At 63.7% G+C, this 56,167-nt stretch carries 53 protein-coding genes and 1 pseudogene (1 of these 54 cut by a window edge); 36 read left to right on the top strand and 18 right to left on the bottom strand.

Annotated features, from left to right (window positions below):
• From C167_RS0113870 to C167_RS0113835, 8 genes are all read right to left on the bottom strand, one after another.
• A protein-coding gene (locus C167_RS0113870; RefSeq protein ID WP_017518876.1) for an NAD-dependent succinate-semialdehyde dehydrogenase crosses the window boundary here: on the bottom strand, window positions 1-1,376 show its 5' portion. 82 nt of this gene lie to the left of the window's left edge; 1,376 of the gene's 1,458 nt are visible here — the first part of the coding sequence; the start codon lies at window positions 1,374-1,376; its stop codon lies beyond the left edge, outside the window.
• A 133-nt stretch (window positions 1,377-1,509) separates the two neighbouring features.
• Window positions 1,510-2,160, bottom strand: a complete 651-nt coding sequence (locus tag C167_RS0113865; RefSeq protein ID WP_017518875.1) for a 7-cyano-7-deazaguanine/7-aminomethyl-7-deazaguanine transporter — start codon at window positions 2,158-2,160, stop codon at window positions 1,510-1,512.
• Window positions 2,161-2,438: 278 nt separating this feature from the next.
• Window positions 2,439-2,927 (bottom strand): Lrp/AsnC family transcriptional regulator, encoded by a 489-nt coding sequence (locus C167_RS0113860; RefSeq protein WP_017518874.1) that lies wholly within the window; start codon window positions 2,925-2,927, stop codon window positions 2,439-2,441.
• Window positions 2,928-2,940: 13 nt separating this feature from the next.
• Window positions 2,941-3,945 carry a N(2)-acetyl-L-2,4-diaminobutanoate deacetylase DoeB gene (doeB, locus tag C167_RS0113855; protein WP_017518873.1) on the bottom strand — a complete coding sequence of 335 codons (1,005 nt, stop codon included), beginning with the start codon at window positions 3,943-3,945 and terminating at the stop codon, window positions 2,941-2,943.
• Between the two features lie 4 nt (window positions 3,946-3,949).
• Window positions 3,950-5,140 (bottom strand): ectoine hydrolase DoeA, encoded by a 1,191-nt coding sequence (gene doeA, locus C167_RS0113850; protein ID WP_017518872.1) that lies wholly within the window; start codon window positions 5,138-5,140, stop codon window positions 3,950-3,952.
• A 208-nt stretch (window positions 5,141-5,348) separates the two neighbouring features.
• A complete protein-coding gene (locus tag C167_RS0113845) occupies window positions 5,349-6,341 on the bottom strand; it encodes an ectoine utilization protein EutC (RefSeq protein WP_017518871.1) in 993 nt (330 codons plus the stop codon).
• The gene (gene eutB, locus C167_RS0113840; RefSeq protein WP_017518870.1) at window positions 6,334-7,308 is read right to left on the bottom strand and encodes a hydroxyectoine utilization dehydratase EutB; all 975 of its coding nucleotides are present in this window, start codon (window positions 7,306-7,308) and stop codon (window positions 6,334-6,336) included. Before eutB ends, C167_RS0113845 begins: the two co-directional genes overlap by 8 nt.
• Before the next feature lie 385 nt (window positions 7,309-7,693).
• On the bottom strand, window positions 7,694-9,088 hold the full coding sequence (locus C167_RS0113835; protein WP_017518869.1) for a PLP-dependent aminotransferase family protein: 1,395 nt from the start codon (window positions 9,086-9,088) through the stop codon (window positions 7,694-7,696).
• Window positions 9,089-9,473: 385 nt separating this feature from the next.
• Here C167_RS0113835 and ehuB point away from each other — a divergent pair, with 385 nt between their 5' ends.
• The 4 genes from ehuB to ehuA all read left to right on the top strand — a co-directional run bounded on the left by ehuB (window position 9,474) and on the right by ehuA (window position 12,599).
• Window positions 9,474-10,328, top strand: coding sequence for an ectoine/hydroxyectoine ABC transporter substrate-binding protein EhuB (gene ehuB / locus C167_RS0113830; protein ID WP_017518868.1), 855 nt, complete (start codon window positions 9,474-9,476; stop codon window positions 10,326-10,328).
• 77 nt (window positions 10,329-10,405) lie between these two features.
• Complete coding sequence (gene ehuC, locus C167_RS0113825; RefSeq protein ID WP_017518867.1) at window positions 10,406-11,062, top strand: ectoine/hydroxyectoine ABC transporter permease subunit EhuC; 657 nt, start codon at window positions 10,406-10,408, stop codon at window positions 11,060-11,062.
• Window positions 11,062-11,718: an ectoine/hydroxyectoine ABC transporter permease subunit EhuD gene (gene ehuD, locus C167_RS0113820; RefSeq protein WP_017518866.1), complete on the top strand. Its 657-nt coding sequence runs from the start codon at window positions 11,062-11,064 to the stop codon at window positions 11,716-11,718. Before ehuC ends, ehuD begins: the two co-directional genes overlap by 1 nt.
• A gap of 23 nt (window positions 11,719-11,741) precedes the next feature.
• A complete protein-coding gene (ehuA, locus tag C167_RS0113815; protein ID WP_017518865.1) occupies window positions 11,742-12,599 on the top strand; it encodes an ectoine/hydroxyectoine ABC transporter ATP-binding protein EhuA in 858 nt (285 codons plus the stop codon).
• A 189-nt stretch (window positions 12,600-12,788) separates the two neighbouring features.
• Here the strand turns inward: ehuA and C167_RS0113810 are convergent, their stop codons facing one another.
• From C167_RS0113810 to C167_RS0113800, 3 genes are all read right to left on the bottom strand, one after another.
• Window positions 12,789-13,055 carry a PilZ domain-containing protein gene (locus C167_RS0113810; protein ID WP_026079032.1) on the bottom strand — a complete coding sequence of 89 codons (267 nt, stop codon included), beginning with the start codon at window positions 13,053-13,055 and terminating at the stop codon, window positions 12,789-12,791.
• A 57-nt stretch (window positions 13,056-13,112) separates the two neighbouring features.
• The gene (locus C167_RS0113805; protein ID WP_017518863.1) at window positions 13,113-14,426 is read right to left on the bottom strand and encodes an Nramp family divalent metal transporter; all 1,314 of its coding nucleotides are present in this window, start codon (window positions 14,424-14,426) and stop codon (window positions 13,113-13,115) included.
• A gap of 90 nt (window positions 14,427-14,516) precedes the next feature.
• The gene (locus C167_RS0113800; protein ID WP_026079031.1) at window positions 14,517-15,404 is read right to left on the bottom strand and encodes a lysophospholipid acyltransferase; all 888 of its coding nucleotides are present in this window, start codon (window positions 15,402-15,404) and stop codon (window positions 14,517-14,519) included.
• Window positions 15,405-15,561: 157 nt separating this feature from the next.
• Between C167_RS0113800 and C167_RS0113795 the strand changes: the two genes are divergently transcribed.
• Together C167_RS0113795 and xrtQ are read left to right on the top strand one after the other, a co-directional pair.
• Complete coding sequence (locus C167_RS0113795; RefSeq protein WP_017518861.1) at window positions 15,562-17,553, top strand: VIT domain-containing protein; 1,992 nt, start codon at window positions 15,562-15,564, stop codon at window positions 17,551-17,553.
• Window positions 17,550-18,890: an exosortase Q gene (gene xrtQ, locus C167_RS33710; RefSeq protein ID WP_017518860.1), complete on the top strand. Its 1,341-nt coding sequence runs from the start codon at window positions 17,550-17,552 to the stop codon at window positions 18,888-18,890. The genes C167_RS0113795 and xrtQ overlap by 4 nt, the downstream gene beginning before the upstream one ends.
• Here xrtQ and C167_RS0113780 read toward each other — a convergent pair.
• Window positions 18,887-19,441, bottom strand: a complete 555-nt coding sequence (locus tag C167_RS0113780; RefSeq protein WP_017518859.1) for a DNA-3-methyladenine glycosylase I — start codon at window positions 19,439-19,441, stop codon at window positions 18,887-18,889. The two genes, xrtQ and C167_RS0113780, sit on opposite strands and share 4 nt — an antisense overlap.
• A 192-nt stretch (window positions 19,442-19,633) precedes the next feature.
• Here C167_RS0113780 and glyQ point away from each other — a divergent pair, with 192 nt between their 5' ends.
• The 4 genes from glyQ to C167_RS0113760 all read left to right on the top strand — a co-directional run bounded on the left by glyQ (window position 19,634) and on the right by C167_RS0113760 (window position 24,046).
• A complete protein-coding gene (gene glyQ, locus C167_RS0113775; RefSeq protein WP_015474809.1) occupies window positions 19,634-20,581 on the top strand; it encodes a glycine--tRNA ligase subunit alpha in 948 nt (315 codons plus the stop codon).
• The gene (glyS, locus tag C167_RS0113770) at window positions 20,581-22,635 is read left to right on the top strand and encodes a glycine--tRNA ligase subunit beta (RefSeq protein ID WP_017518858.1); all 2,055 of its coding nucleotides are present in this window, start codon (window positions 20,581-20,583) and stop codon (window positions 22,633-22,635) included. Before glyQ ends, glyS begins: the two co-directional genes overlap by 1 nt.
• Before the next feature lie 93 nt (window positions 22,636-22,728).
• Complete coding sequence (gene gmhB, locus C167_RS0113765) at window positions 22,729-23,259, top strand: D-glycero-beta-D-manno-heptose 1,7-bisphosphate 7-phosphatase (protein WP_017518857.1); 531 nt, start codon at window positions 22,729-22,731, stop codon at window positions 23,257-23,259.
• A gap of 13 nt (window positions 23,260-23,272) precedes the next feature.
• Window positions 23,273-24,046, top strand: a complete 774-nt coding sequence (locus C167_RS0113760; protein WP_017518856.1) for a lysophospholipid acyltransferase family protein — start codon at window positions 23,273-23,275, stop codon at window positions 24,044-24,046.
• 71 nt (window positions 24,047-24,117) lie between these two features.
• Here C167_RS0113760 and gyrB read toward each other — a convergent pair whose 3' ends face one another.
• The 4 genes and pseudogenes from gyrB to dnaA form a co-directional block, all read right to left on the bottom strand.
• Window positions 24,118-26,535: a DNA topoisomerase (ATP-hydrolyzing) subunit B gene (gene gyrB / locus C167_RS0113755; RefSeq protein ID WP_017518855.1), complete on the bottom strand. Its 2,418-nt coding sequence runs from the start codon at window positions 26,533-26,535 to the stop codon at window positions 24,118-24,120.
• Between the two features lie 3 nt (window positions 26,536-26,538).
• Window positions 26,539-27,641 (bottom strand): annotated as a pseudogene (recF, locus tag C167_RS0113750) (DNA replication/repair protein RecF).
• 9 nt (window positions 27,642-27,650) lie between these two features.
• The gene (dnaN, locus tag C167_RS0113745; protein WP_017518853.1) at window positions 27,651-28,757 is read right to left on the bottom strand and encodes a DNA polymerase III subunit beta; all 1,107 of its coding nucleotides are present in this window, start codon (window positions 28,755-28,757) and stop codon (window positions 27,651-27,653) included.
• Window positions 28,758-28,786: 29 nt separating this feature from the next.
• Window positions 28,787-30,316 carry a chromosomal replication initiator protein DnaA gene (dnaA, locus tag C167_RS0113740; RefSeq protein ID WP_017518852.1) on the bottom strand — a complete coding sequence of 510 codons (1,530 nt, stop codon included), beginning with the start codon at window positions 30,314-30,316 and terminating at the stop codon, window positions 28,787-28,789.
• A 520-nt stretch (window positions 30,317-30,836) separates the two neighbouring features.
• Between dnaA and rpmH the strand changes: the two genes are divergently transcribed.
• The 21 genes from rpmH to C167_RS0113640 all read left to right on the top strand — a co-directional run bounded on the left by rpmH (window position 30,837) and on the right by C167_RS0113640 (window position 49,858).
• Window positions 30,837-30,971: a 50S ribosomal protein L34 gene (gene rpmH, locus C167_RS33705; RefSeq protein ID WP_003100258.1), complete on the top strand. Its 135-nt coding sequence runs from the start codon at window positions 30,837-30,839 to the stop codon at window positions 30,969-30,971.
• 14 nt (window positions 30,972-30,985) lie between these two features.
• Window positions 30,986-31,393: a ribonuclease P protein component gene (rnpA, locus tag C167_RS0113735; RefSeq protein ID WP_026079029.1), complete on the top strand. Its 408-nt coding sequence runs from the start codon at window positions 30,986-30,988 to the stop codon at window positions 31,391-31,393.
• Window positions 31,386-31,634, top strand: a complete 249-nt coding sequence (yidD, locus tag C167_RS0113730) for a membrane protein insertion efficiency factor YidD (protein ID WP_015479779.1) — start codon at window positions 31,386-31,388, stop codon at window positions 31,632-31,634. The genes rnpA and yidD overlap by 8 nt, the downstream gene beginning before the upstream one ends.
• Window positions 31,635-31,636: 2 nt before the next feature.
• Window positions 31,637-33,385 carry a membrane protein insertase YidC gene (gene yidC, locus C167_RS0113725; RefSeq protein WP_017518850.1) on the top strand — a complete coding sequence of 583 codons (1,749 nt, stop codon included), beginning with the start codon at window positions 31,637-31,639 and terminating at the stop codon, window positions 33,383-33,385.
• Between the two features lie 105 nt (window positions 33,386-33,490).
• Complete coding sequence (gene mnmE / locus C167_RS0113720) at window positions 33,491-34,858, top strand: tRNA uridine-5-carboxymethylaminomethyl(34) synthesis GTPase MnmE (protein WP_017518849.1); 1,368 nt, start codon at window positions 33,491-33,493, stop codon at window positions 34,856-34,858.
• Window positions 34,859-35,406: 548 nt separating this feature from the next.
• Entirely contained in the window at window positions 35,407-37,299 is a 1,893-nt protein-coding gene (mnmG, locus tag C167_RS0113715; RefSeq protein WP_017518848.1) for a tRNA uridine-5-carboxymethylaminomethyl(34) synthesis enzyme MnmG, read from the top strand.
• On the top strand, window positions 37,299-37,949 hold the full coding sequence (gene rsmG, locus C167_RS0113710; protein WP_017518847.1) for a 16S rRNA (guanine(527)-N(7))-methyltransferase RsmG: 651 nt from the start codon (window positions 37,299-37,301) through the stop codon (window positions 37,947-37,949). Before mnmG ends, rsmG begins: the two co-directional genes overlap by 1 nt.
• Before the next feature lie 18 nt (window positions 37,950-37,967).
• Window positions 37,968-38,756 (top strand): ParA family protein, encoded by a 789-nt coding sequence (locus C167_RS0113705; RefSeq protein WP_017518846.1) that lies wholly within the window; start codon window positions 37,968-37,970, stop codon window positions 38,754-38,756.
• A gap of 17 nt (window positions 38,757-38,773) precedes the next feature.
• The gene (locus C167_RS0113700) at window positions 38,774-39,646 is read left to right on the top strand and encodes a ParB/RepB/Spo0J family partition protein (RefSeq protein ID WP_017518845.1); all 873 of its coding nucleotides are present in this window, start codon (window positions 38,774-38,776) and stop codon (window positions 39,644-39,646) included.
• Window positions 39,647-39,798: 152 nt separating this feature from the next.
• The gene (locus C167_RS0113695) at window positions 39,799-40,206 is read left to right on the top strand and encodes a F0F1 ATP synthase subunit I (RefSeq protein ID WP_017518844.1); all 408 of its coding nucleotides are present in this window, start codon (window positions 39,799-39,801) and stop codon (window positions 40,204-40,206) included.
• A 16-nt stretch (window positions 40,207-40,222) separates the two neighbouring features.
• Complete coding sequence (gene atpB / locus C167_RS0113690; protein ID WP_017518843.1) at window positions 40,223-41,092, top strand: F0F1 ATP synthase subunit A; 870 nt, start codon at window positions 40,223-40,225, stop codon at window positions 41,090-41,092.
• Between the two features lie 109 nt (window positions 41,093-41,201).
• Window positions 41,202-41,459 carry a F0F1 ATP synthase subunit C gene (gene atpE, locus C167_RS0113685; RefSeq protein WP_003457994.1) on the top strand — a complete coding sequence of 86 codons (258 nt, stop codon included), beginning with the start codon at window positions 41,202-41,204 and terminating at the stop codon, window positions 41,457-41,459.
• 52 nt (window positions 41,460-41,511) lie between these two features.
• Entirely contained in the window at window positions 41,512-41,982 is a 471-nt protein-coding gene (locus C167_RS0113680) for a F0F1 ATP synthase subunit B (protein WP_017518842.1), read from the top strand.
• 12 nt (window positions 41,983-41,994) lie between these two features.
• Window positions 41,995-42,531: a F0F1 ATP synthase subunit delta gene (locus tag C167_RS0113675; protein WP_017518841.1), complete on the top strand. Its 537-nt coding sequence runs from the start codon at window positions 41,995-41,997 to the stop codon at window positions 42,529-42,531.
• 18 nt (window positions 42,532-42,549) lie between these two features.
• Window positions 42,550-44,094, top strand: a complete 1,545-nt coding sequence (gene atpA / locus C167_RS0113670) for a F0F1 ATP synthase subunit alpha (RefSeq protein WP_017518840.1) — start codon at window positions 42,550-42,552, stop codon at window positions 44,092-44,094.
• Window positions 44,095-44,146: 52 nt separating this feature from the next.
• Window positions 44,147-45,007 (top strand): F0F1 ATP synthase subunit gamma, encoded by an 861-nt coding sequence (gene atpG, locus C167_RS0113665; RefSeq protein ID WP_017518839.1) that lies wholly within the window; start codon window positions 44,147-44,149, stop codon window positions 45,005-45,007.
• Between the two features lie 30 nt (window positions 45,008-45,037).
• Window positions 45,038-46,414, top strand: coding sequence for a F0F1 ATP synthase subunit beta (atpD, locus tag C167_RS0113660; protein WP_017518838.1), 1,377 nt, complete (start codon window positions 45,038-45,040; stop codon window positions 46,412-46,414).
• Between the two features lie 40 nt (window positions 46,415-46,454).
• The gene (locus C167_RS0113655; protein ID WP_017518837.1) at window positions 46,455-46,880 is read left to right on the top strand and encodes a F0F1 ATP synthase subunit epsilon; all 426 of its coding nucleotides are present in this window, start codon (window positions 46,455-46,457) and stop codon (window positions 46,878-46,880) included.
• A 111-nt stretch (window positions 46,881-46,991) separates the two neighbouring features.
• Window positions 46,992-48,359 carry a bifunctional UDP-N-acetylglucosamine diphosphorylase/glucosamine-1-phosphate N-acetyltransferase GlmU gene (glmU, locus tag C167_RS0113650; RefSeq protein WP_017518836.1) on the top strand — a complete coding sequence of 456 codons (1,368 nt, stop codon included), beginning with the start codon at window positions 46,992-46,994 and terminating at the stop codon, window positions 48,357-48,359.
• An 86-nt stretch (window positions 48,360-48,445) separates the two neighbouring features.
• Complete coding sequence (locus C167_RS0113645; protein WP_200860155.1) at window positions 48,446-49,063, top strand: MarC family protein; 618 nt, start codon at window positions 48,446-48,448, stop codon at window positions 49,061-49,063.
• Window positions 49,064-49,075: 12 nt separating this feature from the next.
• Complete coding sequence (locus tag C167_RS0113640) at window positions 49,076-49,858, top strand: N-acetylmuramoyl-L-alanine amidase (RefSeq protein WP_017518834.1); 783 nt, start codon at window positions 49,076-49,078, stop codon at window positions 49,856-49,858.
• Here C167_RS0113640 and C167_RS0113635 read toward each other — a convergent pair.
• Together C167_RS0113635 and algB are read right to left on the bottom strand one after the other, a co-directional pair.
• Window positions 49,855-51,648 carry a HAMP domain-containing histidine kinase gene (locus C167_RS0113635; RefSeq protein ID WP_017518833.1) on the bottom strand — a complete coding sequence of 598 codons (1,794 nt, stop codon included), beginning with the start codon at window positions 51,646-51,648 and terminating at the stop codon, window positions 49,855-49,857. The genes C167_RS0113640 and C167_RS0113635 overlap by 4 nt on opposite strands.
• Window positions 51,645-52,991 (bottom strand): sigma-54-dependent response regulator transcription factor AlgB, encoded by a 1,347-nt coding sequence (algB, locus tag C167_RS0113630; protein WP_017518832.1) that lies wholly within the window; start codon window positions 52,989-52,991, stop codon window positions 51,645-51,647. Before algB ends, C167_RS0113635 begins: the two co-directional genes overlap by 4 nt.
• 229 nt (window positions 52,992-53,220) lie before the next feature.
• Between algB and C167_RS0113625 the strand changes: the two genes are divergently transcribed.
• From C167_RS0113625 to C167_RS0113605, 5 genes are all read left to right on the top strand, one after another.
• Window positions 53,221-54,084 (top strand): BON domain-containing protein, encoded by an 864-nt coding sequence (locus C167_RS0113625; protein WP_017518831.1) that lies wholly within the window; start codon window positions 53,221-53,223, stop codon window positions 54,082-54,084.
• 31 nt (window positions 54,085-54,115) lie between these two features.
• The gene (locus C167_RS0113620) at window positions 54,116-54,550 is read left to right on the top strand and encodes a PA2169 family four-helix-bundle protein (protein WP_017518830.1); all 435 of its coding nucleotides are present in this window, start codon (window positions 54,116-54,118) and stop codon (window positions 54,548-54,550) included.
• A 277-nt stretch (window positions 54,551-54,827) separates the two neighbouring features.
• Entirely contained in the window at window positions 54,828-55,151 is a 324-nt protein-coding gene (locus C167_RS0113615; RefSeq protein ID WP_017518829.1) for a hypothetical protein, read from the top strand.
• A 162-nt stretch (window positions 55,152-55,313) separates the two neighbouring features.
• On the top strand, window positions 55,314-55,475 hold the full coding sequence (locus C167_RS33695; protein ID WP_017518828.1) for a DUF1328 domain-containing protein: 162 nt from the start codon (window positions 55,314-55,316) through the stop codon (window positions 55,473-55,475).
• Between the two features lie 41 nt (window positions 55,476-55,516).
• Window positions 55,517-55,987: an inhibitor of vertebrate lysozyme family protein gene (locus tag C167_RS0113605; protein ID WP_017518827.1), complete on the top strand. Its 471-nt coding sequence runs from the start codon at window positions 55,517-55,519 to the stop codon at window positions 55,985-55,987.
• Window positions 55,988-56,167 lie beyond the last annotated feature (180 nt).

Raw genomic sequence — 56,167 nt, 5'->3', positions numbered from 1 at the left:
CCCGAGGCCTTCATGCCGCCAAAGGGAATGGGGTGGCCGGTGAACTTGGCGCCGTTGACCGCCACCATGGCGAATTCCAGGCGCCGCATCAGCGGCCAGAGGTGATCCAGGCGTTGCCCACACAGGTAGGCGGCCAGGCCGTACTCGGTGTCGTTGGCCTGCCGGACGGCTTCGTCGAGGTCGTCGTACGCGCTGACGCCGGCAATCGGTGCGAAGTTTTCCTCGCGCCAGATGCGCATCTGCGGGGTGACGTCGGCCAGCACCGTCGGTTGGTGGAACCAGCCGCCGAGCGCATGGGGTTCGCCGCCGGCGAGCAGGCGCGCGCCCTGGGCGATGGCGTCCTGCACACGCTCGCAGGTGACGTCGAAGGCGCCCTGGTGCATCAGCGGGCCGATCTGGCTGCGCGAGTCGCTGGCCGGGCCGACGCGCAGTTCACGCACGGCGCGGGCAAAGCGCTGAAGGAAGGGTTCGTAGAGTTCGCGGGCGACCAGGATGCGGTTGGCCGCGCAGCAGTCCTGCCCGGAGGTCTGGAACTTGGCATCGATGGCGAACTTCACCGCCTGTTCCAGATCGGCATCGGGCAGCACGATGAAGGGCGCGTTGCCGCCCAGTTCCAGGGCGACTTTCTTCACGTCCTGGGCGGCCGCTTGCAGTACAAGTTTCCCCACGCGGGTCGAGCCGGTGAAGCTCACGGCACGCACGCGGCTATCGCCGACCAGGGTTTCCATGGCCATCTGCGGCTCGCCAAGCACGACGTTGAAGACACCGGCAGGGAAGCCGGCTTCTTCGGCCAGTTGCGCCAGGGCGAAGGCGGAGTAGGGCGTTTCGTGGGCCGGCTTGACCACCACGGTGCAGCCGGCGGCCAACGCGGCGGCGGCCTTGCGGGTGATCATCGCCGAAGGGAAGTTCCACGGTGTCAGCAGGGCGGCGACGCCGACCGGCTCGACCACCGTACCCAGGTGCGCGCCGGGGATGTGGCTGGGGATGTTGCGGCCGTTCAGCCGCCGCGCCTCCTCGGCGAACCAGGGAATGAAGCTGGCGGCATAGTCGATCTCGCCGAGGGCCTCGGCCAGCGGCTTGCCCTGCTCCAGGCTGAGAATCTGCGCCAGGTCCTCGCGGTGCTGGCGAATCAGCTCGGCCCAGCGGCGCAACAGCGCGCCCCGGTCATCCAGGCTGCGCGCGCGCCAGGCAGGGAAGGCAGCAGCGGCGGCGTCGATGGCACTCACGATCTGCTCGCGGTCGAGCAGCGGCACGTGGCCGATGGCTTCACGGGTGGCGGGGTTGTCGACGGCGATGCTGGTGCCGCTCGCACTGTGCAGCCAGTGGCCATTCACATAGCAGAGCGACTTGAACAGCAGGGGATGGGCAAAGGGCATGGCGGCAGCTCCCGGTCGGTTGGCATGGAGACCATGCTAGGGGCCAGGAGCGCGCGGTTTTTTCCTAAGCGGGGGATGGCGGCGGCAAATCTTTTCGCAGTTGTGCCGCCGCTGTTGGTTTTTTCCGGTGGCGTCAGACGACGGCGGGTTGGCGCCGCATATTGCGGGTGATGGCGCTGAGGAGCATGCCGTAGAGCGGTACGAAGAGCATCAACATGACTGCCAGCTTCACCCCGTAGTCGACCCAGGCGATCTCCACCCAGTGCTCGGCCATGAAGGCGTTGTCGCTGTGCCAGAAGGCGATGGAGAAGAAGGTGAAGGTGTCCAGCAGGTTGCCGAACAGGGTCGAAACCACCGGGGCGATCCACCACTGGCGCATGCGCCGCAGGCGGTCGAAGACCTGGATGTCGAGGATCTGGCCGAACACATAGGCGAGGAAGCTGGCCAGGGAGATCCGCGCGACGAAGGTGTTGAATTCGCCGAGGGAGGCGAAGCCTCTGAAGGCACCTTCCTGGAAGATCACCGAGATCACGTAGGAGGCCAGCAGCGCGGGGATCATCACCCGCGCGATGACCAGCCGCGCCGGGCGCTTGCCGAGCAGGCGGACGGTGAGGTCGGTGGCCAGGAAGATGAACGGGAAGCTGAACGCGCCCCAGGTGGTGTGCCAGCCAAAGAGGGTCATTGGCAGCTGCACCAGGTAGTTGCTGGCGATGATGATCAGGATGTGGAACGCGACCAGACCGGCGAGTGCGCCGCGCCGTGCCGCCGGAAGGGATGCCGACATGCTCAGGGCCTTTTTCGTCGATGGGGTGAGGGAACCCATGCCCGGCACCCTGCCGAGCGGCGCGCAGTGTATACGATCCGGACCCAGAAGTCAGGTTTTATTGCGCAAAATTTGTTCAACCGCCGACGAGCGTTTATGTAGGAGCGAGCTTGCTCGCGAACCCGCGCGGCACCGACGCCACCGGGAAATCTGTTCGCGAACAAACTCGCTCCTACAAAGAGCCGCATGAGTTTCCGCCGGATAGATAACGGCGGATAACCTGTTCCAGGTTATTCGCCCTACGCAGAACCCGGCTCCAGCGCTTCTGCCGGAATTGCCGCCTCTTGCGTCTTGATCACTTTGGTGACGATGTAGGTGAAATACCGCTCGATCCCTACGTCATCCAGCAACAACTGGTCGATGAAGCGCTGGTAGTGGTCGATGTCGCGCGCCTGGATCATTGCGATGTAGTCCACCCCGCCGCCGGTGGCGTAGCAGAAGCCTACTTCCGGCGCCTGTTGCAGGCGCTGCTCGAAGCGCTTCATGTCCTGCGCGGTGTGCCGCGCCAGGGTGATTTCCACCAGCACCTGCTGCTGTTTGAACAGCGCCGACCAATCGATCTGCGCGCGGTAGCCCTTGATCAGCCCGGCCTCCTCCAGCTTGCGCACGCGCTCCCAGGCCGGGCTGACCGAGAGGTTGATCGCCTCGGCCAGGCTCGACTTGGTGATGCGCCCATCGCCGGCGAGGATGCGCAGGATCTTCAGGTCATAGCGGTCGAGCTTGATCATGACGGGCTCCCGTTCAGTCCAGTACCTCGGCGACCACGGCGAGGGTGTCGCCGCTCTGCACCAGGCCGGGGAAATGCCGTGCGGCGAGGATGCCGCTGCGTTTGGCGCGGTATTCCACCGGCGCTGCGCCAGTGCGCAGCACCTCGTGCACCCGAGCCAGTACGTCGCCGCGCTCCACTCGCTCGCCCAGGTCGCGGCACATTTCCAGCAGACCGCCATGCTGGCTGGCGACGAAGCAGTCGCCATCGGGCATGTCGAGCATCACCGACTTCGCCGGCTCGATTTCACCGCGCAGGATACCGGCCTGCACCAGTACGTTGCGCACGCCGCGCCGGGCGATGGCCACGCTGCGCGCGCTGCTGCTGCCACCGCCGCCCAGTTCGGTGGTGACGAACAGCTTGCCCTGCTCCTCGGCCGCCGTGTCGTACATGCCCACCGCATCCAGCTCCAGCATGCGCATGGAATAGGGCGCGGCAAAGGCCCGCATCAGCGCCTCGCTGGCTTCCTGCTGGGCCTTGTCCGGCAGCACATGGCACGCCGCGAAGGGCAGGAAATCCAGCGTCCGGCCGCCAGAATGGATATCCAGCACCACGTCCGCCAGCGGCAGCAGGGTGCGCTGGAAGTAGTCGGCGATCTTCTGCGTCACCGTGCCGTCCGGGCGGCCGGGGAAGCTGCGGTTGAGGTTGCCGGCGTCAATCGGCGAGGTGCGCTTGCCGGCGAGGAACGCCGGGGTGTTCATGAACGGCACGATGATCACCCGGCCGCGCACGTCCTCGGGGCGCAGCTCCTGGGCCAGGCGGCTGAGCGCCACCGGGCCTTCGTACTCGTCGCCGTGGTTGCCGCCGGTGAGCAGCGCTGTGGGGCCGTTGCCGTTCTTCACCACGCACACCGGGATCATCACCGCGCCCCAGGCCGAATCGTCCCGCGAGTAGGGCAGCTTGAGGTGGCCGTGCTGCACGCCGTCACGCTGGAAATCGACGCTGGCGCAGATGGGGTTTTCGCGCAAAGGCTGTGTCATTGCCTCACTCCTTCACGAACAGCTGGCGCGGGTAGTCGCAGAAGGTCTCCACGCCGCGCTCGGTGATGAGGATGCTTTCGGTGATCTCCAGGCCCCAGTCGTCCATCCAGAGGCCGGGCATGAAGTGGAAGGTCATTCCCGCTTCGAGCACGCTGGTGTCGCTCGGGCGCAGGCTCATGGTGCGCTCGCCCCAGTCCGGCGGGTAGCTGATGCCGATGGGGTAGCCGCAGCGGCTGTCCTTGTGGATGCCGAATTTCTCCAGCACGCCGAAGAAGGCGCGGGCGATGTCGCCGGTGGTGTTGCCGGGTTTGGCCGCATCCAGCCCGGCGGCGATGCCTTCGACCACGGCCTTCTCCGCGTCGAGGAAGTGCTGCGGGGGCTTGCCGAGGAACACCGTACGCGACAGCGGACAGTGGTAGCGCTTGTAGCAGCCGGCAATCTCGAAGAAGGTGCCGGCGCCACGCTCGAACGGCGTGTCGTCCCAGGTCAGGTGCGGGGCGCTGGCATCGGCGCCGGTGGGCAGCAAAGGGACGATGGCCGGGTAGTCGCCGCCGTGGCCGTCGACGCCGAGGATGCCGGCACTGTAGATATCCGCCACCAGCTCGTTCTTGCGCATGCCCGGTTCGATGCACTCGACGATGTGCGCATGCATCCTTTCGACGATACGCGCGGCGACGCGCATGTACTCGATCTCGCGCGGCGATTTCACCGCGCGCTGCCAGTTCACCAGCGCGGTGGCGTCGACGAATGTCGCGTTCGGCAGGTTCGCCTGCAACGAGCGGAAGGCGGCGGCGCTGAAGTAGTAGTTGTCCATCTCAACGCCGATGGCCCGGTTCGCCCAGCCGCGCGCGGCGATGACCTCGCGGGACAGGTAGTCCATCGGGTGGCGCTCGGTGGACTGCACGTAGTGGTCGGGGTAGCCGACGATGTTGTCCGCCTGCATGAACACCGTGCGCCGCGCGCCGTTGGCGTCCTGGCCGCGGCCGAACCAGAGCGGCTCGCCGTCCAGCGCCAGCAGCACGCACTGATGCACGTAGAAGGACCAGCCATCGTAGCCGGTGAGCCAGGCCATGTTCGACGGGTCGGTGACCAGCAGCAGCTCGATGCCGCGCTGTTGCATGCTGGCGCGGACCTTGGCGATCCGCTGGGCATATTCCTCCCGGCTGAAAGGGAGGTTGACGACGATTTCGGACATGCGGAAATCCTCTTGGGGAAATTATTGTCGGGCGCCTTCGGGACAGCCAGAGACTTTTGGATCCCCTCACCCCAACCCTCTCCCAGAGGGAGAGGGCAGTGTCTGCCGGCTGACGCCAAGGCTTCATCCTGTGCCGATCGGTCCCCTCTCCCGCGTGCGGGAGAGGGTTAGGGTGAGGGCGCTGTTCCCGCGAAGCGGGACGATTTTTTCAGCTGCTGAAACGAAATCCCTTGCCCATCCGCTGCGCTCGCTGGAAGGCCAGGCCGGCGATGGCGGTGTCCTGCGCGCCGGTGCCGGTAAGGTCGCAGAGGGTGATGTCCTCGGCGCGTTCGCGGCCCTGGCGCAGCCCAGCGATGACCTGGCCGAGCTCGGCGAAGTCGGCGTCCCCGCCGACGGCACCGGCCTCCAGCGCATGGTGCAATTCGCCCAACACGCGGGTCTGGCTGAGGCGGTCGGCAACGTAGTTGTCCACCACTGCCAGGGCTTCGGCGGCGATCTCGTTCTTGTGCTCGGCGTCCGAGCCCATGGCAGTGATATGCAGACCGGGGCGCAGGTGATGTCTGCGGATCAGCGGCTCGCGGCTGGGTGTTGTGGTGATGGCGATGTCGGCGCCCTCCAGCGCTTCGTCGATGCTGGTGCAGGCGCTGACGGCAATGCCCAGGCTGGTGCTCAGCTCCTGCGCGCAATGCCGTGCTTTGTCGACGTCCCGCGCCCAGACGCTGGCCGCCTCGATGGGCCGCACCAGGCACAGTGCCTTGAGCTGCAGCCGCGCCTGTTCGCCAGCGCCGATCAGCGCGACCTGGCGCGAATCCTCGCGGGACAGCCATTTGGCCGCCACCGCGCCGGCACAGGCGGTGCGCACGGCGGTGAGGTAACCGTTGTCCAGCAGCAGCGCATCGAGCAGGCCGGTTTTCGAGGAGAGCAGCATCATCATGCCGTTGAGACTGGGCAGGCCGAGCTTGGGGTTGTCGAAGAAGCCGGGGCTGACCTTGATGGCGAAGCGCGGCAGGCCGGGCAGGTAGGCGGTCTTCACGTCCACTTCGCCGTTGTGCTCAGGCACGTCCAGGCGAAGGATCGGCGGCATCGCCACCGGCGCGGTGGCGAGCAGGCGGAAGGCCTGTTCGACCGCGTCGAGGCTCTCCCGGTCTATCGCCACGCAGGCGCGCAGATCGGCTTCGCTGAGCAGGGTGACGTCAGCCATGGGCGGTTTCCTCGAGGAGTTGCTGGTGTTGTTCGATGGCGATGTTGCGGCCGCTGACGATCACCACCACCGGGCCGACCGGGGCGATCAGGCCGTCCAGCAGCGCGGCGATGCCGACCGCGGCGGCGCCCTCCACCACCTGCCGTTCCTCGCGGTAGGCGTGACGGATACCGGCGGCAATGGAGTCTTCGTCGAGCAGGTGCAGCTGGTCGCAGTAGTCGCGGGCCAAGGCGAAGGTGTGGCGGTTGGCAAGGCCGATGCCACCGCCAAGGGAGTCGGCCAGGGTCGGCAGTTCTTCGACGTCCACCGGATGGCCGGCGGCAAGGCTGGCGGCCATGGCGGCGCCACGGCGCATGCTGATGCCGTGCAGGCGGATGCTCGGGTCGACGTGCTTGAGCGCCAGGGCCACGCCGCCGAACAGGCCGCCGCCGGACAGCGGTATCAGCACCTGGCGCACGTCCGGCAGCTGTTCGAGGATTTCCAGGCCGAGGGTGCCCTGGCCGGCGATGATCTGCGGGTGGTCGAAGGGCGGCAGCAGTACTGCACCGTGGTCGCGGGCGATGCGTTCGGCTTCTGCCTGGGCATCGTCCTGGCTATTGCCGACGATGCGTACTTCGGCGCCGAGTTCGCGGATCCCCTGGACCTTGTTCGCCGGCACCAACTGCGACAGGCAGATGGTCGCCGGCACGCCGAGCATACGGGCGGCATGGGCCAGCGCCCGGCCATGGTTGCCGGTGGAGGCGGCGACCACGCCCTGGGTCTTCTGCTCATCACTGAGCTGGGCAATCGCGTTGCTCGCGCCCCTCAGCTTGAAGCTGCCGGTGATCTGTTGCGATTCGAGCTTGAGGTACACCGGCGCACCGAGCAGGCGCGACAGGCTGGCCGAGTGCTCCAGTGGTGTCTGCCGCACCAGGCCCTGGATGCGCTGGCGGGCGCGGTACAGCTCGACGAGGGGAATCGGCTCCATCTCGGCCTCCGGGTATGCAGTTGGGCCGAGTGTAGGGGCGGGGAATTGTCGCGATGAATGTACTAGGACGATGTATTGATCAGAGGTGTTTTGCGTAGGAGCAACCGTCTTTCTCTGAAAATTCGTGCCTGAGATTCCCTCTCCCTAACCTCTCCCTGAAGGGAGAGGGGACCGTATGGTGCAGGTTGAAACCACAGTGTCAGCCGGCACGCTTTGACTTCCTCTCCCTTCAGGGAGAGGGCGGGGGAGAGGGCATGCCCCTGCGCGATACTTCAGGTAAGAGCGGAGCTTCTCCGCGAAGGTCGGCATGCGCGGTAAGATTCGCGGAAGGTTCGCTCCTACAGGGATGCGCCCTACGACGATAAACGCGAGCCCGGCAAGGGGCTCAGAAATCGTGGATCTTCGGGTACTGCCCGAACAGCTCTCGCATGTCCTCCAGCGCGGCGACCATGCGCTCGTCGCTGCACTCCGCGCCCATGCACAGGCGTATCGCACGCGGTCTTGGCGTGCCGCGCACCATGAAGGGATCGGGCGGCGTCACGGCGATGTGCCGGTGGCGCAGCTCGCGCACCAGGCTGTCCAGCTCCCAGTGCTCGGGGATGCCGATCCAGGCGCTCAAGGAATGCGGATCGCAGCCGCGCAGGTGCTCGCCCAGAAACTCGCGCACCAGGTTCTGGCGCTTTTCCAGCACGCGACGCTGCAAACCGATCAGCGCCTGGGCGTTGCCGTTGTGGATCCAGCGGCACGCCACCTCCGCCAGCAACGGCGTGGCCATCCAGCTGTTCACCCGCAGGATGCTTTCGGTACGCAGCGCCAGGCGGCGCGGCATGGCCAGGTAACCGATGCGCAGGCCGGTGAGCACGCTCTTGGTGAAGCTGGTGCAGTAGAACGACAGGTCCGGCAGGTAATGGCTGAGCGGAGGTGGGCGGCGCTCGCCGAGCAGCGGGCCGTAGACGTCGTCCTCGATCACATGCACGCCGTAACGCTGGGCGATGGCGGCGATTTCGCGGCGGCGCGTGTCGGGCATCAGGCAGGAAGTGGGATTGTTCAGGTTGGGCGTGCACACCAGCGCGGTGATGCGCTCGTTGGCGCAGAGGTCCTCGAAGTGCTCCGGGTCGATGCCTTCCTTGTCGATTTCAACGCCCTTGAGGGTGAAGCCGAGCACCTGGGAATTGCCGATCACGCCGTGGTCGGTGAGCTGTTCGCAGAGCACCACGTCGTCCGGCCCGGCGAGAGAGGCCAGAGCAAGGAAGATGCCGTGGGCCGCGCCATTGGTGATCAGCACATCGTCACGCTCGCGCTTGAGGCCCAGCTGCGCCAGCCATTTCACGCCGGCGTCGCGGTGCGCGTCGAAGCCGGCCACCGGGCGGCAGGCGCGCATCCACGGCTGGTCGGTCTCCTGCGCCAACTCGCGGCAACTGTCCTGCCACAGGCGGTCGTGCTCGCGGCTGTGGACGATGCTGGCAATGGAAAAGTCCACCAGCGCACGCTCGGGGTGGTCGACCATGTAGTGGGCCATGCCCTCGGTCATCCGCCGCGAAACGAAGCTGCCGCGACCGACCTCGCAACGCACCAGGCCCTGGCGTTCCAGTTCCTTGTAGGCGTTGGTCACGGTCTGCACGCTGATCGCCAGGCCATCGGCCACGTGGCGCTGCGGCGGCAGGCGCTGGCCGTCGCTCAGGCGGCCCTGCTCGATGTCTCCGGCAATGGCCTGCACGAGGGTCTTGTACTTGGATTCGCCGGCCCGCAGGTCGGCCAGGGCGCGACGCCAGGCTTCCATCTTCAGCGCTCCGTCTGGTCAGGCGTCCAGAGTGACGGACCCGCACACCGGCGGCAATTGTCCTAGTGCAATGTCGGCACTTCGACCCCTTTTGTATCCTCGGGTGCAGGACACCGAACCGCATTGTCAGGCCCGCGCAGAAAAAACCTTCGGCTGCGTTCATCGCGACGGTGGCTTTTTCCCGCCGCGGGGTTGTCGATCAGGAACAGCCGCAAGGCCCGCCGACTTAGTCTGGCGTCCAGCTGGTGTTTCCCGCCGGCGAGAGAACTTCGGAAGGCTCCACCGGGGCCCGACCTACAAGAACAACAGTCGTACGACATTGCTACCTGCCATCCATCGCCGCACGCCCACCGCGTTCGGCAAGCGAAGATCAGGAGATCCGAAGATGAGTACCGCCCCTGTTTTCCTGCGCCGCCTGAGCCTTGCCTGCACCCTCGCCGCCTGCGCGCTGGCCAGTGCCGGCAGTTACGCCGAGACCTCCCTCGAGCGCATCAAGAGCACCGGCACCGTGCGCATTGGCTACGCCAACGAAGCGCCATTCGCTTTTACCGAAACCTCCGGCAAGGTCACCGGTGAATCCCCGGAAATCGCCACGCAGATCTTCACGAAAATGGGTGTGAAGAAGATCGAGCCGGTGCTCACCGAATGGGGCGCGCTGATCCCTGGTCTGCGCGCCGGGCGCTTCGATGTGATCGCCGCCGGCATGTACATCACCCCGCCGCGCTGCCAGCAGGTGATCTTCACCGATCCGCACTATCAGATTCCCGACAGCTTGCTGGTGAAGAAGGGCAACCCGAAGAACCTGCACAGCTACGCCGACGTGAAGAACAACCCGGAGGTCAAGCTGGCGATCATGTCCGGCACCGCCGAGATGGGCTACGCCCGCGCCGAAGGCGTGGCGGAAGAGCAGATCGTCCAGGTGCCCGACACCACCGCGCAGCTGCAGGCCGTGCGCGCCGGCCGCGCCGACGCCAGCGTCGGCACTGCGCTGACCATGAAGGGCCTCGCGGCGAAGGGCGGCGATTCGGTGGAAGCCGTCACCGACTTCAAGGACGACCCTTCGCACATCGGTTATGGCGCCCTGGCCTTCCGTCCCGAAGACAAGGACCTGCGCGACGCGGTGAACCAGCAGCTCAAGGGCTGGCTGGGCGGCGCCGAGCACCTGGCAACAGTGAAACCGTTCGGCTTCGACACGTCCAACGTCACCGACAAGACCGCTGCCGAGCTTTGCAAACAGTGACCGTCACGGGCGCGCGCCTGCCCTAGGCCGCGCTCGGTCGGCCGTTCCGTGGAATCCGTCGTTACGGGATACGCACCATGGGTGAATTACTTCCTCTGCTGCTGGAGGGCGCCTGGATCACCGTCCAGGTGACCGTCTTCGGCTCCCTGCTGGCGGTTGCAGCCGCCATCATCGCCGCGCTCGGACGCCTCTCGCCGTGGCCGGCGGTGCGCTGGGTATCCATCGCCTACATCGAGCTGTTCCGCGGCACCTCGCTACTGGTGCAGTTGTTCTGGCTGTACTTCGTGCTGCCGCTGCCCCCTTTCAATCTTCAGATGAGCGCCTACAGCGTGGCGATCATCGGCCTGGGCCTGCACATCGGCGCCTATGGCGCCGAGGTGATGCGCGGCGCCATAGGCTCGGTGCCCAAGGGGCAGTATGAAGCGGCGCTGGCGCTGAACATGATGCCGCTGACGCGCTTCCGCCGGATCATCCTGCCGCAGGCGCTGCTCTGCGCGATTCCACCGGGCACCAACCTGCTGATCGAGTTGCTGAAGAACACCTCGCTGGTGTCGCTGATCACCCTGTCGGACCTGACCTTCCGCGCGCGCCAGCTGGACCAGGCGACCTTCGAGACCATGAAGATCTTCGCCCTCACCCTGGTGCTGTATTTCGTGATGGCCCAGGTCATCGTCTTCCTCATGCGGCGCCTGGAGCGCTGGCTGGGGCACGGCCGCATCCACGGAGGCCTGTGATGAAACTCTTCGATTGGGATTTCGCCTGGCAGATCCTGCCGCAACTGCTGCACGCCTCGCTGCGCACCATTGCCATTACCCTGGTGGGCTTCGCCCTGGCCGTGGTGCTCGGCCTGCTCTTCGCCATCGCCCGGCGCAGCCGGCACGCGTGGCTGTCTTGGCCGGCGGCCTGGCTGATCGAATTCATCCGCAGCACGCCGCTGCTGATCCAGGTGTACTTCCTGTTCTACGTGCTACCGCTCTACGGGCTGAGCATGACCGCGCTGGTGGCCGGCACCCTGGGTATCGCCCTGCACTACGCCTGCTACACCGCCGAGGTCTACCGCGCCGGCCTGGAGGCGGTGCCGCGCGGCCAGTGGGAGGCGGTCACTGCACTGAACTTCTCGCCCTTCAAGGCCTACCGCGAGGTGATCCTGCCCCAGGCCATCCGCCCGGTGCTGCCAGCACTGGGCAACTACCTGATCGCCATGTTCAAGGACACCCCGGTGCTCTCGGCGATCACGGTGGTGGAAATCATGCAGCAGGCGAAGAACATCGGTTCCGACAGCTTCCGCTACCTGGAACCGATCACCCTGGTCGGGGTGTTCTTCCTGCTCATCTCCATCAGCCTGGCCAGCGTCGTGCGCCAGGTGGAAAAACGCACGGCGCTGCCATGACTGATTCTTCCGGAGGAAAACCGATGACCGTTCACTCCCTGCAAGCTGCCGGGCCGATGGCCCCTCGTGTGGCCACCCAGGATGCGCCCGCAGCGCGCGCCCAGACCGTGCAACCCATGGTCAGCTTCCGCAACGTGTGCAAGAGCTACGGCAGTTTCAGCGTGCTCAAGGACCTCAATCTGGAAGTGGGCGCCAACGAGAAGGTCGCCATCATCGGCCCCAGCGGCTCGGGCAAGTCCACCCTGCTCCGCGCGCTGATGACCCTGGAGACCATCGACAGCGGCCTGATCGAAGTCGATGGCGAACCGCTGACCCATCTCAAGCGCAACGATTCGCTGGTGCGTGCGCCGGAAAGCCATGTGCGCAAGGTACGCAGCAAGATCGGCATGGTGTTCCAGTGCTTCAACCTGTTCCCGCACATGAGCGCGCTGCGCAATGTGATGGAGGCGCCGGTGCAGGTGCTCGGCATGCACCGTAATGAAGCCCGCGAGCGCGCGGTGGAACTGCTGGAAATGGTTGGCCTGGGCAGCAAGCTGGACCACTATCCCTCGCAGCTATCCGGCGGTCAGCAACAGCGCGTGGCCATCGCCCGCGCACTGGCGATGCGCCCCAAGGTGATGCTGTTCGACGAGGTGACCTCGGCGCTGGACCCGGAGCTGTGCGGCGAAGTGCTCAACGTCGTGCGCAAGCTGGGCGCCGAACACAACCTGACCATGCTCATGGTCACCCACCAGATGGGCTTCGCACGTGAATTCGCCGACCGTGTGTGCTTCTTCCACCAGGGCAACATCCTCGAGCAGGGCAGCCCGCAGCAGTTCTTCGGCAACCCGAAGCACGAGCGGACAAGGGCCTTCCTGAGTGCGGTGAACGAGGCTAATTAAGCCTGCACATCGGGAGGAAGCCATCTGCTCTTGTAGGAGCGGAGCTTCTCCGCGAAAAACGGTAAATGCGGAAGGATTTCGCGGAGAAGCTCCGCTCCTACGGAAACCTCAACCTCGCAGCCGGGTCTGTTCGCTAGCAAGGGCCGGGCGCCCCTCGGCCCTACGAAGAGCCGATTCCGGGAAGGTTTCTCAGGCGTTGCCGACGAAACGGAATCCCGCGCCCTCGGCGTCGGTGCGCATGACTTCCATCTCCAGGATCGGCGCATCGAAGGGCATGTCCTGCACCTGACCGGTAACCCGGGTACCGGCGGGCAGCGCGGCGAGCACTTCGTGGCGCACGTAGACACCGCCATCGGACAGATCACGGGTATGGCCGAACACATCGCCGAAGCTGGAATGGCTGACCTTGATCCGGCATTTCATCGGGGTACGCGGGTATTGCCTTTGGTTCGACATGAATGGCATCCGTCCTGAATGTCAGCGCACTAATGGGCCTCAAACCCATCGGTCAGGTCAAGCCAGCAGTTGCGCGAGCAGCCAGAGATTGGCGGCGCCGATGACGCAGAACAAGGTCCAGGCCAGTACGCGGGTGAACAGGCTGTTGACGAACTCGCCCATCAACGCGCGATCGCTGGTGAAGCGGATCAGCGGCCACAGCGCGAAGGGCAGTTGCAGGCTGAGCACCACCTGGCTGAGCACCAGCAGCTTGCCGATTGCCTTGTCGCCCAGCATCACCACGCCAATCAGCGCCGGGATCAACGCCAGCGCACGGGTGATCAGGCGGCGTTGCCAGCAGGGAATCTTCATCTGCAGGAAGCCTTCCATGATCACCTGCCCGGCGATGGTACCGGTGAAGGTGGAACTCTGCCCGGAGGCGAGCAACGCAACACCAAACAGGATCGCCGCCAGGCCAGTGCCCACCAGCGGTTCGAGCAGGCGGTAGGCGTCCTGAATTTCAGTGACGCCGGTATGGCCGGTCTCATGGAAGGCCGCGGCGGCGAGGATCAGGATGGCGGCGTTGATCAGCAGCGCGAGGCTCAGCGAGACCACGGTGTCGATGCGCGTCAGGCGGATCGCCGCGGCCTTGCCGTTACTGCCGCTGACCTGCCGTGTCTGCACGATGGAGGAGTGCAGGTAGAGGTTGTGCGGCATCACCGTGGCACCGAGGATGCCGATCGCCAGGTACAGCGGCTCGCGCTGGGTGACCGCATCCCAGCTGGGCAGGAAGCCGGCGGCAACGTCGGGCCAGTAGGGCTTGATGAGGATCAGCTCGACCAGGTAGCAGCCGCTGATGGTGACGATCAGGCCGAGCATGATCGCTTCCAGGTGGCGGAAGCGCTGGCCCTTCAAGCCAAGCACGATGAGCGTGTCGAAGGCGGTGAGGATCACGCCGGTGACCAGGTCGACGCCCAGCAACAGGTGGAAGGCGAGGGCGCAGCCGAGCACTTCGGCGAGATCCGTGGCGACGATCGAGAGTTCCGCCAGCAGCCATTGCAGGCGCGCACCGCCCAGGCTGTAGCGGCTGCGCGAGAGCTGCGCCAGGTCCTGGCCGGTGACGATGCCCAGGCGCATCGCCAGGCACTGCAGGACCATACCCGCGAGGCTGGACAGCAACACCACGAACAGCAACTGGTAGCCGAAGCCCGAGCCGGCTTCGATGGCGGTGGCCCAGTTGCCCGGGTCCATGTAGCCGATGGAGACCAGCAGGCCGGGGCCGGCGAACTGCAGGATGCGCTTCCACAAGGGCGCGCTGGCCGCGACCCGGATGCTGCCTTTGACTTCCGAGGGACAGAACGGCGCGGTGGCGGTGGTCGGCAGGCCGAGCATGGGAGTTATTCCTGGATTATGAGCAGACGACGCTGATGTATGGAAACAAAGCTGTTTCGGGAGCCGCCGGCAACACCGTCACGGATGGATTCAGTACCAGCGAGCCTCGCCCTCAGGCCGCTTCTTGAAGCGCTTCATGGTCCACATGTACTGACTGGGGTAGGCGCGCACGTACTTGGCCAGCTCGCGGCTGAGTGCGGCGACCGATACTTCCATGTCCTTGTCGTACATGTCCGCCGGCGCGGCTTCGAGGATCACCTTGTAGCCGCTGCCATCGGGCAGGCGCACGGCATGGAAGAACACACCCCGGGCCTTGCCGCGCGACAGCAGCGAGGGCACGAACTTGCTGGTCAGCGCCGTGGTGCCCAGGTAGGGCACGAACAGCCCCGAGCCCAGGTCCGGCTCCGGGTCGCAGGGAATGCCGACGCAGCCGCCGTTCTTCACTTCCTTGATCACGCTCTTGATGCCTTCGGGCGTCGAGGGCGCGACACGGTTGCCCAACTGCACGCGTTGCTTCTTCAGCAATTCATCCACCGCCTTGAGCTTGGGCGGGCGGTAGAAAATGATCGGCTTGGCATAGGAGCAGTAGAAGTGGTTGAGCACTTCCCAGTTGCCCAGGTGGCTGGTGATGCCGACCAGGCCGTCGCCGGAGGCCAGCGCGTCTTCCAGCACCTCCATGCCTTCCACTTCGCGGATGTACTGCAGCGACTTCTGCGGCGACCACATCCAGGCACAGGCGCTTTCGGTCAGCGTGCGGCCGATGTCCATCAGGCTCTGGCCCACCAGTTTCTCCAGCTCCGCCTCGGACAGCTCGGGGAAGCAGTGCGACAGGTTGATCCGCACGATCTCGCGGGACCGGTTGGGCAGCTTCCACATCAGCCAGCCGATACCGGCGCCCAATGCGCCCACCGCGCGCCACGGCAGCATGGCGAACAACCGCAGGAAGCCCACCACCAGTGCGCCCTTGAATTTCTCCACGGAAAACTCCTTCAAGCAGATGGCGGCCATTGTAGCCGCTCGCGCCGGCATTTCGGGCGCCATCGAGGCTCCACACAATCTCCACCCTGCGAGCACATTGCGCCCACGGCGCGCGCGCAACCTGCGGCCATTCGATCCACTGGCCCGGAGGCCCGCGATGCGTACCCCAACCTTCCTTGCACGGCTGTGCTGGCTGCTGCTGGCGATGAGCGCCAGCCTGGCGGCGCTGGCCGCTGACGACCGCACCTTGAATGACAGCGGCTCCAGCCCCTATTTCTTCGTCGAGAACGCCGACCCGGCGGTCGATCCGCTGCCGCTCAAGGCAACCCGCGTGGATGCCCGTGTGCTGGGCAACATCGCCGAAGTCACGGTGACCCAGGAGTACCGCAACCAGGGCAAGACGGCGCTGGAGGCGCGCTACGTGTTCCCTGCCTCGACCCGCGCCGCCGTCCACGGCATGACCGTGCACCTGGGCGAGCGCGTGATCCAGGCGCAGATCCGCGAGAAGCAGAGGGCCAAGGCCGAGTACCAGCAGGCCAAGCAGGACGGCAAGACCGCCGCGCTACTGGAGCAGGAGCGCGAGAACGTGTTCCAGATGAAGGTCGCCAACATCCTCCCCGGTGACGTGGTGCAGGTGGAGCTGCGCTACAGCGAGCTGCTGGTGCCCACCGACGGGAAATTCCAGTTCGTCTTCCCAACGGTGGTCGGGCCGCGCTACAACGGTCGCCATGAGTCCGGCAGCGGCCAGCAGCGGTGGATCGAGTCGCCGTACCTGCCGGCAGGGCAGCCATCGGCCACGAAATTCGCCCTGCAGGTCGAACTGCTGGCGCCGGTGCAGATCGGCGAGATCGCCTCGCCCTCCCATCCCCTGGCTATCCAGCGAGATGGCCAGCGCGCCACCGCTCGCGTAGCGGCCGACGACGACACCGCCGGCAACCGCGATTTCATCCTCGACTACCAGCTCGGTGGAGAGGTCGTTCAAAGCGGCCTGCTGCTCGCGCGCGGCGCGCAGGAGAATTTCTTCCTCGCCATGGTCGCGCCCCCGCGCGCACCGGATGCCCGACTCATCGTCCCGCGCGACTACGTCTTCATGGTCGATGTCTCCGGCTCCATGAACGGCTTCCCCCTGGACACCACCAGGACCCTGCTGCGTGACCTGATCGGCCGGCTGCGTCCCAGCGATACCTTCAACCTGCTGCTGTTCGCCGGCGACAATCGCAAGCTGGCCGACCGTTCGCTGGCCGCCACGCCCGAGAACATCCGGCTTGCCATCGACCTGCTGGACAGCCAGGTCGGCTCCGGTGGCACCGAGCTGATGCCGGCCCTGCGCGAAGCGCTGGCAATGCCGACGGACCCGGAACGTTCGCGCAGTTTCGTGGTGGTCACCGACGGCTATGTCACCATCGAGAGCAGCGCCTACAAGCTGGTGCGCGAGAACCTGAGCAAGGCCAATCTGTTTGCGTTCGGCATCGGCAGCGCGGTGAACCGCAGCCTGATCGAAGGCCTGGCGCGGGCAGGGCAGGGCGAGCCCTTCGTGGTGACCGATGATGTGCAGGCGAGCAAGGCGGCCCAGCGTTTCCGCCGGATGATCGACAGCCCGCTGCTCAAGGGCATCCAGACGCGCTTCGACGGCCTCGACGTCTACGACGTGGAACCGCTGCAGCTGCCCGATCTGTTCGCCAACCGCCCACTGGTGCTGTTCGGCAAGTGGAAGGGCGAGCCACGCGGTGAACTGCGCCTGGATGCCCACGCCGCCGACGGGCCGTTCCAGGTACGGCTGCCGATCAGCGCCGGCAACCTCACCGACAACAGCGGTGCGCTCGCTCACCTGTGGGCACGCCAACGCCTCGCCAGCCTGATGGATCAGGAAGCGCTGGACGGTGGTTTCGAGTTCAGCTCGCAGATCCTCGACCTCGGCCTCACCTACCAGCTGCTCACGCCCTACACCTCGTTCATCGCCGTCGACCAGCAGGTGCGCGATCCTGATCCCCAGGCGAGCCAGACAGTCGATCAACCGCTGCCGTTGCCCCAGGGCGTGAGCAACAACGCCATCGGCAGCACAGTGCCCGGTACGCCGGAGCCGGGCGTATGGGGCATGTTGGTGCTTGCTGCCCTGGGCGGCTGGTGGTGGCGGAGGAAGACCGCATGAACCGCCGCCTGCCCGGGTGGAGCTGGCTGCTGTTCGCCGCGCTGGCGGCCTGGCCGAGCTGGCTCTGGGCGGCGCGGCGCCTGGGCGATGGCTCGGATGATCCGCTGGGAATCGTTGCGCTGGCGGCGCTCGGACTGCTGCTTTGGCGCGACCGCTCCAGCCTGCGCGCGCCACCGCGTCTGCGCTGGCTGGCGGTCGCCACAGTGCTGCTGATAGCCGGGGCGCACTGCCAGGCGTTCCTTCCACCGCTGCTGCGCGGACTGATCTCGGTGCTCGCCCTGCTGCTGGTGATCCTCAGCCTGCGCATCCCCGGTCAACCCTGGCTGGCGTGGCTGGGGCTGGGCGTGCTGTCGCTGCCGCTACTGTCTTCGCTGCAGTTCTTCGTCGGTTATCCGCTGCGAGTCATCACCGCCGAGGTCAGCGCCTGGCTGTTGCGCCTGGGCGACGGGTCGGTGGAACGGCAGGGCAGTGCGCTGCTGGTGGACGGCCAATGGGTGATGGTCGATGCGCCCTGCTCGGGCATCCAGATGGCCTGGGTCGGCTACTTCATCGCCTGTACGCTGGCGGCCTGGCAGCGCCTGCCGGACCGTCTGCTGCTGCGCCGCCTGCCGCTGGTGGGACTCCTGGTGCTGTGCGGCAATATCCTGCGCAACACGTTGCTGGTGTGGGGCGAGAGCGGCGCGAGCGGATTCCCCGGCTGGGCCCACGAGGCAGTCGGGTTGCTGGTGTTCGTCGGAGTCTGCGGGATGATTTTCCGGGTGGTCGGGCGGCGCGCCTTTGCGCTGCCAGCTTCGGTCGAAGCTGCGCTGCCTGGTGCTTCGGCGCGCTTCACCGGCAGCCTGCTTGGTGCCTTGTTGCTGGCGGCGCTATGGCCTTTCGTGGCGCCGGCTACCCTCGCGTCGGAGGCCAGTCGGCTCGCCCAGGAATGGCCGCTGCAGTTCGAAGGTCGCGCCTTGCGGCCGCTGGCGCTTTCGCCGGTGGAACAGCGCTTCGCCGAAGACTTTCCCGGCCAGCTTGGCCGCTTCACCGATGGCCAGCGCAGCATCGTCCTGCGCCAGGTGCTGCGGCCAACGCGCAAGCTGCACCCGGCGGAGGATTGCTTCCGCGCACTGGGCTATCGCATCGAGCAGACGCAACTGCGCGAGCGGGTAGGGGCGACAGGTTTGCAGCGCTGCTTCTTGGCCTCGCGCAACGGCGGACGCCTGCAGGTCTGCGATTACATCGAGGACGCTGCGGGCCAATCCTTCTCCGATACCTCGGCCTGGTACTGGTCTGCGCTGTCCGGCCGCTCCACCGGCCCATGGCAGGCCGTCACGCTGGCCAGCCCGCTGCCTTAGGCGCGGGTCAACTGGGTGTAGCGGTCGCAATCGACGGTATGGTCCATCACCATGCCAGTGGCCTGCATGAAGGCGTAGCAGATGGTCGGGCCAACGAAATTGAACCCGGCCTTGCGCAGGGCCTTGCTCATCGCCTCGGCCTCGGGTGTCACCGCCGGCACGTCGCCGTGCCCGTTGAAGTGGTTGACCTTGGGCTGGCCGCCGACGAAGGACCAGAGGAAGGCCACCGGGTCCTCGAGCTTCAGCCAGGCCTGGGCGTTCTGTCGCGCCGCCTTGAGCTTGGCAAGGTTGCGGATGATGCCCGGGTCCTGCATACGCTCCTCGATTTCCTCATCGGTCATGCGGGCCAGGCGCTCCGGATCGAAGCCGAACAGCACCTCGCGATAGCGCTCGCGCTTCTTCAGAACGGTGATCCACGACAGGCCGGCCTGGGCGCCCTCAAGGATGATCATCTCGAACAGCGCGCGGGCGTCCCGCTGCGGGACTCCCCATTCGGCATCATGGTAGGCGATGTACAGCGGGTCGTGGTTACACCAGGAGCAGCGGGGCATGGCGGTCGTCCTAGAAAACGGGAAGGCCCTGACTATAGACGCAGGACTGTACAAAAATACAGTCATAGGGCCGAATTTTCGTGCGTTGCCAGGGTGTAAACGGTCGCGCAAAAAACGCTGTAAAGCCCAAGCGGCAAGCGTCTTGCGGTATACTGCCGGGTTTTAGTCGCATATCCAGCACAGGTGAAATTCGTGAGCCAGACTACGCCCGCCGTGCCCACCTTCCAGGACCTGATCCTCGCCCTGCAAAAATACTGGGCCGATCAGGGCTGCGTGGTGCTGCAGCCCTATGACATGGAAGTGGGCGCCGGCACCTTCCACACCGCCACCTTCCTCCGCGCCGTGGGCCCGGAAACCTGGAACGCGGCGTACGTACAACCCAGCCGCCGCCCTACCGACGGCCGCTACGGCGAGAACCCCAACCGCCTGCAGCACTACTACCAGTTCCAGGTGGTCCTGAAGCCCAACCCGGAGAACTTCCAGGAGCTGTACCTGGGCTCGCTGCAGGCCATCGGCATCGACCCGCTGGTCCACGACATCCGTTTCGTCGAGGACAACTGGGAATCGCCGACCCTCGGCGCCTGGGGCCTGGGCTGGGAAATCTGGCTGAACGGCATGGAAGTCACCCAGTTCACCTACTTCCAGCAGGTCGGCGGCATCGAGTGCTACCCGGTCACCGGTGAGATCACCTATGGCCTGGAACGCCTGGCCATGTACATCCAGGGCGTCGACTCGGTGTATGACCTGGTGTGGGCCGACGGTCCGTTCGGCAAGGTCACCTATGGCGACGTGTTCCACCAGAACGAAGTGGAACAGTCGACCTACAACTTCGAACACGCCAACGTCGAGAAGCTGTTCGAGCTGTTCGACTTCTACGAAAGCGAAGCCAACCGCCTGATCGAGCTGCAGCTGCCGCTGCCGACCTACGAGATGGTCCTCAAGGCCTCGCACACCTTCAACCTGCTGGACGCCCGCCGCGCCATCTCGGTGACCGAGCGTCAGCGCTACATCCTGCGCGTGCGCACCCTGGCCCGCGCCGTGGCGCAGAGTTACCTGCAGGCCCGCGCCCGCCTCGGCTTCCCGATGGCCACACCCGAACTGCGTGACGAAGTACTGGCCAAGCTGAAGGAGGCCGAATAATGAGCGCGAAGGATTTCCTCGTCGAACTGGGCACCGAAGAGCTGCCACCCAAGGCGCTGAAAAGCCTCGGTGAAGCCTTCCTGGCCGGCATCGAGAAGGGTCTCAAGGCCGCCGGCCTGACTTACGCCGCCGCGCGCTGCTACGCCGCGCCGCGCCGCCTGGCCGTGCAGATCGACCAGCTTGCCGTGCAGCAGCCCGACCGTACCGTGAACCTCGACGGCCCGCCGCTGCAGGCTGCCTTCGACGCCAGCGGCAACCCGACCCAGGCCGCCCTGGGCTTCGCCAAGAAGTGCGGCGTGGACTTGGAGCAGATCGACAAGAGCGGCCCGAAGCTCAAGTTCAGCCAGAGCATCCCCGGCCAGCCAGCCGTGAGCCTGCTGCCGGGCATCGTCGAAACCTCGCTGAACGAGCTGCCGATTCCCAAGCGCATGCGCTGGGCCGCTCGCCGCGAAGAGTTCGTGCGTCCGACCCAGTGGCTGGTGATGCTGTTCGGCGATGACGTCGTCGACTGCGAGATCCTCACCAAGAAAGCCGGTCGCGAATCCCGCGGCCATCGCTTCCACAATCCGGCTAACGTGCGCATCAGCGCTCCGGCCAACTACCTGGAAGACCTGCGCAGCGCCCACGTGCTGGCCGACTTCGCCGAGCGCCGCGAGATCATCGCCAAGCGTGTCGCCGAACTGGCGGCCGAGCAGAAGGGCAGCGCCATCGTCCCGGCCGACCTGCTGGACGAAGTGACCGCGCTGGTCGAGTGGCCGGTCCCGCTGGTGTGCTCCTTCGAGGAACGCTTCCTCGCCGTGCCGCAGGAAGCCCTGATCACCACCATGCAGGACAACCAGAAGTACTTCTGCCTGCTGGACGCCAACGGCAAGCTGCTGCCGCGCTTCATCACCGTGGCCAACATCGAGAGCAAGGCACCGGAGCACATCGTCTCCGGTAACGAGAAGGTCGTGCGTCCGCGCCTGACCGACGCCGAGTTCTTCTTCAAGCAGGACCAGAAGCAGCCGCTGGAAGCCTTCAACGCCCGCCTGAAGAACGTCGTGTTCCAGGCCCAGCTGGGCACCGTGTACGAGAAGGCCGAGCGCGTTTCCAGGCTGGCTGCCTACATCGCCGAGCGCATTGGCGGTGACGCGACCCACGCGGCGCGCGCCGGCATCCTCTCCAAGTGCGACCTGGCCACCGAAATGGTCGGCGAGTTCCCGGAGATGCAGGGCATCGCCGGTTACTACTACGCCACCGCCGGTGGCGAAGCCAAGGACGTCGCCCTGGCACTGAACGAGCAGTACATGCCTCGCGGTGCGGGCGCCGAGCTGCCGACCACCCTGACCGGTTCCGCCGTGGCCGTGGCCGACAAGCTCGACACCCTGGTCGGCATATTCGGTATCGGCATGCTGCCCACCGGTAGCAAGGACCCGTACGCCCTGCGCCGTGCCGCCTTGGGCGTGCTGCGCATCCTCATCGAGAAGCAGCTGGACCTGGACCTCGCCGACGCCATCGGCGTGGCCGTGGCCCAGTACGGCGAGAAGGTGAAGGCAGAAGGTCTGTCCGAGCAGGTGCAGGACTTCGTCTTCGACCGTCTGCGTGCCCGTTACGAAGACGAAGGCGTGGACGTTGCGGTGTACCAGGCCGTGCGTGCCCTCAAGCCGACCGCGCCGCTGGACTTCGACCAGCGCGTGCAGGCCGTGCAGGCCTTCCGCCAGCTGGTGGAAGCCGAGGCCTTGGCCGCCGCCAACAAGCGCGTATCGAACATTCTGGCCAAGGCCGAAGGCGAGGTCCCTGCCGCCGTCAACGCCAGTCTGTTCGCCGAGACCGCCGAGAAGGCCCTTGGCAGCGCCGTGGCGGCTGCCGAAGACGAAGTGGCTCCGTTGGCCGCGGCTCGCGACTATCGCGCAGCCCTGGCCCGTCTGGCGGCCCTGCGCGCGCCGGTCGATGCCTTCTTCGAAGAAGTGCTGGTCAACGCAGACGACAACGCCGTGAAGGCCAACCGTTACGCGCTGCTGTCCAAGCTGCGCGGGCTGTTCCTCGGCGTCGCCGACATCTCGCTGCTGGGCTGATGCCCGCCTGAAAGCCGGGAGTTCGCAACGGTTCGCCGTGGCGGACTCCCGGCTTTTTCATTTCCGACTTTGAAGCCTGTGAACTTTCCCAGCATGAAGCTACTGATCCTCGACCGCGACGGTGTCATCAACCAGGACTCCGACGCCTACATCAAATCCCTCGACGAGTGGATTCCGATTCCCGGCGCGATCACCGCCATTGCCCGCCTGAGCCGGGCCGGCTGGACCGTGGCCGTAGCCACCAACCAGTCCGGCATCGCCCGCGGCTATTACGACCTGGCGATTCTCGACAGCATGCACCAGCGCCTGCGCGAACTGGTGGCGGAGCAGGGCGGCGAACTCGGCGTTGTCGTCTATTGCCCCCATGGTCCCGACGAGGGCTGTGACTGCCGCAAGCCGAAACCCGGTATGCTGCTGCAGATTGCCCAGCACTACGGCGTGGCATTACGCGGTACCTGGTTCGTGGGTGACAGCCGGGGTGACCTGGACGCCGCGCTGGCCGTCGATTGTCAGCCAGTGTTGGTAAAGACCGGCAAAGGCGAGCGAACCCTGACCAAGCCGTTGCCCGAAGGCACGCTGGTATTCGACGATCTGGCGGCCGTAGCCGACCAACTTCTTTCCTGAGGACCCATCTCCCATGTCGATAGTGCAGGCCATCAGAACCGTTCTCTTCTACCTGCTGCTGTCGTCCAGCGCCTTCGTCTGGGGCACCCTCAGTCTGCTCATTGCGCCCTTCCTGCCGTACCGCGCGCGCTACCGTTTCATTGCCCAGGCCTGGTGCAAGTTCGCCGTCTGGCTCGCCAGCTGGGTGGTCGGCGTGCGCTACGAACTCAAGGGCGTGGAGAACATCCCCGACCAGCCCTGCGTGATCCTCGCCAAACACCAGAGCACCTGGGAGACCTTCTTCCTCACCGGCTACTTCGAGCCGCTGGCTCTGGTGCTCAAACGCGAGCTGCTGTTCGTGCCTTTTTTCGGCTGGGCCATGGCGCTGCTCAAGCCCATCGCCATCAACCGTGAACAACCCAAGGTTGCCCTCAAGCAGATCGCCAAGCAGGGCGATGAGTGCCTCAAGAAGGGCGCCTGGGTCCTGATCTTCCCGGAAGGAACCCGCGTTCCTACCGGCCAGATCGGCAAGTTCTCCCGCGGCGGCGCCTCCCTCGCGGTCAACGCCAACCTGCCGGTACTGCCAATCGCCCACAACGCCGGGCACTGCTGGCCGAAGAACGGCTGGGCGAAACACCCCGGCACCATCCAGGTGGTGATCGGCCCGGCGATGTACGCTGAAGGGGAGGGCGCACGCGCCATCACCGAGCTGAACCAGCGCGCCGAGAACTGGGTCATCCAGACACTGCGCGATATGGGCGAGCTGTCCGCAGACTCGGCGCCTCAGGCGGTGGCCGAAGCCTCCTGATACGTGCTTCAGGCAAAAAGAAAAGGGCCCCGAAGGGCCCTTTCTTTTTGCCTGGCTCTATCTGAACAGCATCAGACGTCCAGGTTGGAGACCGCCAGGGCATTGCTTTCGATGAAGTCGCGGCGGGGCTCCACCGCATCGCCCATCAGGGTGTTGAACAGCTGGTCGGCAGCGATGGCGTCCTCGATGGTCACCTTCAGCATGCGGCGCACGTTCGGGTCCATGGTGGTTTCCCACAGCTGATCCGGATTCATCTCGCCCAGACCTTTGTATCGCTGGATGCTGTGGCGCTTGGTGCCTTCGGTCATCAGCCAGTCCAGGGCTTCCTTGAAGCTGCTGACGTTCTTCTTGCGCTCGCCCTTCTGCACGTATGCACCTTCTTCCAACAGGCTGTTCAGCTTGCCACCCAGCTCGGTTACCGCGCGGTAATCGTTGCTGGCGAAGAAGTCGCGGTTGAAGGTGACGTAGTTCGACAGGCCGTGGGCGACCATTTCGACTTCCGGCAGCCACAGGTGACGTTCGCGGTCTTCACGCAGGCTGACCTTGTAGGTCAGGCCGGACTTCTCGACAGCCTTCAGGCGCGCCTGGAACTGCTCTATCCAGGCCTGCATGGTGGCCTCGTCACCCAGCTTATCGGCCTCGATACGCGGCAGATAGATGAAGTGCTCGGTCAGGTCCTGCGGATACAGACGGGACAGGCGGGAAAGGGTGCGCATGACACCGCGGTACTCGTTGACCAGCTTCTCCAGCGCTTCGCCGGACAGACCCGGAGCGCTTTCGTTGACGTGCACGCTGGCTTCCTCGAGGGCCGACTGGGTCATGTACTCTTCCATGGCCACGTCGTCCTTGATGTACTGCTCCTGCTTGCCACGCTTGACCTTGTACAGCGGCGGCTGGGCGATATAGATGTAGCCGCGCTCGACCAGCTCCGGCAGCTGACGGAAGAAGAAGGTCAGCAGCAGGGTACGGATGTGCGAACCGTCGACGTCAGCATCGGTCATGATGATGATGTTGTGGTAACGCAGCTTGTCGATGTTGTACTCCTCGCGACCGATACCGCAGCCCAACGCGGTGATCAGCGTGCCGACCTCCTGGGAGGACAGCATCTTGTCGAAGCGAGCTTTTTCGACGTTGAGGATCTTGCCCTTGAGCGGCAGGATCGCCTGGGTCTTGCGGTTACGGCCCTGCTTCGCAGAACCGCCCGCGGAGTCACCTTCCACTATGTACAGTTCGGAGAGGGCGGGGTCCTTCTCCTGGCAGTCGGCGAGCTTGCCCGGCAGGCCGGCGATGTCCAGCGCGCCCTTGCGGCGGGTCATCTCACGGGCCTTGCGCGCGGCCTCACGGGCGCGAGCGGCGTCGATCATCTTGCCGACCACGGCCTTGGCTTCGTTCGGGTTCTCCAGCAGGAAGTCGGCAAAGTACTTGCCCATTTCCTGTTCCACGGCGGTCTTCACCTCCGAGGAAACCAGCTTGTCCTTGGTCTGCGAGCTGAACTTCGGATCCGGCACCTTTACCGAAATGATGGCGGTCAGACCTTCGCGGGCGTCGTCGCCGGTGGTGGCGATCTTGAACTTCTTCGCCAGGCCTTCCTGCTCGATGTAGTTGTTCAGGTGACGGGTAAGGGCGGAGCGGAAGCCCGCCAGGTGGGTACCGCCGTCACGCTGGGGAATGTTGTTGGTGAAGCAGAGGATGTTCTCGTTGAAGCTGTCGTTCCACTGCAGGGCGACTTCCACGCCGACGCCGTCTTCTTCGCGCTGGCAGTTGAAGTGGAAAACCTGGTTCACCGCGGTCTTGTTGGTGTTCAGGTACTCGACGAACGCGCGCAGGCCACCCTCGTATTTGAACAGCTCTTCCTTGCCGGCACGCTCGTCACGCAGGACGATGCCGACGCCGGAGTTCAGGAAGGACAACTCACGGATCCGCTTGGCCAGGATGTCCCAGCTGAAGTGGATGTTGTGGAAGGTTTCCGGGGACGGCTTGAAATGCACCTCGGTGCCAGAACCATCGGTATCGCCGACCGGGCGCAGCGGGAACTGCGGTACGCCATGGTGATAAACCTGTTCCCAGACCTTGCCTTCGCGACGGATAGTCAGGCGCAGCTCGTGGGAAAGAGCGTTCACCACCGACACGCCCACGCCGTGCAGACCGCCGGAAACCTTGTAACTGTTGTCGTCGAACTTACCGCCGGCGTGAAGAACGGTCATGATGACCTCGGCCGCGGAAACCCCTTCTTCCTTGTGGATATCGACGGGAATGCCACGACCATTGTCGCGCACGGTGATGGATTCATCGGTGTGAATGGTGATGCTAATCTCGCTGCAGTAGCCCGCCAGCGCTTCGTCGATCGAGTTATCCACGACCTCGAAAACCATGTGGTGCAGGCCAGTGCCGTCGTCGGTATCACCGATGTACATGCCCGGACGCTTACGTACGGCATCCAACCCTTTCAGTACCTTGATACTGGAAGAGTCGTAGGTGTTCTCGCTCATTCTTCACTCCCGATGGTAGTGTCCTGAGAGACGCGCCCATGTTCCACGTGGAACATCGACACCGGCGTTTCCGTTTGCCAGCCGTCTTTCAATAAGTGCGGGTCGACGCAGGTGATGAATACCTGGCAACCCAGATCTTCGAGAAGCCGGCACAAAGACAACCGGTGCTTCTCATCCAGTTCGGAGGGGAGGTCATCCACCAGATAAACGCATTGGCCGCGCTTGGACTGGTTGATCAAATGCCCCTGGGCGATCCGCAAAGCGCAGACCACCAGTTTCTGTTGCCCGCGGGACAGAATCTCCGCGGCGTTGTGCCCTCCCAGGCGAATTCTCAGGTCCGCCCTTTGAGGCCCTGCCTGGGTGTGTCCCATCTGTTGATCACGCATCAGACTGGTCGACAACACTTCGCTCAGGTCACGATCCTTATCCCAGCCCCGGTAATAGCTGAGCGTCAGATCATCGATCTGGATCAACTCGGCCAGAGTCCGCTCAAACTGTGGCTTGAGAGCCTGGATATAGGACCGTCGATACGCATCGATTTCATCGCTAGCCGCACATAATTCGCGGTCCCAAGCGGCCTGCGAAGCACCGTCCAGTTTACCATGTCGAAGCCACGAGTTCCGCTGCCGCAGGGCCTTCTGCAACCTCTGCCAAGCAACCATGAAGCGTTGTTCCACGTGGAACACGCCCCAATCGAGGAACTGCCGGCGAATCTTCGGCGCGCCTTCCAGCAAGCGAAAACTATCCGGATTGATCAACTGGAGCGGTAGGGTTTCAGCAAGCTGAGCAGCGCTGCGTGCGTTCTGCCCGTCGATACGAATCTGGAATTCGCCATGACGATCACGTGAGACCCCCAGGCTGCTATCGAAGCCGTTACCCAGGCGTACCTGACCAAAAACGGTGCAGGCCGGTTCTTCGTACTGGATAACAGGCTGCAGGCGCATGCTGCGGAAGGAGCGGGCCAAGCCGAGCAGGTAGATGGCTTCCAGCACGCTGGTCTTGCCGCTGCCATTTTCGCCGTAGAGGATGTTGATGCGGGGGGAGGGGGAGAAGGTCACCGGGTGCAGGTTGCGCACCGCAGTGACCGAAAGGCGGGTAAGGGACATCGATACGCGTCAGAGGCGCATCGGCATGACGACGTAGGCAGAATCGTCGTTGTCCGCTTCCTGCAGCAGCGCACTGCTGTTGGAGTCGGAAAGGATCATGCGCACCTGCTCGGTACCCATGACACCCAGCACATCCAGCAGATAACTGACGTTGAAGCCGATTTCCAGGCTACCGCCGTTGTAGTCGACTTGTACTTCTTCTTCCGCCTCTTCCTGCTCCGGGTTGTTGGCCTGGATTTTCAGGAGGCCATTGGAGAGCTGCAAGCGAATACCGCGGTACTTTTCGTTGGACAGGATCGCAGTACGGCTGAACGCTTCGCGCAGCACCTGGCGATCGCCCAGCACCAGCTTGTCTCCGCCCTTGGGCAGTACGCGCTCGTAATCCGGGAACTTGCCGTCCACCAGCTTGGAGGTGAAGGTGAACTCGCCGGTGGTCGCACGGATGTGGTGCTGGCCGAGAACGATGGAAACTTCGCCGTCCTGTTCGGTGAGCAGGCGAGCCAGTTCCAGGATGCCTTTGCGCGGCACGATCACCTGGTGGCGATCCTGCGCTTCCGGCACGCCGTTGCTCAGCGAGCACATGGCCAGGCGGTGACCGTCGGTAGCGACAGCGCGAAGAGTACCGCCGCCGACTTCCAGCAGCATGCCGTTCAGGTAGTAGCGAACGTCCTGCTGCGCCATGGCGAAGCTGGTGCGATCAATCAGACGACGCAGCTTACTCTGCACCAGGCTGAAGGTCAGCGAGCCCGGGCCTTCTTCCACGGTGGGGAAGTCGTTGGCCGGCAGGGTGGACAGGGTGAAGCGGCTGCGTCCTGCCTTCACCAGCAGCTTCTGTTCGTCGACACGGATGTCGATCACGGCATCGCTGGGCAGGCTCTTGCAGATATCCATCAGCTTGCGTGCCGGTACGGTGATTTCGCCCGGCTCGGCAGCATCTTCAAGAGTGACGCGACCTACGAGCTCGACTTCAAGGTCGGTACCGGTCAGCGACAGTTGCTGGCCTTCCACGACCAGCAGGACGTTGGAAAGAACCGGCAGCGTCTGGCGGCGCTCGACGACGCCAGCGACCAGCTGCAGGGGTTTCAACAGAGCTTCGCGTTGAATGGTGAAATGCATGGTCTAGTCCCTTGCCTCGTGAGGCTGCGTCAGGTGGTCAGAGTACGCAGCAGGTTCTTGTAGTCCTCGCGGATATCCGCGTCGGATTCCTTGAGTTGAGCGATCTTACGACAGGCGTGCAGCACCGTGGTGTGATCCCGACCGCCGAAGGCCACGCCGATTTCCGGCAGGCTGTGGTTGGTCAGTTCCTTGGAGAGTGCCATGGCAACCTGGCGCGGACGGGCCACCGAGCGCGAGCGGCGCTTGGACAGCAGGTCGGCGATCTTGATCTTGTAGTACTCGGCGACGGTGCGCTGGATATTGTCGATGCTGACCAGTTTGTCCTGCAGGGCCAGCAGGTCCTTCAGCGACTCGCGGATCAGTTCGATGGTGATGGGCCGACCCATGAAATGGGAGTGGGCGATCACCCGCTTGAGCGCGCCTTCCAGTTCACGCACGTTGGAGCGGATGCGCTGGGCGATGAAGAACGCGGCGTCGTGCGGCAGCTCGACCTTCGCCTGTTCGGCCTTCTTCATCAGGATCGCCACGCGGGTTTCCAGCTCCGGCGGCTCCACCGCCACAGTCAAACCCCAGCCGAAGCGCGATTTCAGGCGCTCTTCCAGGCCTTCGATTTCCTTCGGGTAGCGGTCGCTGGTCAGGATGACCTGCTGGCCGCCTTCGAGAAGGGCGTTGAAGGTGTGGAAGAACTCTTCCTGGGAACGCTCCTTGCGCGCAAAGAACTGGATGTCGTCGATCAACAGCGCATCGACAGAGCGGTAGAAACGTTTGAATTCGTTGATGGCGTTGAGTTGCAGCGCTTTCACCATGTCGGCGACGAAACGCTCCGAATGCAGGTACACAACCTTGGCATTGGGGTTTTTCTTCAGCAGATGGTTGCCCACAGCATGCATCAGGTGTGTCTTGCCCAGGCCGACACCCCCATAAAGGAAGAGCGGGTTGTAACCGTGCTTGAGGTTGTCCGCCACCTGCCAGGCCGCTGCGCGGGCCAGCTGGTTGGATTTACCCTCGACGAAGTTCTCGAAGGTGAAGGTGCGGTTGAGATAGCTGGTGTGCTTGAGAGCACCTTCTACCTGGACATTGCGTTCGGTACGCACGGCAGCCGCCGGCATGGCCGCGGCCAACGGATCTATGCCGGGGCTGGACTCGTCCAGATCAGCAATGGCCTGAACCGGCGCGACCTGAATCGGCTGAGGCTCGGCAACCGACAGCATAACCGGCGCGGGAGCAGCAGGAGCAGGGGCCGTGACGGGCTGCGCGACCGGAGGTACGTTGATTTGCGGCGTCGGCACCAGGGCAGGGCGCGGCGTGCGGCTACGTCGGCTGCCAATCAGCAACGAAATCGCTGGAATCTGGCCATTGCCACGCTCGCCCAGCAATTCGAGCAGGCGCCCCATGTACTTCTCGTTGACCCAGTCGAGTACAAAGCGGTTGGGTGCGTAGACGCGCAACTCCTCACCCTCGGTCTCGACCTGCAGAGGCCGGATCCAGGTGTTGAATTGCTGGGACGGCAGCTCATCGCGCAGAAGCTCAACGCACTGCTGCCAAAGTTCTACGGACACGGATATCCCCCAAAAGAAGTCGCAAAGCGAAACAGGCGGCTATTGTATCCCCACCGGACCAACTTATCCACAGTTAAGCGCGCCGGGATGCAAGCAAAATCAAGGTGTTAATGATTTTACCGGCGGTCGGGTAATAGCGTCAGGAACCTTGTGGATAACAGCTTGATGGGGCAGGGGAATACCCTGGTGATGCTCCTGTGGAAAAAATCCCTGTGGAAAAAAACGCATTCCATACCCAGCTTTCCAACCGTCTCCACACAAGCACCGCACCCCTTTCCGACAGGGTTATCATTTGCTCCGGGCCTCCTGTTCAAAGGCCCAAACCGAGTTATGCACAGGTGTCCGCCGACCTAAACATAATCATTGCTTCAATCTCTTAAAGAGAAATTTCCTTCCTTTCTATAGATTTTGTATCCGGGTCTGGTTGGAAATTGACCTGACCGCCTGATTTCACTAGAATCGCCGGTCTCTTTAAACGGGGTCACTGCGACCTCATGTCGTCAAACCCAGGTACCGAATCATGAAACGTACTTTCCAACCCAGCACTCTCAAGCGCGCTCGCGTGCATGGCTTCCGCGCTCGTATGGCCACCAAGAACGGTCGTCAGGTTCTGTCGCGTCGTCGCGCCAAGGGCCGTAAGCGTCTGACCGTCTGATTTGTCTGACCCAGGTGGTGAGTCGAGATTTCAGCCGGGATAAACGTCTTCTGACAGCCCGGCAATTCACAGCAGTCTTCGACTCCCCCACCTCCAAGGTTCCCGGCAAGCACATCCTGCTGCTGGCGCGCGAAAACGGTCTCGATCACCCCCGCCTGGGCCTGGTGATCGGCAAGAAGAACGTCAAGCTCGCCGTCGAGCGCAACCGCCTCAAACGTCTTCTCCGTGAATCCTTCCGCCACAACCAGCAGAAGCTGGCTGGCCTGGATATCGTGGTGATCGCGCGCAAAGGCCTCGGCGATCTGGAGAATGAAGAATTGCATCAGCAGTTCGGCAAGCTCTGGAAACGCCTGTTGCGCAATCGGCCCAGCCCGGAACCTTCGACAGAATCTCCGGGAGTGGCCGACAGTTCCCATGCGTAGACTGGCGCTGTTGCTGATCCAGTTTTATCGCTACGCCATCAGTCCCATGATGGGCAGGCACTGTCGTTTCTACCCCAGCTGTTCCTGCTACGCGCAGGAAGCCATCGAAACCCATGGCTTCCTGCGTGGTGGCTGGCTGGCCGCTCGTCGCCTAGGCCGCTGCCACCCCTGGCATCCCGGTGGCTACGATCCGGTACCGCCAGATCCTTCCAAGCCCGCCCCTTCCTCGACGGCCGAGTAACCATGGACATCAAACGTTCAATCCTATTCGTCGCCCTGGCAATCGTGTCCTATGCGCTGGTACTCCAGTGGAACAAGGACTACGGCCAGCCCGAACTGCCGGCGCAGACCGCGACCTTCAATCAGACTGAGGGCCTGCCGGACACTTCCGTGCCTGCCGGCACTGCAGCCAACGCCGACGTACCGACCACGCAGAACGCCCAGGCCAGCCTGCCCAACGAGCAGAAACCGGTCGCAGCCAGCGAACAGCTGATCCGCGTGAAGACCGATGTCCTGGACCTGACCATCGACCCGCGCGGCGGCGACGTGATCAAGCTCGGCCTGACCCAGTACCCGCTGCGCCAGGACCGCCCTGATGTACCGTTCCCGCTGTTCGAGCGTGACAACCAGCGTACCTACCTGGCCCAGAGCGGCCTGACCGGCGCCAACGGCCCGGACGCCGCCGCCAGCGGTCGCCCGCTGTACGCCTCGGCCAAGCCGGTCTACGAACTGGCCGACGGCCAGGACCAGATGGTCGTCGACCTGACTTATGCACAGGATGGCGTCAGCTACATCAAGCGCTTCACCTTCCACCGCGGCCTGAAAAACGACTGCACCGAGAAGGAAAAGGCCCAGAAGAAGCTCGAGTGCATCAACCCCAATGCCTATCAGGTCGGCGTGACCTACCTGATCGACAACCAGAGCGACAAACCGTGGAACGCGTCGTTGTTCGCCCAGCTCAAGCGTGACGCCAGTGTCGACCCGTCCTCCACCACCGCTACCGGCGTTTCGACCTACCTCGGCGCCGCGGTCTGGACCCCTGAAAAGCCCTACGTAAAAGTGTCCATGAAGGACATGGACAAGGAGCAGTTCAAGGAAACCGTCCAGGGTGGTTGGGTAGCCTGGCTCCAGCATTACTTCGTCACCGCCTGGGTTCCCGCCAAGGGCGATACCCACAGCGTGATGACCCGCAAGGATGCCCAGGGCAACTACATCGTCGGCTACACCGGTCCCAACCTGAGCGTAGCGCCGGGTGCCAAGGGCGAAACCAGCATGACCCTGTATGCCGGCCCGAAACTGCAGGCGTACCTGAAGGAACTGTCCCCGGGCCTGGAACTGACCGTGGACTACGGCCCGCTGTGGTTCATTGCCCAGCCGATCTTCTGGCTGCTGCAACATATCCACAACCTCGTCGGTAACTGGGGCTGGTCGATCATCTTCCTGACCATCGTCATCAAACTGGCCTTCTTCCCGCTGTCCGCCGCCAGCTACCGCTCCATGGCCCGCATGCGCGCCGTGTCGCCGAAACTGCAGGCACTCAAGGAACAGCATGGCGACGATCGCCAGAAGATGTCCCAGGCGATGATGGAGCTGTACAAGAAGGAAAAGATCAATCCGCTGGGCGGCTGCCTGCCGATCCTGGTGCAGATGCCGGTCTTCCTCTCGCTGTACTGGGTACTCCTGGAAAGCGTCGAAATGCGCCAGGCCCCGTGGCTGGGCTGGATCGTCGATCTGTCGGTGAAGGATCCGTTCTTCATCCTGCCGATCATCATGGGCGCCACCATGCTGGTCCAGCAGATGCTCAACCCGACGCCACCGGACCCCATGCAGGCCAAGGTGATGAAGCTGATGCCGATCATCTTCACCTTCTTCTTCCTGTGGTTCCCGGCCGGTCTGGTCCTGTACTGGGTGGTGAACAACTGCCTGTCGATCGCACAGCAGTGGTACATTACCCGTCGGATCGAAGGTGCCGCGAAGAAGGCTTCCGCCTGACATCGCAGCCCGACACGATCGACAAGACGCCCCCTCGTGGGGCGTTTTGCTATGTGGATAACTTGCTTACCCGCAAGCCACGCCAACCACCGCGAGACCGCCGACATGAATGCAGCCCGTGAAACCATCGCCGCCGTCGCCACCGCCCAGGGCCGTGGTGGGGTGGGCATTGTCCGCGTCTCAGGTCCCCGTGCGCGCGCCATGGCCATTACGCTGAGCGGCCGGGAGCCTCAACCTCGCTATGCCCACTACGGGCCATTCCACGCCGATGACGGCGACGTCATCGACGAAGGCCTGCTGCTGTACTTTCCCGGCCCGAACTCCTTCACCGGCGAAGACGTCCTCGAGCTGCAGGGCCATGGCGGCCCGGTGGTGATGGACATGCTGCTGCAGCGCTGCCTGGAGCTGGGCGCGCGCCAGGCCCGCCCCGGCGAGTTCAGCGAGCGCGCCTTCCTAAACGACAAGCTTGACCTCGCCCAGGCCGAGGCCATCGCCGATCTGATCGAAGCCAGCTCCGCCCAGGCCGCACGCAACGCCGTGCGTTCGCTGCAGGGCGAGTTCTCCAAACGGGTGCACAGCCTGACCGACCAGTTGATCGGACTACGCATGTACGTCGAGGCCGCGATCGACTTCCCCGAGGAAGAAATCGACTTCCTCGCCGACGGCCACGTTCTTTCGCAACTGGATGCGGTGCGCGCCGAACTGGCATCGGTATTGCGCGAGGCAGGCCAGGGTGCGCTGCTGCGCGACGGCATGACCGTGGTCATCGCCGGTCGCCCCAACGCCGGCAAATCCAGCCTGCTGAATGCCCTGGCGGGGCGTGAAGCAGCCATCGTCACCGACATCGCCGGCACCACCCGCGATGTGCTGCGCGAACATATCCACATCGACGGAATGCCGCTGCATATCATCGATACCGCCGGCCTGCGCAGTACCGATGACCATGTGGAAAAGATCGGCGTGGAACGCGCGCTCAAGGCCATCAACGAGGCCGACCGGGTTCTCCTGGTAGTGGACTCCACCGCACCGGAAGCCAGCGATCCCTTTGCCCTGTGGCCGGAGTTCCTCGACAGCCGTCCGGACCCGGCACATGTGACCCTGATCCGTAACAAGGCGGATTTATCCACAGAGAGCATAGGACTTGAGGAGAGCGCGGATGGCCACGCCACCATCACCCTGTCCGCCCGCTCGGGCAATGGCTTGGAGCTGCTGAGAGAGCACCTGAAGGCCTGCATGGGCTTCGAACAGACGGCGGAGAGCAGCTTCAGCGCCCGCCGCCGGCACCTCGAGGCCCTGCGCCAGGCCGGAGACAGCCTCGAGCACGGCCGCGCACAGCTCACTCTGAGCGGCGCCGGCGAACTGCTGGCCGAAGACCTGCGTCAGGCGCAGCAAGCCCTGGGCGAGATCACCGGGGCCTTCACGCCGGACGACCTGCTGGGACGCATCTTCTCCAGCTTCTGCATCGGCAAGTAATCCACAACTGCGCTTTTCCTACCGGGGACGGTTTCATGCCGTCACCGCGCTTTCTGCTGCCCGGAAAAACCTCCCCAGGTGCAGCTATCCACAACCATTTTTTGTCCAGAACCCCCGTCTTTCGGGAGCTTTAGCGAAGCAGAAGCTGTTTTCACAGGCATCCGTGAACTCTGTGGAAAAGTTACGTACAGCCACCTTAACAAACCCTGCACCAGACAGTGGATAATTCTCCCTGTTGATAAGTTGGCACTTCATCCACAAGCTGGACACGGGAGATCCCCCGGCACCGTACAGCATCGACACAGGGTTGTTAGGCGCTGAAATCCAGACTGGGTAAGGCCTACGACTGCTTATCCACAGAAAACGGCTTCACCATACATAAACACAAGCTCTAAAAAGATTTAAAAAATTCCTCTCTTTTTATTTTCTATAGAGGCCCACCACGCCCACTGGCTATTTTTTGTTCAGGTGCCTTCAATCGAAAGCCCTTAACCCCTATACTGTCCGGCTCTCTTCTTTCTCCTTGATCAACAGGCACGAGGTGCGTGGTGGATTTCCCTTCCCGTTTTGACGTGATCGTGATCGGCGGCGGCCATGCCGGCACAGAGGCCGCGCTAGCGGCTGCACGCATGGGCGTGAAGACGCTGCTGCTCACCCACAATGTGGAAACCATTGGCCAGATGAGCTGCAACCCCGCCATCGGTGGGATCGGCAAAAGCCATCTGGTAAAGGAAATCGATGCGCTGGGCGGTGCCATGGCACTGGCCACCGATAAAGGCGGCATCCAGTTCCGCGTGTTGAACAGCCGCAAAGGCCCGGCAGTGCGCGCAACGCGCGCCCAGGCAGACCGCGTTCTCTACAAGGCCGCCGTGCGCGAGATCCTGGAGAACCAGGCGAATCTGTGGATATTCCAGCAAGCCTGCGATGACCTGATCGTCGAACAGGATCAGGTGCGCGGCGTAGTGACCCAGATGGGCCTGAAATTCCACGCCGATAACGTCGTACTGACCGCCGGCACCTTCCTCGGCGGACTTATCCACATCGGCCTGGAGAACTACTCTGGCGGCCGTGCCGGGGATCCGCCCTCGATCGCCCTGGCTCGCCGCCTGCGTGAACTGCCGCTGCGTGTCGGCCGCCTGAAGACCGGCACACCGCCGCGGATCGACGGCCGCAGTGTCGATTTCAGCGTGATGACCGAGCAGCCGGGCGATACGCCAATCCCGGTGATGTCTTTCCTCGGTTCCAAGGAAATGCATCCACGCCAGGTCAGTTGCTGGATCACCCACACCAACACGCGGACCCACGAGATCATCGCGTCCAACCTCGATCGGTCGCCCATGTATTCGGGTGTGATCGAAGGGGTCGGCCCGCGCTACTGCCCGTCCATCGAAGACAAGATCCATCGCTTCGCCGACAAGGACAGCCACCAGGTCTTCCTTGAACCCGAAGGCCTGACCACCCATGAGCTGTACCCGAACGGCATCTCCACCTCGCTGCCCTTCGATGTGCAGCTGGACATCGTCCGCTCGATCCGCGGCATGGAGAACGCCCACATCGTTCGCCCCGGCTACGCCATCGAGTACGACTACTTCGACCCGCGTGACCTGAAGTACAGCCTGGAGACCAAGGTCATCGGCGGCCTGTTCTTCGCCGGCCAGATCAACGGCACCACCGGTTACGAAGAAGCCGGTGCCCAGGGGCTGCTCGCCGGCGCCAACGCTGCACTGCGTTCGCAGGGCCGCGAAAGCTGGTGTCCGCGTCGCGACGAGGCCTACATCGGCGTACTGGTCGACGACCTGATCACCCTCGGCACCCAGGAGCCGTACCGCATGTTCACCTCGCGCGCCGAATACCGGCTGATCCTGCGCGAGGACAACGCCGACCTGCGCCTCACCGAGAAAGGCCGCGAACTGGGCCTGATCGACGACGAGCGCTGGGCAGTCTTCGAAGCCAAGCGCGAAGGCATCGAACGGGAAGAACAGCGCCTGAAGAACACCTGGGTTCGCCCCAACACGCCGCAGGGCGATGCGATTGCCCAGCGCTTCGGCACTCCGCTGGCTCACGAATACAACCTGCTGAATCTGCTGGCGCGCCCGGAAATCGACTATGTCAGCCTGGCCGAAGTGACCGGCGCTGGCGCTGAAGATCCGCAGGTCGCCGAGCAGGTCGAAATCCGCACCAAGTACGCCGGCTACATCGATCGCCAGCAGGAAGAGATCGCGCGCCTGCGGGCCAGCGAAGGCACCCGCCTGCCTGTGGATATCGACTACCAGTCGATTTCCGGGCTGTCGAAGGAAATCCAGCTCAAGCTCGGCAACGCCCGGCCGGAAACCCTCGGCCAGGCGGGACGCATCCCGGGCGTGACCCCAGCGGCAATCTCCCTGCTGCTGATCCACCTGAAGAAACGCTCGTCCGGCCGTCAACTGGAGCAAAGTGCCTGATGTCCCTGGTTACTGCGCGTCACGCCGAAGAACTCCGGCGTGGCATCCAGACACTCGGCCTGGATATCGACGATGCCGCCCAGCGGCGACTGCTGGACTACCTGGCCCTGCTTGCCAAGTGGAACAAGGCCTACAACCTCACCGCCGTGCGCGATGTGGATGAAATGGTCTCGCGCCACCTGCTCGACAGCCTGAGCATCGTCCCGCAGTTCGAAGCCGCTGGCGGCGAGCGCTGGCTGGACGTGGGTAGCGGCGGCGGAATGCCCGGTGTTCCACTGGCCATCCTGTTTCCCGGCAAATCGCTGACTCTGCTGGACAGCAACGGCAAGAAGACCCGCTTCCTCACCCAGGTGAAGCTGGAACTCAAGCTCGACAACCTTCAGGTTATCCACAGTCGGGTGGAGGCGTTCCAGCCGGAGCAAGCGTTCAACGGCATCGTCTCCCGGGCCTTCAGCAGCCTCGAAGACTTCACGAATTGGACACGCCACCTGGGCGACACCCAGACCAACTGGCTGGCCATGAAAGGCGTACACCCCAGCGACGAGCTCGCGGCACTTCCGGAAGATTTCCGCGTCGAAGCCGAACGCGCTCTGGCGGTGCCGGGTTGCCAAGGCCAGCGCCATCTGCTGATACTGCGCCGCACTGCATGACGGGGAGTGGGGAAAACCATGGCTAAGGTATTCGCGATCGCCAACCAGAAGGGCGGCGTCGGCAAGACCACGACCTGTATCAACCTCGCGGCATCGCTGGTCGCCACCAAGCGCCGCGTGCTGCTGATCGACCTTGATCCACAGGGCAACGCCACCACCGGCAGCGGTGTGGATAAGTTGTCCCTGGACCATTCCATCTACGACGTACTCACCGGTGAATGCGACCTGGCCCAGGCCATGCAGTTCTCCGAGCACGGCGGCTACCAGCTGTTGCCCGCCAACCGCGACCTCACCGCGGCGGAAGTGGTGCTGCTGGAGATGGACATGAAGGAGCACCGCCTGCGCCACGCGCTGGCGCCGATCCGCGAGAACTATGACTTCATCCTGATCGACTGCCCGCCGTCGCTGTCGATGCTGACGGTCAACGCCCTGTCCGCTTCGGACGGCGTGATCATCCCGATGCAGTGCGAGTACTACGCACTGGAAGGTTTGACCGACCTGATGAACAGCATCCAGCGCATTGCCGAGAGGCTGAACCCGGCGCTGAAGATCGAAGGCCTGCTGCGCACCATGTACGACCCACGCATCAGCCTGACCAACGACGTCAGCGCGCAGCTGCAGGAACACTTCGGCGACAAGCTCTACACCACCGTGATCCCGCGCAACGTGCGACTGGCCGAGGCGCCCAGCTTCGGCATGCCGGCGCTGGTCTACGACAAGCAATCGCGCGGTGCCCTCGCCTACCTGGCGCTGGCCGGCGAGCTGGCGCGCCGTCAGCGCGCCGCCCGTACCACCGCCCCCGCCTAAGAGATTAAGGAACCCGCATGGCCGCCAAGAAACGAGGTCTCGGACGCGGGCTGGACGCCCTGCTCAGTGGCTCCAGCGCCGCTACGCTGCAGGAAGAAGCCGTTCAGGTGGACAGCAGGGAGCTGCAACACCTGCCGCTGGACCTGATCCAGCGCGGCAAGTACCAGCCCCGCCGCGACATGGACCCGCAGGCCCTGGAAGAGCTCGCCCAGTCCATCAAGGCCCAGGGCGTGATGCAGCCGATCGTGGTACGCCCGATCGACAAGGGCCGCTACGAGATCATTGCCGGCGAGCGCCGCTGGCGCGCGAGCCAGCAGGCCGGCCTGGACAAGATTCCGGCCATGGTCCGCGAAGTGCCGGACGAAGCCGCCATCGCCATGGCGCTGATCGAGAACATCCAGCGCGAGGACCTCAACCCCATCGAGGAAGCCGCCGCGCTGCAGCGTCTGCAGCAGGAATTCCAGCTGACCCAGCAACAGGTCGCCGACGCCGTGGGCAAATCCCGGGTGACCGTGGCCAACCTGCTGCGCCTGATCGCCCTGCCGGACGAGATCAAGACGCTGCTTTCGCATGGCGACCTGGAAATGGGTCATGCCCGTGCGCTGCTCGGATTGCCCGAGAATCGGCAGGTCGAAGGTGCGCGACATGTTGTCGCACGGGGCTTCACGGTGCGTCAGACTGAAGCACTGGTGCGCCAGTGGCTCAATGCCCCCGAGGATCCTGTCAAAGCGGTCAGGACCGACCCGGACATCAGTCGCCTGGAACAGCGCCTGGCCGAGCGCCTGGGCGCTCCGGTGCAGATTCGCCATGGGCAGAAGGGCAAGGGCCAGTTGGTAATCCGCTACAACTCCCTCGATGAGCTCCAGGGCGTCCTCGCCCACATACGCTGATACGAACGTAGCATGTAGGGGTCGTCGGAAATCACTACCTGACGGTTGAATGGGTATGCGGCGCCCCCTATACTCTGCGCGCAATTTTGTCGGCACAAAGTATGCCAAGTTGTTGATTTGTGAAGCCGACACCAGAGGACTGTGAGCTCGAGATGGAACCCCGCAAGCCCAATCGTTTGCCCTTCCATCGTCAACCGGCGTTTCGCCTGTTGCTCGTCCAACTGGTGGTGCTGCTTATCGGTGCAGCAACCCTGTGGTTTGCCCAGGGATCGGTCGCTGGCTATTCGGGATTACTCGGAGGCCTGATTGCGTGGTTGCCGAATCTGTACTTTGCTCGCAAGGCGTTCCGCTACAGCGGCGCGCGTTCTGCCCAGCTGATAGTCCGGTCCTTTTATGCCGGTGAGGCGGGAAAACTGATTTTGACGGCAGTGCTCTTCGCACTGGCGTTTGCAGGTGTGAAGCCGCTGGCGCCCCTGGCGCTGTTCGGCCTCTACCTGCTGACCCTCGCGGTCAGCTGGTTTGCACCCCTGCTGATGCGAAACACATTTACAAGACCTTAGAGCGATTGAGGCAAACATGGCAGCAGAAAGCGCTTCGGGTTACATCCAGCACCACTTGCAGAACCTGACCCTGGGTCGTCTGCCGGATGGTTCCTGGGGGTTCGCCCACACCGCCGAACAAGCCAAGGAAATGGGCTTCTGGGCATTCCACGTTGATACCCTGGGCTGGTCCGTATTCCTCGGCCTGGTGTTCATCCTTATCTTCCGCATGGCAGCCAAGAAGGCCACCAGCGGTCAACCCGGCGGCCTGCAGAACTTCGTCGAAGTTCTCGTGGAGTTCGTCGACGGCAGCGTGAAGGACACCTTCCACGGCCGTAACCCGCTCATCGCACCGCTGGCGCTGACCGTGTTCGTCTGGATCTTCCTGATGAACCTGATCGACCTGGTGCCCGTGGACTTCCTGCCGCTCGCGGCCCAGGCCGTCACCGGCAACGAGCACCTGTTCTTCCGCGCCGTGGCCACCACCGATCCGAACGCCACCTTCGGCATGTCGATCGCGGTCTTCGCGCTGATCATCTTCTACAGCATCAAGGTCAAGGGCATCGGCGGCTTCCTCGGCGAACTGACCCTGCACCCGTTCCACAGCAGCAACATGGTGGTTCAGATCATCCTGATCCCCGTGAACTTCCTGCTGGAGTTCGTGACCCTGATCGCCAAGCCGGTATCCCTGGCACTGCGTCTGTTCGGCAACATGTACGCCGGCGAGCTGATCTTCATCCTGATCGCCGTGATGTTCGGTTCCGGCATTCTCTGGCTGGGCGGCATGGGTGTTGTGCTGAACTGGGCGTGGGCCGTGTTCCACATCCTGATCATCACCCTGCAGGCCTTCATCTTCATGATGCTGACCATCGTCTACCTGTCGATGGCCCACGAAGACAGCCACTGATCCCAAGATTCTATGCGCCCACTCCCCTGCGGGAGTGGGCGTAAGAAGAGCTTCACCACCTTAACTTGCTTCACCTTTAACCAACACGACAAAAAAGTCGGGAGGAAAAATGGAAACTGTAGTTGGACTCACTGCTATCGCCGTTGCTCTGCTGATCGGTCTGGGCGCTCTGGGTACTGCCATCGGCTTCGGCCTGCTGGGCGGCAAGTTCCTGGAAGGCGCTGCTCGCCAGCCGGAAATGGTTCCGATGCTGCAGGTCAAAATGTTCATCGTCGCCGGCCTGCTCGACGCCGTGACCATGATCGGCGTTGGTATCGCTCTGTTCTTCACCTTCGCTAACCCGTTCATTGCTCAGGTTGCCCAGTAATTTCCGCAGCGCGGAAATCTGTGACTGAACAACGAACGAGCGAGGTATTGGCGTGAACATTAATGCAACTCTGATCGGCCAGGCCATCGCGTTCGCCATCTTCGTCCTGTTCTGCATGAAGTTCGTATGGCCTCCGGTCATCGCGGCTCTGCACGAGCGTCAGAAGAAGATCGCCGACGGCCTGGACGCTGCCAACCGCGCGGCTCGTGACCTGGAACTGGCCCACGAGAAAGCGGGTCAGCAACTGCGCGAAGCCAAGGCTCAGGCAGCCGAAATCATCGAGCAGGCGAAGAAGAGCGCTAACCAGATCGTTGACGAAGCCCGTGATCAGGCTCGTGCCGAAGGTGATCGCATGATCGCCCAGGCCAAGGCCCAGATCGAACAGGAACTCAACAGCGTCAAGGACGCCCTGCGTGCCCAAGTGGGTGCCCTGGCTGTCTCCGGCGCCGAGAAGATCCTGGGTGCTTCGATCGATGCCAACGCGCAAAAGCAGCTGGTTGATCAACTGGCCGCCGAGATCTAAGCAGAGGGCGATATGGCAGAACTGACCACATTGGCTCGTCCATACGCGAAGGCGGCTTTCGAGTACGCCCAGGCTCATCAGCAACTGGCCGACTGGTCCGCTGCGCTGGGTGTGCTGGCTGCAGTGTCGCGGGACGACACCGTGCGCCAGCTGCTCAAGGAGCCCCAGCTGACCGCGGCAGCCAAGGCTGACGCGCTGATCGACGTGTGTGGCGACAAGCTCAATGCTCCGGCCCAGAACTTCGTCCGGACTGTGGCTGAAAACAAGCGGCTCGACCTGCTGCCGACCATCTTCGTGATGTTCGAGCAACTCAAGGCCGAGCAGGAAAAGCTGGTCGAGGTCGAGGTCACCAGTGCCTTCGCCCTGGACCAGGAACAGCAGGACAAACTCGCCAAGGCTCTCAGCGCCCGGCTCAGTCGCGAAGTGCGACTACATGCGTCGGAAGACGCGAGCCTGATCGGCGGCGTGGTTATTCGCGCCGGTGACTTGGTAATCGATGGCTCGGTGCGCGGCAAAATCGCGAAACTGGCCGAAGCGTTGAAATCTTGAGTTTGAAGGGGCAGCGGCATGCAGCAACTCAATCCTTCCGAAATTAGTGAAATCATCAAGGGGCGCATCGAGAAACTCGACGTCGCCTCGCAAGCGCGCAACGAAGGCACCATCGTCAGTGTTTCCGACGGCATCGTGCGCATCTTCGGTCTGGCCGACGTCATGTACGGCGAGATGATCGAATTCCCGGGCGGCGTCTACGGTATGGCGCTGAACCTGGAGCAAGACTCCGTCGGTGCTGTGGTACTGGGTGAATACCAGGACCTCAAAGAAGGCATGAACGCCAAGTGCACCGGCCGCATCCTGGAAGTACCGGTTGGTCCGGAACTGCTGGGTCGCGTTGTCGACGCCCTGGGTAACCCGATCGATGGCAAAGGCCCGATCGATGCCAAGCTGACCGACGCCGTCGAGAAAGTGGCACCGGGCGTGATCTGGCGTAAGTCGGTAGACCAGCCGGTGCAGACCGGCTACAAGTCGGTCGACGCCATGATCCCGGTTGGCCGTGGCCAGCGCGAGCTGATCATCGGTGACCGTCAGATCGGTAAAACCGCTCTGGCCATCGACGCCATCATCAACCAGAAGAACAGCGGCATCCGCTGCGTCTACGTTGCCATCGGTCAGAAGCAATCGACCATCGCCAACGTCGTCCGCAAGCTGGAAGAAAACGGCGCCCTGGCCAACACCATCGTGGTGGTTGCCAGCGCTTCGGAATCCGCCGCTCTGCAATACCTGGCTCCGTACTCCGGTTGCACCATGGGCGAATACTTCCGCGACCGCGGTGAAGACGCCCTGATCGTGTACGACGACCTGTCCAAGCAGGCCGTAGCCTACCGCCAGATCTCCCTGCTGCTGCGCCGTCCGCCGGGCCGCGAAGCATACCCGGGCGACGTGTTCTATCTCCACAGCCGTCTGCTGGAGCGCGCTTCCCGCGTTTCCGAAGAGTATGTCGAGAAGTTCACCAACGGCGAAGTGAAAGGCAAGACCGGGTCCCTGACCGCCCTGCCGATCATCGAAACCCAGGCTGGCGACGTTTCCGCGTTCGTTCCGACCAACGTGATCTCCATCACCGACGGTCAGATCTTCCTCGAATCCGCCATGTTCAACTCGGGTATCCGTCCGGCCGTCAACGCCGGTATCTCGGTATCCCGTGTCGGCGGCGCGGCCCAGACCAAGATCATCAAGAAGCTGTCCGGCGGCATCCGTACCGCGCTGGCCCAGTACCGTGAACTGGCGGCCTTCGCCCAGTTCGCCTCGGACCTGGACGATGCGACCCGCAAGCAGCTGGAACATGGTCAGCGCGTTACCGAGCTGATGAAGCAGAAGCAATACGCGCCGATGTCCATCGCCGAGATGTCGCTGTCCCTGTATGCCGCCGAGCGTGGCTTCCTGCAGGACGTCGAGATCGCCAAGGTGGGCGCCTTCGAACAAGCGTTGATCGCCTACTTCCAACGTGAGAACGCCGCTCTGCTGGCGAAGATCAACGAGAAGGGTGACTTCAACGACGAAATCGACGCGGGCATCAAGGCCGGCATCGAGAAGTTCAAGGCCACCCAAACCTGGTAAGCCGCAGCGGGGGTCGTTAATGGCCCCCGCCTGCTAAACCGATAGGTGTGAAATGGCAGGCGCAAAAGAGATTCGCAGCAAGATTGCGAGCATCAAAAGCACGCAAAAAATCACCAATGCCATGGAAAAGGTGGCGGTGAGCAAGATGCGCAAGGCACAAATGCGCATGGCGGCCGGCCGTCCCTACGCGGAGCGCATTCGCCAGGTGATCGGCCATCTGGCCAACGCCAACCCGGAATACCGTCACCCGTTCATGGTCGAGCGTGAAGTCAAGCGCGTCGGCTACATCGTGGTGAGCTCCGACCGTGGCCTGGCTGGCGGCCTGAACATCAACCTGTTCAAGGCGCTCGTCAAGGACATGAGCGGGCAGCGCGATCGTGGCGCGGAGATCGACCTCTGCGTGATCGGCTCCAAGGGTGCATCCTTCTTCAAGAGCTATGGCGGCAACGTGGTTGCAGCTATCAGCCACCTGGGCGAAGAGCCGTCGATCAACGATCTGATCGGCAGCGTCAAGGTCATGCTGGATGCCTACCTGGAAGGTCGTATCGATCGCCTGTACGTGGTTTCCAACAAGTTCGTCAACACCATGACCCAGAAGCCGACCGTGGAACAGCTGATTCCGCTGGTGGCCGAGGACAATGCCGAGCTGAAGCACCACTGGGACTACCTCTACGAACCCGACGCCAAGGCCCTCCTCGACGGTCTGCTGGTGCGCTACGTGGAATCCCAGGTGTACCAGGCCGTGGTTGAGAACAACGCCTGTGAGCAGGCGGCCCGGATGATTGCAATGAAGAACGCTACCGACAACGCCGGTGATCTGATCAGTGGTCTGCAACTGATCTACAACAAGGCACGTCAGGCGGCGATCACCCAGGAAATCTCGGAAATCGTCGGCGGCGCTGCCGCGGTGTAAGAACAGGTTCAAAATTCAGAGGAACCAGACATGAGTAGCGGACGTATCGTTCAAATCATCGGCGCCGTGATCGACGTGGAATTCCCGCGCGATGCCGTGCCGAGCATCTACGAGGCCCTGAAAGTTCAGGGCGTCGAAACCACCCTGGAAGTTCAGCAGCAGCTGGGCGACGGCGTGGTTCGTTCCATTGCGATGGGTTCCACCGAAGGCCTCAAGCGTGGCCTGAACGTGGAAAGCACCGGCGCAGCCATCTCCGTCCCGGTCGGTACCAAGACCCTGGGCCGTATCATGGACGTGCTGGGCAATCCGATCGACGAAGCCGGCCCCATCGGCGAAGAAGAGCGCTGGGGTATTCACCGCGACGCTCCGTCCTACGCTGACCAGGCTGGCGGCAACGACCTGCTGGAAACCGGCATCAAGGTAATCGACCTGGTCTGCCCGTTCGCCAAGGGCGGTAAAGTCGGTCTGTTCGGTGGTGCCGGTGTCGGCAAGACCGTAAACATGATGGAACTGATCCGTAACATCGCCATGGAGCACAGTGGTTACTCTGTGTTCGCGGGCGTGGGCGAGCGTACTCGTGAGGGTAACGACTTCTACCACGAGATGAAGGATTCCGGCGTACTGGACAAGGTAGCCCTGGTTTACGGCCAGATGAACGAGCCGCCGGGCAACCGTCTGCGCGTTGCACTGACCGGCCTGACCATGGCCGAGAAGTTCCGTGACGAAGGCCGTGACGTACTGCTGTTCATCGACAACATCTACCGTTACACCCTCGCCGGTACCGAAGTATCCGCACTGCTGGGCCGTATGCCTTCCGCAGTAGGTTACCAGCCGACCCTGGCCGAAGAGATGGGCGTTCTGCAGGAGCGCATCACCTCCACCAAGAAAGGCTCGATCACCTCGATCCAGGCCGTATACGTTCCCGCGGACGACCTGACCGACCCGAGCCCGGCGACCACCTTCGCCCACCTGGACGCCACTGTCGTTCTGTCCCGTGACATCGCCTCGCTGGGTATCTACCCGGCCGTTGATCCGCTGGACTCGACTTCCCGTCAGCTGGACCCGCTGGTCATCGGCCAGGATCACTACGACACCGCTCGTGGCGTGCAGTACGTTCTGCAGCGCTACAAGGAGCTGAAGGACATCATCGCGATCCTCGGCATGGACGAACTGTCCGAAGCCGACAAGCTGCTGGTGGCCCGTGCTCGTAAGATCCAGCGCTTCCTGTCCCAGCCGTTCTTCGTGGCTGAAGTATTCACCGGCTCGCCGGGCAAATACGTCTCCCTGAAGGACACCATCGCTGGCTTCAAAGGCATCCTCAACGGCGACTACGACCACCTGCCCGAGCAGGCGTTCTACATGGTCGGCGGCATCGAAGAAGCCATCGAGAAAGCGAAGAAGCTGTAATCCGTGCGCCCGGCAACGGGCGCTTACGTGAGGCAAGGGTATGGCTATTACTGTCCACTGCGACATCGTCAGCGCCGAAGCGGAGATCTTCTCCGGTCTGGTCGAGCTGGTCGTAGCGCACGGCTCCCTGGGCGATCTGGGTATCGCTCCGGGCCACGCGCCGCTGATCACTGAGCTCAAGCCGGGTCCGATCCGCCTGGTGAAGCAGGGTGGCGAGCAGGAGGTGTACTACATCTCCGGCGGCTTCCTCGAAGTACAGCCGAACATGGTCAAGGTTCTCGCCGACACCGTGATTCGTGCAGGCGACCTCGACGAAGCGGCTGCCCAGACCGCACTGAAGGAAGCTGAGAAGGCTCTGCAAGGTAAAGGTGCAGAGTTCGACTACAGCTCCGCCGCAGCCCGCCTGGCCGAAGCCGCAGCGCAACTGCGCACGGTCCAGCAGGTTCGCAAGAAGTACGGCGGCTGAGCCGCGAGGTCCTTCGGACTTCAGCGACAAATGGGAAAAGGGTAGCCTTGGCTACCCTTTTTCTTTTTATACACTTGGTCTTTTCCCGCTCACCAGGACGGTCCCTCACTCATGTCCCTCGAAATCGTCATTCTTGCTGCTGGCCAGGGCACCCGCATGCGTTCTGCCTTGCCGAAAGTTCTGCACCCGGTTGCTGGCAAACCGATGCTTGCCCACGTGATCGACACCGCCCGCGGCCTCAGTCCGTCGCGTATCCATGTGGTGATTGGTCATGGTGCCGACCTGGTGCGCGAGCGCCTGCAGGCGGATGACCTGAATTTCGTGATCCAGGAACAGCAGCTGGGCACCGGCCACGCCGTGGCGCAGGCGGCTCCGTTCCTGAGCGCCGACAACGTGCTGATCCTGTATGGGGACGTCCCGCTGATCGAGCAGCCGACCCTGGAGCGCCTGATGGCTCAGGCCACGCCGCAACAGCTGGCGCTGCTCACCGTCAAGCTGGAGGATCCGACCGGCTACGGCCGCATTATCCGGGATGCCAGCGGCGAGGTTAGGGCCATCGTCGAGCAGAAGGACGCTACCCCCGAGCAACGCGCTATTCAGGAAGGCAACACCGGTATTCTCGCCGCGCCCCGCGAGCGCCTGCTGGGTTGGCTGTCGCGACTTTCCAACTCCAACGCCCAGGGGGAGTACTACCTCACCGACGTCATTGCCATGGCGGTCGGCGACGGTCTGCGCGTGGCCACTGCACAACCCCAGGTGGCGATGGAGACCCAGGGCGCCAATGATCGCCTGCAGCTCTCCGAGCTGGAGCGCTTCTTCCAGCAGCGAGTGGCCCGTCGCCTGATGGCCCAGGGCGTGACCTTGATCGATCCGGCGCGCTTCGATGTGCGCGGTGAAGTCAGCGTCGGACGCGACGTCAGCATCGACATCAACGTGATCCTCGAAGGCCAGGTGGAGATCGAGGACGACGTGCAGATCGGCCCGAACTGCTTCATCAAGGACTCCACCCTGCGTCGCGGCGCCATCATCAAGGCCAACTCGCACCTGGAAGGCGCCCACGTCGGCCCGGACAGCGATGTCGGCCCCTTCGCTCGCCTGCGTCCGGGTAGCGTGCTGGAGCGCAAGGTGCATGTGGGTAACTTCGTCGAACTCAAAAACGCCCATCTGCAGGACGGCGTGAAGGTCGGCCACCTGACCTACCTGGGCGACAGTGAAGTGGGTGCACGCACCAACATCGGCGCCGGCACCATCACCTGCAATTACGATGGCGCGAACAAGTGGCGCACCACCATTGGTGAAGATGTCTTCATCGGCTCCAACAATTCGCTGGTGGCGCCTGTGGATATCGGCACCGGAGCCACGACTGGCGCGGGCTCGACCATCACCGCCGAGGTTCCGGCCGGCACCCTCGGTGTTGGTCGCGCCAAGCAGCGGGTGATCGAAGGCTGGAAGCGTCCGGAAAAAATCAAGAAACCCTGATGCAGCTGCCGCTCCCCTGTGGATAAGAACCCGGCCACAGGGCGATCCCCCTATCGTTATACACAGGCCATCCCGCCAACCGCGGAATGGCTGGTTTTGCTGGAGTCTTCCCGGACATGCTTGGCGTCGCCATCCTGATCTTTCTGATCACCGACCCGTTCGGCAACATTGCGGTATTTCTCGCGGCTCTCAAGTCCGTTCCCGCCGAACGCCGTCTGAAAGTGGCGCTGCGCGAGCTGCTGTTCGCCCTCGGTCTACTGCTGCTGTTCCTCACCCTGGGCGAGCACATCCTCACCGGGCTTGGGCTGTCCAAGGAAGCCACCGGCATCGCCGGCGGCATCATCCTGTTCGTGGTTGCCATGCGCCTGATCTTCCCCACGCCCCAGGGAGTGCTGGGCGACATGCCGGACAATGAGCCGCTGTTCGTGCCGCTGGCCACTCCCGCAGTGGCCGGGCCCTCCGCGCTGGCGATGCTGATCACCTTGCGCAGCACCTACACTGGTCCGTTGTGGGAGCTGTACCTGGCGGTGATCCTCGCCTGGGCGGCCACCGCCTTCATCCTCATGCAGGCGGCCTTCCTCCAGCGCTTCCTCGGTCCGCGAGGGCTGATGGCCGTGGAACGTCTGGCCGGCATGCTGCTGATCATGCTCAGCGTGAACATGCTCCTGCAGAACGTGCGCAGCTTCCTGCACATCGCTGCCTGATTCGAGACCGCCATGATGTTGCGTGCCCTGACCTTCGCCTTCCTCGCCACCTTGCTCGCCGGCTGCGCCGACAAGGGTCTGCAGATCGATCGCGAACACGTGTCGAGGAACCAGGACAGCCGCATTCAGTACGTTATCGTCCACTACACGTCGGCCGATCTGCCGCGCTCTCTGGCGCTGCTGACCCATGGCGAGGTGAGTGCGCACTACCTGATCGGTGATGACCCGGCGACCATCTACCAGTTGGTGGACGAGAACCGCCGCGCCTGGCACGCCGGCGCCAGCGAATGGCAGGGGCGCACCTGGCTCAACTCCACTTCCATCGGCATTGAGCTGGTGAACCCCGGCTATCGCGATACCCCCAGCGGGAAGATCTGGTATCCCTATCCGGATGCGCAGATCGATGCGCTCATCGCCCTGCTCAAGGACATCACCCGGCGCCAGGGCATCACCCCGGAACACATCCTCGGCCACAGCGATATCGCCCCGCAGCGCAAGGTCGATCCAGGCCCGCTGTTTCCCTGGAAGAAGCTCGCCGAAGCCGGCCTGATCCCCTGGCCGAAACCGGGTGAGCTGGCGCGTCGCCTGACCGAGTTGAACGGCCAGTTGCCGGCTCCGGGCTGGTTCCAGCAGCAGCTGGCGCGCCACGGTTATGCGGTGCCGCTCAATGGGGTGATGGACGCGGAAACCCGCAACGTAATCGCGGCGTTCCAGATGCGCTTCCGCCCGGAGCGTTTCGATGGCGAGCCGGACCTCGAAACCGCCGCACTGCTGTTGGCTGTACCGACTTCCTAGACCGGCAGCAACAGGTAGAAGCGCGAGCCCTTGCCTTGTTGCGAACGCAGCGCGATGCGTCCGCCGTGCAGTTGCACGATTTCCCGACATAGCGCCAGGCCAAGTCCGACCCCGCCTTTCTTGCGGCCTACCTGCACGAAGGGTTCGAAGATGCGTCCCTGCTGGCTGAGCGGGATACCGTCGCCGCTGTCCTCTACGGCGATCGCCACGCGCTCTTCCTGGCAGCGCGCCTGAAGACGGATGGTGCCGCCTTCAGGCGTATGACGCAGGGCGTTGCCGATCAGGTTGTCCAGTACTCGTTCGATCTGCGTGCGGTCGATATTGATCGGCGGCAGACCCTCGGCGATCTCCAGGCCCAGCTCGATATGCTTGTCCGTGGCTTGACCGACAAAGCGATGGTGCGCCTGGGTCAACAGTCCGCCGACGTCGCACAGCTGCAGTTCCAGCTTCTGGGTGCCGCTCTGGTAGCGCGAGAAATTCAACAGATCGTTGATCAACCGCACCAGGCGGTGCATCTCCTCATCGACCGTACGCACCAGGTCGCGCTCGCGTGATTCCTCGGGGAACTTCAGGCGCTCGGCGAGCAGCCCGAAGGCCATGTGCATGCCGGTCATGGGGGTGCGCAGCTCATGGGAGGCGCGAAGGACGAAATCGTTACGTACGCGTTCGAAAGCGCGTTGCTCGGTGACGTCGCGCACCACCATCACCGCGCCTATATTGCGCCCATCGTCATGGCTGACCGGCGACATGCCCCAGGTCAGCAGCCGGCTTTCGCCGCTGACGTCCACGACCAGGTCCTGGGGCGTTTCCTCCAGCAGGTTGCCGCTCAGGACCCGCTGTACCGCCTGGGTCAGCGCCGGATTCTGCAACAGCGCGCCCAGTTCCTGGCCCTGCGGGTCGCTTTGCGCGAACAGTTGGCGCGTGGCGACGGGGTTGGCGTGCTCGATGCGGCCGTGGCGATCGAGGATCACCAGGCCGTCGTCGATGCTGTCTAGCACCGCCAGCAGGCGCTTGCGACCCGAACCCAGCGCCTCGGTGTTGCTGGCGCGATAGAGGCGCAAGGCCTCCGCCATCAGGCCGAAGCGGCGGCTCAGGGAGGACATCTCGGCGACGCCGGACACCGGCAGGGTGACGTCAAAGTCGCCCTGGCCAATCTTGTCGGCAGCCTTGGCCAGCGTCTCGATGGGGGCGCCGAAGCGGCGTGCGATGCTGTGCGCGGTGATGAAGCCGACCACCAGGATGGCGATGCCGATCAAGCTGAGCAGGCCGGTGACCAGCAGGACCCGGTCACGGGAAGCGCGATCGTCCTCGCTGATCCTGTCGATAGCGTCTTGATGCAGGGCCTGCAGGCGGCTGCGCAAGTCGTCGAGGGTGCGGCTCAGGTCGCTGTCCGCCAGCAGCTCCGGGCGGCCGGGACCGGGGGTTTCGGTGGCCTCGACGAACAGCCGGTGCGCGTCGGCGATCTCGCTCATGGCCAGCCGCTGGCGGCCGTTGTGCGCCAACAGTCGGCCGCGTTCCAGGGCCTGTGCGAAATGCAGGCGTGCCGCTTCCAGATGTTCCGGGCTCGGGCGCGCGCTGAGGACCTGGACCAGTTCGTCGCCCAGCGCCTGGCGCAAGTGCTGGCTGACCTCAATGGCAGCGAAGTTGCGCTGGATCAGCTGAGCCTGTTCGCGGGCGGTCAGCATCACGCTGAACAGCCCGAGCAGCAGGCCCAGCAACGCTACCGTGATGAGCGCCGAGATGCTCACGAAGAGCCGGGTCCGCAGCGTCATCGGAATCGGCAGTTTCACAGGCTGTACTGCTTGCGCTTGCGATACAGCGTGGAGGCGTCGATCCCCAGGGTCTTGGCCGCCTGGTCAAGGGTGGCGCTGGAGGCCATCACCGCAGCGATGTGGGCTTTTTCCAGCTCCTCCAGGCTCATGGCTTCGCCAATGCGCGGAGCTGAGCTGGTCGTCTGTTCGCCAATCGCCAGTTGTTCCACGCCGATAAGCTCATGGTTGCAGATGATGCTTGCACGTTCGATCACGTTTCGCAGTTCGCGCACGTTGCCCGGCCAGTTGTAGCGACGCAGCAGGGCACGCGCCTCATCGGTAAATCCTCGGGCCGGGCGTCCATAGTCCTTCACGAAACGGGCGAGGAAGCGTTCGGCCAGGCCGATGATGTCCTCTGCGCGCTCGCGCAGCGGAGGCAGGTTGAGCACGATCACGTTCAGGCGGTAGAGCAGGTCCTCACGGAACGTCCCCTGGGCGACCATCCCGGCCAGATCGCGATTGGTGGCCGCGAGGATTCGCACATCCGCGTTGCGGGTCACCGGGTCGCCGATGCGCTCGTATTCCTTGTCCTGGATAAAGCGCAGCAACTTTGGTTGCAACGTGATGGGAAAATCGCCGATTTCATCGAGGAATAACGTCCCGCCGTCTGCTTGGCTGATGCGCCCGAGGGTGTTCTCCGTCGCGCCGGTGAACGCACCGCGGCTGTGGCCGAACAGCTCGCTCTCCATCAGTTCGGCGGATAGCGAAGGGCAGTTGATGGTCACGCAGGATTTTTTTGCGCGCTTGCTCCAGCCATGGATGGCCCGTGCGAGCTCGCCCTTGCCGGAGCCCGATTCGCCCAGGATGAGGATGTTGGCGTCGGTGGCCGCCACCTGGCGGGCTGTTTCCAGCACGGCGGCCATGGCCGGGCTGTGGGATTCCAGCACATCACCCTGCTTGCGCATTTCTCCTTCGAGCGCCTCGATGCGCGCGGTGAGCTGGCGCACCTCGAGTTGTTTGGCGGCGGCCAGGCGCAACTGGTCGGGACTGCAGGGTTTTACCAGATAGTCGGCGGCGCCGGCCTGCATAGCGTCAACCGCGGTGTCCACGGCGGAATGCGCGGTGACTATCACCACGCGCATCCAGGGTGCCTGCACGCGCATCTGCGCCAGCACGTCCAGGCCGTTGTCGTCGCCCAGGCGCAGGTCCAGGAAGCACAGGTCGAAGACCTGGCGCTGCAGCAGGTTCTCTGCCTGCTGCGCGCTACTGGCGGTGGCGACGCTGTAGCCCTCGTCCTCCAGGCAATAGCGGAACGAGCGCAGGATGGCGGACTCGTCATCGACCAGCAGGATGCGGCCTTGCTGTTCAGGCGTTGCGTCCATTCAGCGATTTCCTCGTTGTGTGATTCGTTGTTGTAAAGGGTGCGATTTTTCTTAGTCCAGGGTTTTTCGTGCAAGTTGCAAGAATCTTTCTGTGCCCTCGGGCAGGGTGCACAGGTTCAGGTTATGCACAGGTCATCCAACACATTGAATTACAGGAATTTTATCCACAAAAGGCACTGGCACGCGGCTTGCGGATCCAATCTTGCACCATCGTTTGACGGAGACCGCCATGTCCATGTCGCCCAATCCCAAGATCCTTGCCCTCGCTCTGAGTTCCGCTTTGTTCGTCCTGCAACCGATCGCCAGCCACGCCGCCGAGGCTGGTCTGGCGGCCCAACTGGCCGAGGCGCGCCAGGAAGGCTCCATCTGGACGGCCCTCAATCTCAACCGTGAACTCAAGCCTTTCACCATCAAGGTGGATGTCGAGAGTGGACGAGCGCAGCTCACCGGCGCGGTGGCCAGCGAGGAACAGAAGGCGCTGGCCGGGCAGATCGCCGGGAGCGTCGAAGGCATCAACGCTGTGGATAACCAGCTCGGCGTCGACGCTGCCCTGGCCGATGCGCAGAAGGCTGATTCCTCCAGGCAGGAAGGCGCGGTACAGCAGTGGGACGACGCCACGTTGGCCGCCCGGGTGAAATCCAAGCTGCTGCTGGAGAAGCGCGGTGAAGGCCTGGATATCAAGGTCACCAGCCGGGCGGGCGCCGTCACCCTGGATGGTACCGTGGTCAGCGACGCGGCCAGCCAGCAGGCTGCACACCTGGCGGCGCAGACCGAGGGCGTCAGCTCGGTGGACAACCGGTTGAAGGTCGACCCTGATGCCACCTCGACCCAGCGTTTCGAAAAATCCGTCGGCGATGCCCAGGCCGCCGTCAGCGATGCCTGGATCACCAGCCAGATCAAGGCCGACATTCTTTCGGCCCATGCGCTGGGCGGGCTTTCCATTGGCGTGTCGACCCGCGACGGCGTGGTCACGCTCAGGGGCCAGGTACCCAGCGCCGACGAGCGCCAGCAATTGATCGATTCGGCTCGCAAGACCCGGGGCGTGCGTGATGTGGACGCCACCGCCTTGAAGGTGGCCGGCCAGGCCGCCTGACTCCCACCCTTGCTTTACAGGAGAACCTGTCATGACCCGCACCACCAGTCAGCTCAATGAACTCATCGAGATCACCCGCGATGGCCAGCGCTTCTACCAGCATGCGATCCAGGAAGTGAAGGATGCCCGCCTGCAGCGGCTATTCCAGTCGATGGCGCAGGCCAAGACCGATGTCATCAACGCCTTGGCCGGAGAGGTGGCGGCCAACCACGAAGACCCTGCCGCCGGCGGCACCTTGCTGGGCAGGCTGCGCCAGGTCTACGCCGATACCCGCGCAACATTGGCCAGTGACGAGGCTGCGAGTTACGTCACCCAACTCGAGGAGACCGAGGATCGGATTCTGCATGCGTTCGAGGATGCCCTGCAGAACGGTACGCCGCAGACCCAGGCGCTGCTGCGCGCCGAGTTGCCCAAGGTGAGGGCCTGCCACGACGAAATGAGCCAGCTCAAGCATTCGCTGGAGTGATGCGCTTCACAAAGGCACAGGGAGGTGCCCGGAGCCGAAATTGCAAAACGCACGACCTTGGTGGACCCATCGTGCAGGATGCGGCACAAAGGGACTTGAGTACCATATTTAAATATTTGATTTATAAGGAAAAAATCGATTTAAAAGACTGGCATGCGCCGTGCAATTCCTACTGCCAGACAGTCAACGAACCACCCGCGGTGGCGAAGAACCTGAAAGGACCGGAGGACGGGTCCCAGGTTCGACAAACAGGCCGGCGACGGGCAGGAGAAACGGGATGAACAGCGGAACCAACAGCCAAGTGCCAGTCGCGCGTATCGATGTGTGGAGCCGGATTTTCTTCGCTGGCGCCCTGCTGCTGTTGCTGATCAACCAGGTGCAGCTGCAGATGCAGGTATCCCAGGCGAAGGCTGCCAGCGCACCGGTGGCCTATGTCCCGACGGCCTCCAGCGCGCCCGGTCTGTATCGCGAAGCTTCGCGTTATCCACAGACCGCCCCCGCTCACAACCAGACTCAGGTATTGCAAGCCCCGCAGGCCCAGGCCCAGGCCCAGGACCAGGTTCAGCCGATGGGGCGGACCCAGAGTGGCTGGGTGTTCTGACCCGATCGCTGGCGCGCCAATGGCGTGCCCGATATGTCCGCAGTGCCCGGAAGCGCCCGGAAGCGCCCGGGCGGACAAGTTATCCGGAGGCTGCCTTGCGACCGCTCCGGAGCAGGTACCCGAAAGCGGTGCCAAACCGACAACGAGAAGAGGAGAGACCCCATGCTTAGCTGGGCACTGACATTCCTGATCATCGCCATCATCGCCGCGGTCCTGGGCTTCGGTGGTATCGCCGGCGCCGCCACCAGTATTGCCAAGATCCTTTTCGTGATCTTCCTGGTGCTGTTCATCGTGTCGTTCTTCATGGGCCGTCGCCGAGGTTGATGCCCTGAAAACCGGCTGAAAGTGGAACAAGGAGCGTAGCGATGAGCTTTACCCGCAATCTGCTGCTGTCGGCCCTTCTGCTCGGCGCCGGGGCCCAGGCCCTGGCCGCCGAGGCGGACAAGGACGCGCAGTACCGCCTCAACGAGCTGATCGCCAGCGACGAGCAGTACCGAGACACCTGGCAATCGGTAGTCAAGGACGAGAGCCGTCTGCCGGACTGGGTCATGAACCTCAGCGGCACCGCGACGCCGATGCAGGCGGTGGACGAGCAGGGCGACAAATACCTGGTGGGCCAGTTGTGCGAGCAGCACAACTGCGCTGCGCAGAGGCTGTATGTGGCCTTCACCTGGGACAAGGACAAGGCCTACGCACTGTATGTGAAGGTTCCTGAAAACCTTCCTGCGGACAAATCGCCGAGCAAGCACGCCAGCTTCCGCTGGCTGGGCGAGCCGAACGATTCGGTGAAAAGGATCCTCGACGACCAGCTCAAGAGCGATCCGAACTGGTACTGATCGCCTTCATGGCGGCAGGCAGGTTCAGAGATTCGCGTACCCAGAAGGCGTACGCACGGCCAGGGGGCCGGGATGTTCGGGATGCGTCAGGTCCTGAATGACCCAGGGGTACAGGGGGTACCTCCGCACTAGCGGGCCGGGCCAGGCAAAGCCTCCGGAACCGGCGCGGGATTCTCGCGC

The organism is Pseudomonas nitroreducens TX1, from assembly GCF_000313755.1.
GTDB lineage: Bacteria > Pseudomonadota > Gammaproteobacteria > Pseudomonadales > Pseudomonadaceae > Pseudomonas > Pseudomonas nitroreducens_A.
The sequence above is the reverse complement of the archived record's forward strand: the minus strand, read 5'-3'. Positions and strand labels throughout refer to the sequence as shown.

Excerpts from the sequence above, each read along its gene's own strand:
- atpE (WP_003457994.1), top strand. The coding sequence starts at position 41,202 with ATGGAAACTGTAGTTGGACTCACTGCTATCGCCGTTGCTCTGCTGATC.
- eutB (WP_017518870.1), bottom strand. The coding sequence starts at position 7,308 with ATGGAGCCGATTCCCCTCGTCGAGCTGTACCGCGCCCGCCAGCGCATC.
- C167_RS0113780 (WP_017518859.1), bottom strand. The coding sequence starts at position 19,441 with ATGCCCCGCTGCTCCTGGTGTAACCACGACCCGCTGTACATCGCCTAC.
- yidD (WP_015479779.1), top strand. The coding sequence starts at position 31,386 with ATGCGTAGACTGGCGCTGTTGCTGATCCAGTTTTATCGCTACGCCATC.
- rpmH (WP_003100258.1), top strand. The coding sequence starts at position 30,837 with ATGAAACGTACTTTCCAACCCAGCACTCTCAAGCGCGCTCGCGTGCAT.
- C167_RS0113760 (WP_017518856.1), top strand. The coding sequence starts at position 23,273 with ATGTCGATAGTGCAGGCCATCAGAACCGTTCTCTTCTACCTGCTGCTG.
- ehuC (WP_017518867.1), top strand. The coding sequence starts at position 10,406 with ATGGGTGAATTACTTCCTCTGCTGCTGGAGGGCGCCTGGATCACCGTC.
- gyrB (WP_017518855.1), bottom strand. The coding sequence starts at position 26,535 with ATGAGCGAGAACACCTACGACTCTTCCAGTATCAAGGTACTGAAAGGG.
- C167_RS0113655 (WP_017518837.1), top strand. The coding sequence starts at position 46,455 with ATGGCTATTACTGTCCACTGCGACATCGTCAGCGCCGAAGCGGAGATC.
- atpG (WP_017518839.1), top strand. The coding sequence starts at position 44,147 with ATGGCAGGCGCAAAAGAGATTCGCAGCAAGATTGCGAGCATCAAAAGC.
- C167_RS0113695 (WP_017518844.1), top strand. The coding sequence starts at position 39,799 with ATGGAACCCCGCAAGCCCAATCGTTTGCCCTTCCATCGTCAACCGGCG.
- C167_RS0113705 (WP_017518846.1), top strand. The coding sequence starts at position 37,968 with ATGGCTAAGGTATTCGCGATCGCCAACCAGAAGGGCGGCGTCGGCAAG.
- ehuB (WP_017518868.1), top strand. The coding sequence starts at position 9,474 with ATGAGTACCGCCCCTGTTTTCCTGCGCCGCCTGAGCCTTGCCTGCACC.
- mnmE (WP_017518849.1), top strand. The coding sequence starts at position 33,491 with ATGAATGCAGCCCGTGAAACCATCGCCGCCGTCGCCACCGCCCAGGGC.
- C167_RS0113865 (WP_017518875.1), bottom strand. The coding sequence starts at position 2,160 with ATGTCGGCATCCCTTCCGGCGGCACGGCGCGGCGCACTCGCCGGTCTG.
- gmhB (WP_017518857.1), top strand. The coding sequence starts at position 22,729 with ATGAAGCTACTGATCCTCGACCGCGACGGTGTCATCAACCAGGACTCC.
- xrtQ (WP_017518860.1), top strand. The coding sequence starts at position 17,550 with ATGAACCGCCGCCTGCCCGGGTGGAGCTGGCTGCTGTTCGCCGCGCTG.
- C167_RS0113675 (WP_017518841.1), top strand. The coding sequence starts at position 41,995 with ATGGCAGAACTGACCACATTGGCTCGTCCATACGCGAAGGCGGCTTTC.
- ehuA (WP_017518865.1), top strand. The coding sequence starts at position 11,742 with ATGACCGTTCACTCCCTGCAAGCTGCCGGGCCGATGGCCCCTCGTGTG.
- C167_RS0113805 (WP_017518863.1), bottom strand. The coding sequence starts at position 14,426 with ATGCTCGGCCTGCCGACCACCGCCACCGCGCCGTTCTGTCCCTCGGAA.
- C167_RS0113810 (WP_026079032.1), bottom strand. The coding sequence starts at position 13,055 with ATGTCGAACCAAAGGCAATACCCGCGTACCCCGATGAAATGCCGGATC.
- doeA (WP_017518872.1), bottom strand. The coding sequence starts at position 5,140 with ATGTCCGAAATCGTCGTCAACCTCCCTTTCAGCCGGGAGGAATATGCC.
- algB (WP_017518832.1), bottom strand. The coding sequence starts at position 52,991 with ATGGACGCAACGCCTGAACAGCAAGGCCGCATCCTGCTGGTCGATGAC.
- doeB (WP_017518873.1), bottom strand. The coding sequence starts at position 3,945 with ATGACACAGCCTTTGCGCGAAAACCCCATCTGCGCCAGCGTCGATTTC.
- C167_RS0113860 (WP_017518874.1), bottom strand. The coding sequence starts at position 2,927 with ATGATCAAGCTCGACCGCTATGACCTGAAGATCCTGCGCATCCTCGCC.
- atpD (WP_017518838.1), top strand. The coding sequence starts at position 45,038 with ATGAGTAGCGGACGTATCGTTCAAATCATCGGCGCCGTGATCGACGTG.
- C167_RS0113700 (WP_017518845.1), top strand. The coding sequence starts at position 38,774 with ATGGCCGCCAAGAAACGAGGTCTCGGACGCGGGCTGGACGCCCTGCTC.
- rsmG (WP_017518847.1), top strand. The coding sequence starts at position 37,299 with ATGTCCCTGGTTACTGCGCGTCACGCCGAAGAACTCCGGCGTGGCATC.
- ehuD (WP_017518866.1), top strand. The coding sequence starts at position 11,062 with ATGAAACTCTTCGATTGGGATTTCGCCTGGCAGATCCTGCCGCAACTG.
- C167_RS33695 (WP_017518828.1), top strand. The coding sequence starts at position 55,314 with ATGCTTAGCTGGGCACTGACATTCCTGATCATCGCCATCATCGCCGCG.
- C167_RS0113620 (WP_017518830.1), top strand. The coding sequence starts at position 54,116 with ATGACCCGCACCACCAGTCAGCTCAATGAACTCATCGAGATCACCCGC.
- yidC (WP_017518850.1), top strand. The coding sequence starts at position 31,637 with ATGGACATCAAACGTTCAATCCTATTCGTCGCCCTGGCAATCGTGTCC.
- atpA (WP_017518840.1), top strand. The coding sequence starts at position 42,550 with ATGCAGCAACTCAATCCTTCCGAAATTAGTGAAATCATCAAGGGGCGC.
- dnaN (WP_017518853.1), bottom strand. The coding sequence starts at position 28,757 with ATGCATTTCACCATTCAACGCGAAGCTCTGTTGAAACCCCTGCAGCTG.
- C167_RS0113845 (WP_017518871.1), bottom strand. The coding sequence starts at position 6,341 with ATGGCTGACGTCACCCTGCTCAGCGAAGCCGATCTGCGCGCCTGCGTG.
- C167_RS0113795 (WP_017518861.1), top strand. The coding sequence starts at position 15,562 with ATGCGTACCCCAACCTTCCTTGCACGGCTGTGCTGGCTGCTGCTGGCG.
- C167_RS0113645 (WP_200860155.1), top strand. The coding sequence starts at position 48,446 with ATGGCTGGTTTTGCTGGAGTCTTCCCGGACATGCTTGGCGTCGCCATC.
- C167_RS0113615 (WP_017518829.1), top strand. The coding sequence starts at position 54,828 with ATGAACAGCGGAACCAACAGCCAAGTGCCAGTCGCGCGTATCGATGTG.
- C167_RS0113640 (WP_017518834.1), top strand. The coding sequence starts at position 49,076 with ATGATGTTGCGTGCCCTGACCTTCGCCTTCCTCGCCACCTTGCTCGCC.
- C167_RS0113835 (WP_017518869.1), bottom strand. The coding sequence starts at position 9,088 with ATGGAAGCCTGGCGTCGCGCCCTGGCCGACCTGCGGGCCGGCGAATCC.
- glmU (WP_017518836.1), top strand. The coding sequence starts at position 46,992 with ATGTCCCTCGAAATCGTCATTCTTGCTGCTGGCCAGGGCACCCGCATG.
- C167_RS0113625 (WP_017518831.1), top strand. The coding sequence starts at position 53,221 with ATGTCCATGTCGCCCAATCCCAAGATCCTTGCCCTCGCTCTGAGTTCC.
- atpB (WP_017518843.1), top strand. The coding sequence starts at position 40,223 with ATGGCAGCAGAAAGCGCTTCGGGTTACATCCAGCACCACTTGCAGAAC.
- C167_RS0113605 (WP_017518827.1), top strand. The coding sequence starts at position 55,517 with ATGAGCTTTACCCGCAATCTGCTGCTGTCGGCCCTTCTGCTCGGCGCC.
- glyS (WP_017518858.1), top strand. The coding sequence starts at position 20,581 with ATGAGCGCGAAGGATTTCCTCGTCGAACTGGGCACCGAAGAGCTGCCA.